General features: G+C 74.3%; 50 protein-coding genes and 1 pseudogene (2 of these 51 cut by a window edge). 15 read left to right on the top strand and 36 right to left on the bottom strand.

Annotated features, from left to right (window positions below; translation table 11 throughout):
• The 5 genes in view from iolD to ACIHAD_RS23655 are tightly spaced (each overlapping or abutting the next) and all read right to left on the bottom strand, a layout consistent with a single transcriptional unit that may run on beyond the window.
• A protein-coding gene (gene iolD, locus ACIHAD_RS23675) for a 3D-(3,5/4)-trihydroxycyclohexane-1,2-dione acylhydrolase (decyclizing) (protein ID WP_397356755.1) crosses the window boundary here: on the bottom strand, positions 1-665 show its 5' portion. Its footprint begins 1,174 nt before the window's first position; only the first 665 of its 1,839 coding nucleotides appear in the window; its start codon is at positions 663-665; its stop codon lies beyond the left edge, outside the window.
• A complete protein-coding gene (locus ACIHAD_RS23670) occupies positions 662-1,573 on the bottom strand; it encodes a class I fructose-bisphosphate aldolase (RefSeq protein WP_397356754.1) in 912 nt (303 codons plus the stop codon). Before ACIHAD_RS23670 ends, iolD begins: the two co-directional genes overlap by 4 nt.
• Complete coding sequence (gene iolC, locus ACIHAD_RS23665; protein WP_397356753.1) at positions 1,566-2,531, bottom strand: 5-dehydro-2-deoxygluconokinase; 966 nt, start codon at positions 2,529-2,531, stop codon at positions 1,566-1,568. The genes ACIHAD_RS23670 and iolC overlap by 8 nt, the downstream gene beginning before the upstream one ends.
• Positions 2,528-3,370, bottom strand: coding sequence for a TIM barrel protein (locus ACIHAD_RS23660; RefSeq protein WP_397356752.1), 843 nt, complete (start codon positions 3,368-3,370; stop codon positions 2,528-2,530). Before ACIHAD_RS23660 ends, iolC begins: the two co-directional genes overlap by 4 nt.
• The gene (locus ACIHAD_RS23655; RefSeq protein WP_397356751.1) at positions 3,367-4,338 is read right to left on the bottom strand and encodes a Gfo/Idh/MocA family oxidoreductase; all 972 of its coding nucleotides are present in this window, start codon (positions 4,336-4,338) and stop codon (positions 3,367-3,369) included. The genes ACIHAD_RS23660 and ACIHAD_RS23655 overlap by 4 nt, the downstream gene beginning before the upstream one ends.
• 313 nt (positions 4,339-4,651) lie before the next feature.
• Between ACIHAD_RS23655 and ACIHAD_RS23650 the strand changes: the two genes are divergently transcribed.
• From ACIHAD_RS23650 to ACIHAD_RS23630, 5 genes are all read left to right on the top strand, one after another.
• On the top strand, positions 4,652-5,821 hold the full coding sequence (locus tag ACIHAD_RS23650; RefSeq protein WP_397356750.1) for an ABC transporter substrate-binding protein: 1,170 nt from the start codon (positions 4,652-4,654) through the stop codon (positions 5,819-5,821).
• A 165-nt stretch (positions 5,822-5,986) separates the two neighbouring features.
• The gene (locus ACIHAD_RS23645; protein ID WP_397356749.1) at positions 5,987-7,261 is read left to right on the top strand and encodes a phytase; all 1,275 of its coding nucleotides are present in this window, start codon (positions 5,987-5,989) and stop codon (positions 7,259-7,261) included.
• Positions 7,262-7,398: 137 nt separating this feature from the next.
• Positions 7,399-8,124, top strand: coding sequence for a LuxR C-terminal-related transcriptional regulator (locus tag ACIHAD_RS23640; RefSeq protein WP_397356747.1), 726 nt, complete (start codon positions 7,399-7,401; stop codon positions 8,122-8,124).
• 79 nt (positions 8,125-8,203) lie between these two features.
• The gene (locus tag ACIHAD_RS23635; protein ID WP_397356746.1) at positions 8,204-8,731 is read left to right on the top strand and encodes a hypothetical protein; all 528 of its coding nucleotides are present in this window, start codon (positions 8,204-8,206) and stop codon (positions 8,729-8,731) included.
• A gap of 89 nt (positions 8,732-8,820) precedes the next feature.
• The gene (locus ACIHAD_RS23630; protein WP_397356745.1) at positions 8,821-10,002 is read left to right on the top strand and encodes an FAD-dependent monooxygenase; all 1,182 of its coding nucleotides are present in this window, start codon (positions 8,821-8,823) and stop codon (positions 10,000-10,002) included.
• 3 nt (positions 10,003-10,005) lie between these two features.
• Here the strand turns inward: ACIHAD_RS23630 and ACIHAD_RS23625 are convergent, their stop codons facing one another.
• Together ACIHAD_RS23625 and ACIHAD_RS23620 are read right to left on the bottom strand one after the other, a co-directional pair.
• The gene (locus ACIHAD_RS23625) at positions 10,006-10,548 is read right to left on the bottom strand and encodes a hypothetical protein (RefSeq protein WP_397356744.1); all 543 of its coding nucleotides are present in this window, start codon (positions 10,546-10,548) and stop codon (positions 10,006-10,008) included.
• Between the two features lie 383 nt (positions 10,549-10,931).
• A complete protein-coding gene (locus ACIHAD_RS23620) occupies positions 10,932-11,102 on the bottom strand; it encodes a hypothetical protein (RefSeq protein WP_397356780.1) in 171 nt (56 codons plus the stop codon).
• Here ACIHAD_RS23620 and ACIHAD_RS23615 point away from each other — a divergent pair.
• Complete coding sequence (locus ACIHAD_RS23615; RefSeq protein ID WP_397356777.1) at positions 11,091-11,321, top strand: alpha/beta hydrolase; 231 nt, start codon at positions 11,091-11,093, stop codon at positions 11,319-11,321. The genes ACIHAD_RS23620 and ACIHAD_RS23615 overlap by 12 nt on opposite strands.
• A gap of 38 nt (positions 11,322-11,359) precedes the next feature.
• Here ACIHAD_RS23615 and ACIHAD_RS23610 read toward each other — a convergent pair.
• From ACIHAD_RS23610 to ACIHAD_RS23565, 10 genes and pseudogenes are all read right to left on the bottom strand, one after another.
• Positions 11,360-11,917 (bottom strand): annotated as a pseudogene (locus ACIHAD_RS23610) (alpha/beta hydrolase); the annotation flags it as partial.
• Positions 11,918-12,093: 176 nt separating this feature from the next.
• Entirely contained in the window at positions 12,094-13,164 is a 1,071-nt protein-coding gene (locus ACIHAD_RS23605; protein WP_397356742.1) for a phosphotriesterase, read from the bottom strand.
• Entirely contained in the window at positions 13,161-14,270 is a 1,110-nt protein-coding gene (locus ACIHAD_RS23600) for a phosphotriesterase (protein ID WP_397356741.1), read from the bottom strand. Before ACIHAD_RS23600 ends, ACIHAD_RS23605 begins: the two co-directional genes overlap by 4 nt.
• Positions 14,271-14,315: 45 nt before the next feature.
• Positions 14,316-15,830 (bottom strand): aldehyde dehydrogenase (NADP(+)), encoded by a 1,515-nt coding sequence (locus ACIHAD_RS23595; RefSeq protein ID WP_397356739.1) that lies wholly within the window; start codon positions 15,828-15,830, stop codon positions 14,316-14,318.
• Complete coding sequence (locus ACIHAD_RS23590; protein WP_397356737.1) at positions 15,823-17,313, bottom strand: NAD(P)/FAD-dependent oxidoreductase; 1,491 nt, start codon at positions 17,311-17,313, stop codon at positions 15,823-15,825. Before ACIHAD_RS23590 ends, ACIHAD_RS23595 begins: the two co-directional genes overlap by 8 nt.
• On the bottom strand, positions 17,306-17,605 hold the full coding sequence (locus tag ACIHAD_RS23585) for a (2Fe-2S)-binding protein (protein ID WP_397356736.1): 300 nt from the start codon (positions 17,603-17,605) through the stop codon (positions 17,306-17,308). Before ACIHAD_RS23585 ends, ACIHAD_RS23590 begins: the two co-directional genes overlap by 8 nt.
• Positions 17,602-18,849 carry an NAD(P)/FAD-dependent oxidoreductase gene (locus ACIHAD_RS23580; protein WP_397356735.1) on the bottom strand — a complete coding sequence of 416 codons (1,248 nt, stop codon included), beginning with the start codon at positions 18,847-18,849 and terminating at the stop codon, positions 17,602-17,604. Before ACIHAD_RS23580 ends, ACIHAD_RS23585 begins: the two co-directional genes overlap by 4 nt.
• 40 nt (positions 18,850-18,889) lie before the next feature.
• The gene (locus tag ACIHAD_RS23575) at positions 18,890-19,891 is read right to left on the bottom strand and encodes a proline racemase family protein (protein ID WP_397356733.1); all 1,002 of its coding nucleotides are present in this window, start codon (positions 19,889-19,891) and stop codon (positions 18,890-18,892) included.
• On the bottom strand, positions 19,888-20,793 hold the full coding sequence (locus tag ACIHAD_RS23570) for a dihydrodipicolinate synthase family protein (RefSeq protein ID WP_397356732.1): 906 nt from the start codon (positions 20,791-20,793) through the stop codon (positions 19,888-19,890). The genes ACIHAD_RS23575 and ACIHAD_RS23570 overlap by 4 nt, the downstream gene beginning before the upstream one ends.
• Before the next feature lie 60 nt (positions 20,794-20,853).
• Entirely contained in the window at positions 20,854-22,173 is a 1,320-nt protein-coding gene (locus ACIHAD_RS23565) for an aminopeptidase P family protein (RefSeq protein ID WP_397356731.1), read from the bottom strand.
• 201 nt (positions 22,174-22,374) lie between these two features.
• Between ACIHAD_RS23565 and ACIHAD_RS23560 the strand changes: the two genes are divergently transcribed.
• Together ACIHAD_RS23560 and ACIHAD_RS23555 are read left to right on the top strand one after the other, a co-directional pair.
• Positions 22,375-22,575, top strand: a complete 201-nt coding sequence (locus ACIHAD_RS23560; RefSeq protein ID WP_397356730.1) for a hypothetical protein — start codon at positions 22,375-22,377, stop codon at positions 22,573-22,575.
• A gap of 84 nt (positions 22,576-22,659) precedes the next feature.
• Entirely contained in the window at positions 22,660-23,787 is a 1,128-nt protein-coding gene (locus ACIHAD_RS23555) for an acyltransferase family protein (RefSeq protein ID WP_397356729.1), read from the top strand.
• An 89-nt stretch (positions 23,788-23,876) separates the two neighbouring features.
• Here ACIHAD_RS23555 and ACIHAD_RS23550 read toward each other — a convergent pair whose 3' ends face one another.
• The 3 genes from ACIHAD_RS23550 to ACIHAD_RS23540 are packed head-to-tail and all read right to left on the bottom strand — an operon-like array spanning position 23,877 to position 27,411.
• Positions 23,877-24,068 carry a hypothetical protein gene (locus ACIHAD_RS23550; RefSeq protein WP_397356728.1) on the bottom strand — a complete coding sequence of 64 codons (192 nt, stop codon included), beginning with the start codon at positions 24,066-24,068 and terminating at the stop codon, positions 23,877-23,879.
• Positions 24,069-24,128: 60 nt separating this feature from the next.
• The gene (locus ACIHAD_RS23545) at positions 24,129-25,589 is read right to left on the bottom strand and encodes a hypothetical protein (RefSeq protein WP_397356727.1); all 1,461 of its coding nucleotides are present in this window, start codon (positions 25,587-25,589) and stop codon (positions 24,129-24,131) included.
• Complete coding sequence (locus ACIHAD_RS23540; RefSeq protein WP_397356726.1) at positions 25,573-27,411, bottom strand: hypothetical protein; 1,839 nt, start codon at positions 27,409-27,411, stop codon at positions 25,573-25,575. The genes ACIHAD_RS23545 and ACIHAD_RS23540 overlap by 17 nt, the downstream gene beginning before the upstream one ends.
• A 9-nt stretch (positions 27,412-27,420) precedes the next feature.
• Here ACIHAD_RS23540 and ACIHAD_RS23535 point away from each other — a divergent pair, with 9 nt between their 5' ends.
• Positions 27,421-27,564: a hypothetical protein gene (locus ACIHAD_RS23535; RefSeq protein WP_397356725.1), complete on the top strand. Its 144-nt coding sequence runs from the start codon at positions 27,421-27,423 to the stop codon at positions 27,562-27,564.
• 40 nt (positions 27,565-27,604) lie between these two features.
• On the opposite strand, the gene ACIHAD_RS23530 is transcribed toward ACIHAD_RS23535, so the two are convergent.
• The 12 genes from ACIHAD_RS23530 to ACIHAD_RS23475 are packed head-to-tail and all read right to left on the bottom strand — an operon-like array spanning position 27,605 to position 41,279.
• On the bottom strand, positions 27,605-28,861 hold the full coding sequence (locus ACIHAD_RS23530; RefSeq protein WP_397356724.1) for a phenylacetate--CoA ligase family protein: 1,257 nt from the start codon (positions 28,859-28,861) through the stop codon (positions 27,605-27,607).
• Positions 28,862-28,885: 24 nt separating this feature from the next.
• A complete protein-coding gene (locus tag ACIHAD_RS23525; protein ID WP_397356723.1) occupies positions 28,886-30,208 on the bottom strand; it encodes an MFS transporter in 1,323 nt (440 codons plus the stop codon).
• Positions 30,205-30,603, bottom strand: a complete 399-nt coding sequence (paaI, locus tag ACIHAD_RS23520; protein WP_397356722.1) for a hydroxyphenylacetyl-CoA thioesterase PaaI — start codon at positions 30,601-30,603, stop codon at positions 30,205-30,207. The genes ACIHAD_RS23525 and paaI overlap by 4 nt, the downstream gene beginning before the upstream one ends.
• Positions 30,600-31,451: an SDR family NAD(P)-dependent oxidoreductase gene (locus ACIHAD_RS23515; protein WP_397356721.1), complete on the bottom strand. Its 852-nt coding sequence runs from the start codon at positions 31,449-31,451 to the stop codon at positions 30,600-30,602. Before ACIHAD_RS23515 ends, paaI begins: the two co-directional genes overlap by 4 nt.
• Positions 31,448-32,704 carry an MFS transporter gene (locus tag ACIHAD_RS23510; RefSeq protein ID WP_397356720.1) on the bottom strand — a complete coding sequence of 419 codons (1,257 nt, stop codon included), beginning with the start codon at positions 32,702-32,704 and terminating at the stop codon, positions 31,448-31,450. The genes ACIHAD_RS23515 and ACIHAD_RS23510 overlap by 4 nt, the downstream gene beginning before the upstream one ends.
• A 2-nt stretch (positions 32,705-32,706) precedes the next feature.
• Complete coding sequence (locus ACIHAD_RS23505) at positions 32,707-33,936, bottom strand: AMP-binding protein (protein WP_397356719.1); 1,230 nt, start codon at positions 33,934-33,936, stop codon at positions 32,707-32,709.
• A gap of 5 nt (positions 33,937-33,941) precedes the next feature.
• Positions 33,942-34,940 (bottom strand): RimK family alpha-L-glutamate ligase, encoded by a 999-nt coding sequence (locus ACIHAD_RS23500; protein ID WP_397356718.1) that lies wholly within the window; start codon positions 34,938-34,940, stop codon positions 33,942-33,944.
• Positions 34,937-36,430 (bottom strand): KamA family radical SAM protein, encoded by a 1,494-nt coding sequence (locus ACIHAD_RS23495; RefSeq protein WP_397356717.1) that lies wholly within the window; start codon positions 36,428-36,430, stop codon positions 34,937-34,939. The genes ACIHAD_RS23500 and ACIHAD_RS23495 overlap by 4 nt, the downstream gene beginning before the upstream one ends.
• The gene (locus tag ACIHAD_RS23490) at positions 36,427-38,124 is read right to left on the bottom strand and encodes a class I adenylate-forming enzyme family protein (RefSeq protein WP_397356716.1); all 1,698 of its coding nucleotides are present in this window, start codon (positions 38,122-38,124) and stop codon (positions 36,427-36,429) included. Before ACIHAD_RS23490 ends, ACIHAD_RS23495 begins: the two co-directional genes overlap by 4 nt.
• Positions 38,117-39,445 carry a flavin monoamine oxidase family protein gene (locus ACIHAD_RS23485; RefSeq protein WP_397356715.1) on the bottom strand — a complete coding sequence of 443 codons (1,329 nt, stop codon included), beginning with the start codon at positions 39,443-39,445 and terminating at the stop codon, positions 38,117-38,119. Before ACIHAD_RS23485 ends, ACIHAD_RS23490 begins: the two co-directional genes overlap by 8 nt.
• Entirely contained in the window at positions 39,442-39,660 is a 219-nt protein-coding gene (locus ACIHAD_RS23480) for a phosphopantetheine-binding protein (RefSeq protein ID WP_352324385.1), read from the bottom strand. The genes ACIHAD_RS23485 and ACIHAD_RS23480 overlap by 4 nt, the downstream gene beginning before the upstream one ends.
• Positions 39,661-39,674: 14 nt before the next feature.
• Positions 39,675-41,279 carry an AMP-binding protein gene (locus ACIHAD_RS23475; protein WP_397356714.1) on the bottom strand — a complete coding sequence of 535 codons (1,605 nt, stop codon included), beginning with the start codon at positions 41,277-41,279 and terminating at the stop codon, positions 39,675-39,677.
• Between the two features lie 213 nt (positions 41,280-41,492).
• Between ACIHAD_RS23475 and ACIHAD_RS23470 the strand changes: the two genes are divergently transcribed.
• On the top strand, positions 41,493-44,759 hold the full coding sequence (locus ACIHAD_RS23470; RefSeq protein ID WP_397356713.1) for a BTAD domain-containing putative transcriptional regulator: 3,267 nt from the start codon (positions 41,493-41,495) through the stop codon (positions 44,757-44,759).
• Between the two features lie 6 nt (positions 44,760-44,765).
• Here ACIHAD_RS23470 and ACIHAD_RS23465 read toward each other — a convergent pair whose 3' ends face one another.
• Positions 44,766-47,192 (bottom strand): ATP-binding protein, encoded by a 2,427-nt coding sequence (locus tag ACIHAD_RS23465; protein WP_397356712.1) that lies wholly within the window; start codon positions 47,190-47,192, stop codon positions 44,766-44,768.
• Between the two features lie 69 nt (positions 47,193-47,261).
• Complete coding sequence (locus ACIHAD_RS23460; protein ID WP_397356711.1) at positions 47,262-47,918, bottom strand: AMP-binding protein; 657 nt, start codon at positions 47,916-47,918, stop codon at positions 47,262-47,264.
• A gap of 166 nt (positions 47,919-48,084) precedes the next feature.
• On the opposite strand from ACIHAD_RS23460, the gene ACIHAD_RS23455 reads away from it, so the two are divergent.
• The 4 genes from ACIHAD_RS23455 to ACIHAD_RS23440 all read left to right on the top strand — a co-directional run bounded on the left by ACIHAD_RS23455 (position 48,085) and on the right by ACIHAD_RS23440 (position 53,551).
• Complete coding sequence (locus ACIHAD_RS23455; RefSeq protein ID WP_397356710.1) at positions 48,085-49,194, top strand: trypsin-like serine peptidase; 1,110 nt, start codon at positions 48,085-48,087, stop codon at positions 49,192-49,194.
• A 250-nt stretch (positions 49,195-49,444) separates the two neighbouring features.
• Positions 49,445-50,716, top strand: coding sequence for a hypothetical protein (locus ACIHAD_RS23450; protein WP_397356709.1), 1,272 nt, complete (start codon positions 49,445-49,447; stop codon positions 50,714-50,716).
• 5 nt (positions 50,717-50,721) lie between these two features.
• Positions 50,722-52,341 (top strand): carbamoyltransferase, encoded by a 1,620-nt coding sequence (locus ACIHAD_RS23445; RefSeq protein WP_397356708.1) that lies wholly within the window; start codon positions 50,722-50,724, stop codon positions 52,339-52,341.
• Positions 52,342-52,423: 82 nt separating this feature from the next.
• The gene (locus ACIHAD_RS23440; protein ID WP_397356707.1) at positions 52,424-53,551 is read left to right on the top strand and encodes a GNAT family N-acetyltransferase; all 1,128 of its coding nucleotides are present in this window, start codon (positions 52,424-52,426) and stop codon (positions 53,549-53,551) included.
• Positions 53,552-53,669: 118 nt separating this feature from the next.
• Here ACIHAD_RS23440 and ACIHAD_RS23435 read toward each other — a convergent pair whose 3' ends face one another.
• On the bottom strand, positions 53,670-54,254 hold the full coding sequence (locus ACIHAD_RS23435; RefSeq protein ID WP_397356706.1) for a carboxymuconolactone decarboxylase family protein: 585 nt from the start codon (positions 54,252-54,254) through the stop codon (positions 53,670-53,672).
• A gap of 231 nt (positions 54,255-54,485) precedes the next feature.
• Between ACIHAD_RS23435 and ACIHAD_RS23430 the strand changes: the two genes are divergently transcribed.
• The gene (locus ACIHAD_RS23430) at positions 54,486-55,703 is read left to right on the top strand and encodes a multidrug effflux MFS transporter (protein WP_397356705.1); all 1,218 of its coding nucleotides are present in this window, start codon (positions 54,486-54,488) and stop codon (positions 55,701-55,703) included.
• Between the two features lie 83 nt (positions 55,704-55,786).
• On the opposite strand, the gene ACIHAD_RS23425 is transcribed toward ACIHAD_RS23430, so the two are convergent.
• Positions 55,787-56,576 carry the 3' portion of a MerR family transcriptional regulator gene (locus ACIHAD_RS23425; RefSeq protein ID WP_397356704.1) on the bottom strand. The gene runs 221 nt beyond the window's last position, so the window shows 790 of its 1,011 coding nt (coding positions 222-1,011); its start codon lies beyond the right edge, outside the window; it ends in the stop codon at positions 55,787-55,789.

The raw sequence follows: 56,576 nt of genomic DNA, 5'->3' as shown, positions 1-56,576 counted from the left end.
CTGGCCAGCGCGGCCGGCTCGGGCACCGGGCGGGGAACGTGCCAGACCCGGCGGGCGAACAGCTCCTCGGGCCAGTCGTACGCCTCGGCCTGCACGTCCTGGGGCAGCGCCAGCGTGACCGCGCCCGTCTCGGCGGGGTCGGTCAGCACCCGCATCGCCGCCAGCAGCGCGGACGGGAGCTGCTCGGGCCGGTTGATCCGGTCGAAGAAGCGCGACACCGGACGCAGCGAGTCGTTGACCGACACGTCGTAGGAGCGGGGGTCCTCCAGCTCCTGCAGCACCGGGCCGGGGGCACGGGTGGCGAAGACGTCGCCGGGCAGCAGCAGCACCGGCACCCGGTTGATGGTGGCCAGCGCCGCGCCGGTGACCAGGTTGGTGGCGCCGGGCCCGATGGACGTCGTGCAGGCGAAGGTGGACAGCCGCGCACGGGTACGGGCGTAGCCGACGGCCGTGTGGACCATGGCCTGCTCGTTGCGCGCCAGATAGTACGGCAGCGGGTCACGCGTGCCCGCGCCCTGCTCGGCCAGCGCCTGGCCGATGCCCGCGACGTTGCCGTGGCCGAAGATCCCGAGCACGCCGGCGATCAGCCGCTGCTCGACGCCGTCGCGCTCCGACCACTGGCTCGCCAGGAAGCGGGTCAGCGCCTGAGCGGTGGTCAGCCTCATGAGGCGCCTCCTTGGACGAGATCGGGCACGCCGCCCTCCAGCAGACCGAGCGCGGTGTCCACGGCGGCCCCCACGTCCCCGTCGGGCGGGTAGAGCAGCGCCCGGCCGACCACCAGGCCGCGGACGCCGGGCAGGCGCAGCGCCTTGCGCCAGGAGTCGTACATCTCGCCGGTGTCCTGGCCGGAGTCGCCGCCCAGCAGCAGCACGGGCAGCGTCGTGGACTCCACGACGCGTTCCATGTCCGGTACGACCGGGATCTTCAGCCAGGTGCGGGCGGAGGTCGCGCCGAGCCCCTGGCCGACGCTGATGGAGTGGATGACGGCCTCGGGCGACAGGTCGTGCCGCACCGCGCCGTCCTGCCGCCTGGACCAGAACGGCTCGACCATCGCCATCAGGCCGTGCCTGGCCAGGTCGGTGACGGCCTGGCCGCAGCTCGCCAGGGTGGCGGCGGTGGCGCCGTCCTCCAGCGCGATCCGGCACAACATCTTGCCGCCGTCGAGGCCCATCGCGGCGATGGAGGGGGCGTCGTAGGCGGTGAAGCGGTCGTCGAACTCGAACACCGAGCCGGCCACGCCGCCGCGGTTCATCGAGCCGATGACGATCTTGTCGTCGAGCGCGCCGAGCAGCAGCAGGTCCTCGACGATGTCGGGGGTGGCCAGCACGCCGTCCACGCCGGGTCTGGCCAGGGCGGTCACGAGCCGGTCGAGCAGGTCGGCGCGGCTGCGCATGGCCATCGGGTGGCCGGCGACGCCGAGTGCGCCGCGGGCCGGATGGTCGGCCGCGATGATGAGCAGCTGCTCCCTGCCGTTCCTGAGCGGCCTGCGCCGGCGGGCGGCGGCCGCCTCGGCGATCCGCTCCGGCTGCCAGGCGCGCTGGTCCAACAGTCGCCGGTAGTCCTGCTCACGCATGCGTGGCGGCTCCTTCCGAGAGTGTGGCGGACAGGACGGCCTCGACCTCGTCCGCCGTGGGCATCGCGGGCGCGCAGGCCAGGCGTCCGGCGACGATCGCGCCGGCGGCGTTGGCGAAGCGCAGGGTGCGTTCCAGTGGCCAGCCTTCGAGCAGGCCGTGGCACAGGGCGCCGCCGAAGGCGTCGCCGGCCCCGAGCCCGTTGACCACCTCGACGGGCACGGGCGGCACCCGTACGGTCTCGGTGGCGGTCATGCCGAGCACGCCGTCCGCGCCCTGCTTGACGATGGCCAGTTCGACGCCGGCGGCCAGCAGGGTCTCGCCGGCCGCGCGCGGGTCGCGGGTGCCGGTGGCCACCTCGACCTCGTCGAGGTTGCCGGCCGCGACGGTGACGTACGCGAGCGCCTCGCGCACCCGTTCGCGGGCGGAGGCCGCGCCGGCCCAGAACATGGGCCGGTAGTCCAGGTCGAGCACGGTGTGCCGGGCGCGCCCGCGGGCCCGCCAGGCGGCCAGGTGGGCGGCGTGGGACGGCTCGGCCGACAGGCCGGTCACGGTGGCCCAGAACAGCCTCGCCCCGGTGACGGCCGCCAGGTCGAGGTCGCCGGGCGCGATCTCCAGGTCGGGCGCGTCCTGGCGGTAGAAGTAGAGCGGGAAGTCGTCGGGCGGCCTGATCTCGCAGAACGTGACCGGGGTCGGCCGGCCGGGCGTGGCGCCGACCAGGCGGTCGTCCACGCCGTACGAGCGCAGCGCGTCGCGGACGAACGCGCCGAACGGGTCGTCGCCGGTCCGCGTGATCACCGCGCTGGAGCGGCCCAGGCGGGCGGCGGCCACGGCCACGTTGGTGGGGCTGCCGCCCAGGTACTTGCCGAACGTCTCCACGTGGCGCAGCGACACGCCGCTCTGGAGCGGGTAGACGTCCACGCCCACCCGGCCCATCGTCAGCACGTCGAGGGCGCTCACGCCAGGCCCCGCAGGAACGCCACGCTCGCCCGTACGTCGTCGGCCGGGCCGGCGCCCGCCGCGGGCTCGGCGTCCAGGACGACGTCCTGCTCCATGACGTACCAGCCGTCGTACCCGGCGGCGGTCAGGCGTTCGACGATGCCCCGGACGTCCACGTCGCCGTGGCCGAGCCGGCGGTAGATCCCGGCGCGGACGGCGTCGGTGTAGGTCAGCTCGGCGGCCCGGACGCGTCCGGCGAGCGCGGCGTCGACGTCCTTCAGGTGCACGTGGGCGATCCGCTCGGGGGCGCGGGTGACCAGGTCGAGCGGGTCGCCGCCGCCGATGAGCAGGTGGCCGGTGTCCAGGCAGAGCGGGACGGCGCTGCCGCCGAGCACCCGGTCCACCTCCTCGCCGGTCTCGACCATGGTGCCGACGTGCGGGTGCAGGGTGAGCGCGCGGCCATCGCCCTTCGCCTCGTGGAAGGCGCGGTCGAGGTTGCCGAGCAGGGTGCGCCAGCCGGTGTCGTCCAGCTCGGGACGGGCGTCGTAGCCGTCGGCGCCGGTGGCCGCGGCCAGTACGACGACCACGTCCGGGTCGAAGGAGGCCCAGGTGGCGCGGAGCGCGGGCAGCGGGTCGTGGGCGGGGTCGTGCAGGACCGCGGGGACGAATCCGCCCACGGCGCGCAGCCCGTGCCGGCCGAGCAGGTCGCGGTCGGCCGGCAGGAAGCCGTCGGGGCCCAGTTCGGTGGCGGTCAGGCCCAGCTCGGCCATCTCGGCGAGCACCCGGTCGGCGGTGAGCTGGTGTCCCCATCCGGGCACCTCGCACACGCCCCAGGAGATCGGTGCGGCGGCGATCCTCACTTGGCCACCTCCAGCACGCGCACCGGACGGCCCTCGCGGCGCGCCAGGTCGGCGGCCTCGGCCAGGTAGAGGGCGGCCAGGGCGTCGCGGACGGTGCAGGGGCTCTCGCTCTCGCCCCTGGCCATCGACAGGAACGCGTCCATCTCGGCGACGTAGGCGGCCTCGAACCTGCTCTGGAAGTCCGGCCACGGCGGCCCGTCCGGGCTCAGGCCCTCGGCCGAGCGCAGCGGGGTGCGGTCGCCGAGCCCGACGGCGCGGGTGCCGAGGGTGCCGGCCAGCTCCATGCGCACGTCGTAGCCGGCGCCGTTGTAGCGGGAGCCCTGGAGGGTGACCAGGGTGCCGTCGTCCATGACGATCAGGGCGGCGCTGGTGTCGACGTCCTCGGCCGCGGCGAAGTACGGCTCGCCCCGGTTGGCGCCGACGGCGTGCACGACGTCCGCCTCGCGGCCGGTGACCCAGCGCAGGATGTCGAAGTCGTGGATGTGGCAGTCGCGGAAGATGCCGCCGGACTGGGCGACGTACGCGGCGGGCGGGGGCGCGGGGTCGCCGGTCAGCATGTGGACGCGGTGCAACTCGCCGAGCTCGCCCGCCAGCAGCGCCTCGCGGGCGGCCCGGTAGCCGGCGTCGAAGCGGCGCTGGAAGCCGATGTGCACGCTGATCCCGGCCCGTTCGACGGCCTCGGCCACCCGCAACGTCTCCTCGACGGTCGGCGCGGCCGGCTTCTCGCAGAACGCCGGCACTCCCCGTTCGCACGCCCGCAGCAGGGCCTCGGCGTGGGCGGAGGTCGGCGTCGCGATCACCACCGCGTCCGTGTCGAAGGGATCGCCGGTCCGGGCGCCGAGCCGCCGCGCCACCTCCTCCGCCCTTGCCGTGTCCACGTCGGACACGACAAGCTCGTCAACCAAGGCGGACAGCGTTGTGGCATGGAACATGCCTATACGTCCAAGGCCCAGCAGACCCACACGCATGATCGCTCCTCATCCAGGGGGGCCTCCAGTTCTAGATGAACAACAGATGAACAGTCAAGACTTTGTCCTGACATAAGGATGAACTGTCGTATCTGGAGTCACCGCTCGACCTGAGTGACGGGAGCGAGCAGGTGGGCCTGAGAGCTTCACGGACGCCGATGCGCCGCCGGATGCGCCAGGGCAACCGCAGCCATCGCGACGTAAGAATGTCTTGACAAATTATTCACCTGACGTTCATCGTGAGCACACAATGGCGCCGGTCGGGGCTGGCGCGGCGCCTGCGAACCCGAGAGGCAAGAGGAGTGACGCCATCATGAGGCGTACCGGGAAGATCATTTCCATGGCGTTGCTGGCGACCGCCGCAGTGGCGTGCGCGCCCTCCACCGCAGGCGGAGGACCGTCGGCGGCGGCGACGGCCAAGGCGCTGCCCGGCCCGTCGCTCGATGCGAACTTCGACCTGGAGGCGCTGGTCGCCGCCGCGAAGAAGGAAGGCAGCGTCCTGGTCTACGACTCCAGCGGCGACATCGAGGAAGTGGCCAAGGCGTTCACCGCGAAGTACGGCATCGCCATGGAGGGGGTGAAGTCGGACACCCCGCAGACGGCCGAGAAGATGACCAGGGAGCACGCCGCCGACAACGTCACCATCGACGCGGCCATGTACGAGGACGGCGGCGTCCTGGTCGGCCATCTCGCACCGCAGGGCGTCACACAGACGTGGGTCCCCGGCGACCTGAAGGACCAGATCCCCGCCGAGAACCAGAACCCGCTGCTCGCGCTCTCCAAGGCGACGGTCTTCGGCTACAACACCAAGCTCTCCCCCGGCGGCTGCCCGGTGAAGAACGTCTGGGACCTGACCGACCCGGAGTGGTCCGGCAAGCTGGTGATGCAGGACCCGCTGGGCAAGCCGACCGTGCTGTCGTTCTTCACCCAGCTCGACGCGTACGGCAACCAGGCGCTCGAACAGGCCTACCAGGCCAAGTACGGCAAGCCGCTGAAGACCGAGGAGAAGAGCGCCGCCCAGGAGTGGATCAAGCGGATGTCGCTCAACAAGCCGGTGCTGACCGGCTCGGACGAGGACATCTCCGCCGCGGTGGGTGCGCCGGCCGCCACGGACAAGAAGATCGGCTTCATGTCGATCTCGAAGTTCCGCAACAACGAGGACAAGGGCTACCACCAGGCCGCCTGCGAGGGGATGACCCCCTTCGTCGGCTTCAGCTACCCCAAGTACGCGGCGGTCGCCACCAAGAGCAAGCACCCCAACGCGGCCAAGCTGTTCGTGCACTTCATCATGACCGAGGAAGGCGTCAAGCACGAGATCGGCGAGGGCGGCGTCTCGGGCAACAGCACGGTCAAGCCGATGGTCACCCCGCCCGGCCTGTCCGACTGGCAGGGCCAGCTCTTCCACACCGATCCCAAGGGCCTGCTCGGCGACCTGCAGAACCGCCAGGCCATGTCCGACTTCTGGCGCGTCAACCGCAGCTAGCGCGGCCGAGGACGGCCCGGCCGGGAAGATCCCCGGCCGGGCTCTCGGCATGCCCTGGATCGCTCCCCAAGACCTAATGTCCTGACATAAGGATGACCTATTGATTTCTTGTAAACCGGTCGTTACGTTTTGGGACAACATCAACACCCCGAACGAGGAGGCGCAATGCGTCCCCTGTCCAGGCTCTCCCTGGCAGCCCTGATGTTGACCGTCGTAGGCGGGATCGCCGTACCCGCGGCCGGTTCCAGCGTGGCGACCGTGTACCCCGATGTCGAAACCCCCTCCCTCTACGACGACGCAGCCGGCGGCGACGCCAACGGTGACGACCCCGCGATCTGGGTGGACCCGTCCGACTCCGAGGACAGCGTGGTGATCGCCACCGCCAAGAAGGGCGGCCTGTACGTCTACGACCTCGACGGGCAGCAGCTCCAGCACCTGCCGGCGCCCGCCGCCCCCGGTCCGGACGACGAGGCGGGCCGCTTCAACAACGTCGACGTCACCTACGGCTTCGGCGGCAGGGACCTGGCGATCGTCTCCGACCGCGGCCGGGACACGCTGCGCGTCTACTCCATCTCGCACGGCCACCTCACCGACGTGACCGACCCGGCCGCGCCGTTCGTGTTCAACGCGACGCAGCAGCAGGTCAACGACGCGGAGACGGCCTACGGCCTGGCCGCCTGGAAGGATTCCACCGGCACGTACGCGCTGGTCAGCCGCCGGCACAAGACCTCGGTCGGCCTGGTCAAGCTGCTGGCCAAGCCGGGCGGCAAGATCGGCTACCAGCTCGTCAGGACGCTGACCCTGCCCAACTCCTTCACCCTGCCGAACGGCCAGACCTGGTCCCCCTGCCTTGAGCCGGACGAGCAGGCGCAGGTCGAGGGCATGGTCGTGGACCAGGAGCGGGACGTGCTCTACGCGGCCCAGGAGGACGTCGGCATCTGGCGCGTGCGCGCCGACCTCACCGGCACGCCCGTCCTGGTGGACAAGGTGCGCGAGTACGGCGTCCCCGGCACGTACGACCCCGCGACCGAGGAGTGCACCCCCGGCGCCGACCCCGGCTACGGCGGCCAGCACCTCACCGCGGACGCCGAGGGCCTGACCATCTACTACCGCGAGGACGGCAAGGGCTACCTGCTGGCCTCCAGCCAGGGTGACAACACCTTCGCCGTCTACCGCAGGGAGGGCTCCAACTCCTACCTCGGCCAGTTCCGGATCGGCGAGGCGAACGGCATCGACGGCTCGGAGGTGAGCGACGGCTCGACCGTGCTCAACGTGCCGCTGGGCGAGTTCGACGAGGGCATGTTCATCGCCCACGACGGCGTGAACACGCCGGCCACGGCGGACCGGGAGAACACCAACTTCAAGTTCGCCGACTGGGGCGACATCGCCGACGAGCTGGACCTGGACGTGGACACCGACGGCTGGGACCCGCGCGACTGACCCGCACCGCTCAGCGCTCCCGCGAACCGGGGCGCCGCCCGATCGGGCGGCGCCCCTTCGCCGATTCAGGCGGGTCAGGCGATTTTGGCATCCCCTCGCAGGGCGGACAGAATGGACTGCGCGTGCGGAGGAGGAGCGTGACCGAGAGCCAGTCGCTGGACCACCTCGCCCGCCGCCTGGAAGAGGTGGTCGGCGAGCTGCGCGGCATCCCCGTGGACGTCGAACGGCTGGAGGACCCCGAGCTCGTCCGCCGGCACATCCTGCGCGCCACCCGCTCGTCGGCCGAGCTGCGGGCCATGCACCCGGTGGGCTCGCGCGAGCAGGGCCGCGAGGAGCAGCGCAGCAGGCGTACCGTGCTCGACGCTCTGGGGCACGGCCTGGCGATGCGCACGATCGTCCATTCGAGCGTGCTGGACGACCCGCGCAAGGCGGCCCGGATCAAGGAGCTGCACGCCGCCGGCGACCTGCACCGGGTCATCGACGAGCCGATCCAGCAGCTCCTCATCTTCGACCGCTCTGTGGCGTTCGTCCGGATCACCCCGATCGCCTACACGCCCGGCGCGCTGATGATCAGGCAGCAGGGCCTGATCGCCACCCTCATCGACCTGTTCGAGCTGTCGTGGACGCGGGCCAGGGAGGTCACCGAGCCGGCGTACCGGCTGTCGCCCCGGGAGCGGGAGGTGCTCGCGCTGATCGCCGAGGGCCGTTCCAACAGCGCCGTGGCCCGCGCCCTGTCGATCACGGAGGCGGCCGTCGGCAAGCACGTGGCCTCGGTGTTCGCCAAGCTCGACCTGCCCACGACCGAGGACGGCAACCGGCGGGTGCTGGCCGTGCTGGCCTACCTGCGCGGCGTGGCGAGGTAGGGCCAGGGCTACCCCGTCCTCGCCCCAGCCCCCGCGCGGGCGGGCTTCGGCGGGCGCTTCGATGGACGTCATGCAGCGAATGACTGGATTGCTGGTCGGCGCGGTGTTCGGCGCGGTGTTCGTCGTCGTCAACGCGCCCGGTCCCCTCGGCCCCGTGACCGCGAACCTCCTGCGGGGGGCCGCGTGCCTGGCGGCGGCGGCCGTGCTCGTGATGTGGTTCCGCGCCGCGCGCGCGGAACGCCCCGCCCCGGACGCCCGGCGGGGCATGTTCGGGCCCGGATACCTGGCCGTGGTCGTGGCCGAGGCGGTCCTGCTGTTCGGCGGGCTGCGGGTGCTGGCCGCGCTCGGACGTCCCGAGGAGGGGAACGTGGCCTGGGTGGCGTTCGTGGTGGGCGTGCACTTCGTCGCCCTCGCGCCCATCTGGAAGGACTGGAGCATCGCCGTGCCGGGCGTGGCGCTCACGCTGCTCGGCGCCGGTGGCCTCGTCCTGGCCGCCACGCCCGCGGTGGCGTGGGTGCCGGTCGTCAGCGGGGTGCTGTCCGGCGTCGTGCTCCTGGCCGGCAGCCTCACCCTCGGCCTGCGCGGGGCGGCACGAGTCGTGGCCTGACCGTCGGCGGACGCGCCTTCTCCCCTGGCACAGACCCTCTGATACTCTCTGTGCTGGATTGATTACTTTCTGTCGCTTGGGGAGCTAGTGTGAAGGTCGCCTGCGTCGGCGGTGGGCCCGCCAACCTGTACTTCTCGATCCTGATGAAGCGGGTCGACCCGTCCCACGAAGTCACCGTCTACGAGCGCAACCCGGCCGGGGCCACCTACGGCTGGGGCGTGACCTACTGGGACGACCTGCTCAAGAACCTGCGCGCCGCCGACCCCGACTCCGCGGACGCCATCAGGGAGAACTCGATCCGCTGGGACAGCTGGGTCACCCACGTCCAGGACCGCGCGACCGTGACGCTGTCGGACTCGGACGAGGGCTTCGGCATCTGCCGCCACCGCCTGCTCGACATCCTCGCCGAGCGCGCCCGCTCCCTCGACGTGCGCATCGAGTACGGCCGCGAGATCGCGAGCCAGGACGAGCTGGAGGCCGACCTGGTCGTGGCCGGCGACGGCATCAACAGCGTGCTGCGCGAGCGCCACGCCGACCACTTCGGCACCGAGGTCGCGGTCGGCCGCAACCGCTACATCTGGCTCGGCACCACGAAGGTCTTCGACGCCTTCACCTTCGCCTTCGTCGAGACCCCGCACGGCTGGATCTGGTGCTACGGCTACGTCTTCAGCGACGACCACAGCACGTGCGTCGTCGAGTGCTCCCCCGACACCTGGAAGGGGCTCGGCCTCGACCAGGCCGCCGAGGCCGACGGCCTGGCGCTGCTGGAGAAGCTCTTCGCCGACATCCTCGACGGCCATCCGCTGATCGGCCGGGCCCACACCGACGGCAGCGCGTACTGGCTGAACTTCCGCACGCTGACCAACCGCACGTGGTACCACGACAACCTCGTCCTGCTCGGGGACGCCGCGCACACCACCCACTACTCCATCGGCGCGGGCACCGCCCTGGCCTTCGGCGACGCCGCCTTCCTGGTCAACGCGCTGAACCAGGGGCCCGAACTGGACGCCGCGCTGGCCCGCTACGACCGCGAACGCCGCGCGGCGATCCGCACGCACCAGAAGTCGGCCCGACTCAGCGCCCAGTGGTACGAGAACCTGCCGCGCTACATCGACCTCTCGCCGGTCGAGTTCATCGCGCTGCTCGGCCAGCGGCACTCCCGGGTGCTGCCGCACCTGCCGCCCCGGCTGTACGTCCGGATCGACCGCGTCCTCAGCTGGTTCGGCGGGGGCGGGTTCGACAGGGGCGACATGGGAGCGCCGCTCACCTGAGGATCAGGGGAAGTCCTTCGGGTTCACGGGGCTGGTGCGGGCGTTGCCGCCCCTGATCGGATTGAGGGTCAGGGTCCAGATGGTGTACTGCGTGGAGGTCGTGCGGAAGCGCAGCCGGTCGTTGAACTTCTGGTAGCTCGCGGCCCTGGTGAAGCGGCCCTTCGAGGTGCTGAACCGGTAGCCGGTCGTGAAGTAGATGCGGTACGTGCCGTCCCTGACGTCCCGGATGCGGGCCGTGGATCTCGCGCGCACGTAGATGCTGACCGCCTTGGTCCTGCCCTTGACGATGGTGACGACGCCGTCCTTCGACGTCCCGTTCTTGATCTTGAGTACGCCGCGGCCGCCGCTGAGGCGGTCGTAGACGATCCGGCCGTTGGACGGACGGGAGGCGGCCTGGACGGCCGAGGTGGTGTGGGCGGTGGAGGTGGCCTGGAGGTTCGCCGTGGTGGCGCCGGCCGGGGCGGAGGTCAGCAGCGTGCCGGTCAATGCGACGGCCGCGACGACCCCTGCGCGTAACGGGGTCGCATCGAGGAGTCTCTTCACCATGATCTTCTCCTTGGGGGACATGGTCAGACTGATCGCGTACCCGTGTATATCAGGACAGAAAGCTTCTACGCTCGTAGACTTTAAGGCGTCCGTTCGTCTCCGAGAGGCGGCACGATGAGCCACGTCCCCGTTCCCTACGACCCTGAGCTGGCGGAAGGTCTCGCGGCGTTCCTGACGGCGGTCGAGAGCGTACCGCTGCGCTCGGACACCATCCTGCGCAACCGCGAGATCTTCGCCGGGCTCATCCCGCCCATGGAGGAGATCGTCGGCGGCCGGCCCGTCGAGTGGTGGGACGTGGACGTACCCGGGCCCGAGGGCGCCCCCGACGTCACCCTCACGGTCGTACGTCCGAAGGGCGGGCCCGCACCCGGCGCGGCGGCCGTCTACGAGATCCACGGCGGCGGGATGATCCTCGCCACCCGGTTCTTCGGCATCGAGAGCCTGATCCAGGCGGCCCTGGAGCACGGCATGGTCGGCGTGACGGTCGAGTACCGGACACCGCCTGGACCGCCCTGCTCGGCGAACGACGTGGCACCCCGGACGTGCTGCCGCACGAGGTCCCGGCGCGGGCGTCCGACCTGTCGGGGCTTCCGCCGGTCTTCATCGAGGTCGGGGCGGCCGAGGTGTTCCGCGACGAGGCCGTCGAGTTCGCCGGCCGCATCTGGGCGACCGGCGGGCAGGCGGAACTCCACGTATGGGCGGGCGGCCACCACGGCTTCGCAGGCACACCGGGCGCCCGCGTCTCCCGCGCCGCCCGCGCCGGGGCCGCGTAGGAGGGTACGTCGGCGTCCGGGTCGCCGGCGCGCTCGCCGAGCAGGGCCCGCCAGCCCAGCAGGTTCAGGGCGCGCGGCCAGGTGCCGAGTCCGTCGTACTGGTGGCTGGAGACGGTGGTGTTGAGGTCGTCCGGCATCGGGCACAGCAGGAGCTGACCGGCCAGATGCGGGCCGCCGCGGTCGCGGGCCAGGAGGGCGACGCCGGCGGCCAGGCCGCCTCCGGCGCTGCCGCCCATCACCACGATGCGTCCGGGGTCCACGCCGAGCTCGGCGGCGTGCCGCGACATCCAGGCCAGCCCGGCCTAGCAGTCCTCGACCGGCGCCGGGTGGGGGTGCTCGGGGGCCAGGCGGTACTCGACGTTGACGGCGACGACACCCAGCTCCTCGACGAGCGCGACCAGGCGTGGGGTGTCCATGGCCCGGTGGCCGGTGATCATGCCGCCGCCGTGGATGTTGTACAGCCCGGGGACCGGGGCCGTCAGGTGGCGCGGGCGCAGCACGGTGATCTCAAGCTCCGGCGCGCCGGCCGGGCCGGGGACGAGCCGGTCCTCGACGTCGATCTCCTGGTCGCCGATGACGTCGGCGATGGGGGGCATGGGCATGGCCGCGCCGGCGGCGCGCATCAGGGGGATGGTCTCCAGGGTCGGGGCGGGACCGTCCGGCTGGGGCATGCCGTCCAGGACGGCGGACAGCGCCGGCTCCAAGGGCACGGGAAGAGAGGCCCCGGAGGCGGGGGGTACGGGGGGTGGGGTGGGGGGCATGGTCCTCCTCGTCACTGCGGTGTTGCGAAGGTGAGGGCCCGTGCCGGGTTCTCGACCATGATCTTGTGGATGGCCTCGGAACTCACGCCGAGGCGGCGCAGGGCCGGCAGGAAGTGGCGCGGGATGTAGTCATAGCCCTTGCCGCCGTACCTCTTGAGCTGGATCTTCTGGCAGACGTCGTGGCCGAGCACGATCTGCCCCGCGTAACCCCGTTCGACCAGGTCGGCGATGCCGCGCAGGACCTTGTGGTCGCTGCCCAGGACGAGGTGCCCCCACGGGCTGCCGGGCGCGGCCAGGAAGTCGAACTCGACGAAGACCCCCCGGGCGAGCAGGCGTTCGGCGAACTCGGGGCCGGACAGGACGTCCATGCAATGCCCCAGGACGACGTTGCCGGGCGAGACGCCCTCCTCCTGGAGGATGTCGAGCACCCGGAACTTCTCCTCGCCGACGCCGCCGACGTGGAAGGTGACCGGCGCGCCGGTGACGCGGGAGGCCCGCCCGGCGGCCCGTACGCTCTTGAGCTCGCCACCGGTCAGCGGCGTCGACTCGGCGCCGACCTCGCCGATGATGCCCGCGCGCACGCCGGTGCCGTCGGCCCCGAGCACGACGTCGCGGACGATGACGTCGGCCAGCTCGTCCACGGTGCGCTCGTCCATGTCGGCCGGGTGGAACGTCGGGGTGTACCAGCCGCCGCCCATGACGATGTGCAGCCCGCCGGCCCGCGACAGCCGCAGCAGCGCCTCCGGGTCCCGGCCGAGGCCGATGGGCGAGACCTCGACCATGGTGCGCCCGCCGCTGTGGGCGAAGGCCAGGGTCTCGGCGAGCATCTCGTCGAAGTCGCCCAGCAGGTCGTTGTCGGCGTTCGGGCCGCCGTGGCGGGTGCGCGCGAGGGTGGCCAGGGTGAGCGGCTCGGCCGCCGCGGGCGCGTCCTCGCCGGGACGGCGGGACCGGGCGGGCCTGCGCAGGTCGACGAAGATGTGCTCGTGCATGGACGTCTGCCCGAGCAGCGCCGGGTCCACCGGACCGGCGACGGTGAGCGCCTGCCCGGCCAGGTTCGGGATGGGGAAGGGGTAGCGGCTCACGAGCCCGCCTCCTCGGTCCGGAGCGTGAGCAGCCGCCTCGGGTTGCGCACGGTGACGGTCTCGATCAGCTCGTCGTCCGCGCCGAGCATCCTCAGGTACGGCACGAACTGCCGCAGGACGAACGCGTAACCGCCGCCGCCGTAGGCGAGGAGCTGCGACTTGGCCCGTACGTCGTGCGACAGCAGGAGGCGTCCGGCGTGGCCGCGGCGGGCGAGTTCGAGCACGGCCGCGGCGACGTCCTGGTCGTCGGAGACGCTGAGCGCGGTGGGCAGCCTGCCGAGCCGGTCGAACTGCACGAAGACGCCGCGTTCGAGCAGTGGTTCAAGGTCGTCGGGCCGGGGGGAGAGCGCGTCGCAGTTCCCGACGGCGACCCGCGTGAGGTCCGCGCCCTCCTCGGCGAGCAGGTCGAGGACGCGCTGCTGGACGGCGAGGTCGTCACCGCGGGTGAGCGAGACGGCGGCGCCGGTGGCCGCCGACGCACGGGCCGCCGCGACCAGGAGCGCGCGCTCGGCGGGCACGGCCGGGTCGAGGGCGGCCAGCTCGCCGATGATGCCGGCGCGCACGCCGTCCACGCCCTCGGTGAGGTCGCGGACCAGTTCCTCGGTCAGCACCTCGGCCGGCGCGGCGGCGTCCTGGGCGGAGGGCAGAGCGGCGGCGTCGCGACCGGCGGGGCCGCCGGTGCGTGCGGGGTGGTGCCGGCCGCAGCCCATGACGACGGTGAGGCCGGTCGCCTCGGCGAGCCGGCGCAGCCCGGCCGGGTCGCGGCCGAGCCCGTCGGTCGTGAGGTCCACCACCGTGCCGCCGCCGGCCTCCCGGAACGCGGCGAGCTCGGCGGCGGCCAGGCCCGCGTCTCCGAGCAGCAGGTCGTCCCGGTTGACGGCGCCCATGCCGACCTCGCCGAGCAGGTCCATCGTGAGCGGCGCCCGGTAGAGCCGCAGGGTGCTCGCCGCCGTCGGGCGGACGCGGCCGGTACGCGCCCAGCCTTCGGGCGTGTCGTCGGGCGGGGCGAAGTCGCTCAGCAGGTGCTCGTGCGGCAGGACCGCGCCCAGGGAGGCCGCTGGGACCTCGCCGGTGACGGCCACGACCGTGGAGTCGGTGGTGGACACACGAGCAATATAGCTCCAGAACGTCTACAAGTGTAGATAAAAGCGTCAGGCGACTCCGTCCACCGTCCGGGGGACGGCGAGCGGGTTGGCCTCGCGCAGTTCCGGCGGCAGCAGGGGGTCGGGGGTGTCCTGGAAGCACACCGGGCGCAGCCAGCGTTCGATCGCGGTGCCGCCGACCGAGGTCGAGGTGCTGGTCGAAGCCGGGTACGGGCCGCCGTGCTGCATCGCGGGCGCGACCGACACGCCCGTCGGCCAGCCGTCCACGACGACCCGCCCGGCCAGCCCGGCGAGCCTGGCCACCAGGCCGGCCGCCGCGCCCTCGCGCTCGTCGGCCCCCAGGTGCGCGGTCGCGGTGAGGTTGCCGGGCAGCGCGTCGAGCACCGCGTCCCGCTCGTCCTCCGAGCCGTACCGGGCCACGACGGTGACCGGACCGAAGCACTCCTCCAGCAGCTCGGCGTACGCGTCGCCGTCCGCGAGCCGCCGCGCCGCCACGGTCAGCACGCCCGGCCGGACGGCCAGCGGCACGGCGTCGTCCTCGCCCGCGGGCAGCGCCTGCGTGACCCCGGGCAGCAGGGCGCGGGAGCGCACACCGTCCAGGAAGGCCGCCCGCATGCGCGGGTCGAGCAGCGGCCCGGCGGGGACCGTGGCCGTGACCACGGCGTCGAGCACCGCGTCGCCCGCCGGGCCCGCGGGCAGCAGGACCAGGCCCGGCTTGACGCAGAACTGGCCGAGCCCCTGGGTGTAGGAGGCGGCCAGGCCCGCGCCGATCTCGGCCGCCCTGGTCGCGGCGGCCCGCTGGGTCACCACGACCGGGTTGAGGCTGCCCAGCTCGCCGTGGAACGGGATCGGCCGGGGACGGGCGGCGGCCAGGTCGTGCAGGGCCCGCCCGCCGCGTACCGAGCCGGTGAAGCCGACGGCGGCGGTCAGCGGGTGCCGGACCAGCTCCGGACCCGCCTCGAAGCCGTGGACCAGGCCCACGACGTCGGCCGGCAGACCGGCCTTCTCCGCGGCGGCGCGCAGCGCGCGGGCGGTCAGGACGCTTGTCGCCGGATGGTCCGGATGCGCCTTGACGACGACCGGGCAGCCTGCGGCCAGCGCGCTGGCCGTGTCGCCGCCCGGCACGCTGAAGGCCAGCGGGAAGTTGCTCGCCGCGAACACCGCGACCACGCCCAGCGGCACCTTGTAGCGCCGCAGGTCGGGACGGGGGGCCGGGCGGGCGGACGGGTCGGCGTGGTCGATGATCACGTCCAGGAAGGCGCCCGACTCGGCCACGTCGGCGAAGGCGCGCAGCTGGTAGCAGGTGCGGGCGAGCTCGCCGGTGAGGCGTACCCGGCCGAGCGCCGTCTCGGCGTCGGCGGTCGCGATGATCTCCTCGCCGCCCTCCTCCAGCAGCGCGGCGGCGGTACGCAGCAGCTCGGCGCGTACGGACCGGTCGCCCAGCGCCGGTGCGGCGGCGGCAGCGGCGCGTACGGCGCGGTCCACGTCCCGGGGCGTCGACTCCGCCGCGACGCGCCCGCGGGCCTCTCCAGTACGCGGATCGACGCTCAGCACGTCACTCACGGTCTCTTCCTCTTTCGTCGGCCTGTTCACAGGCGTGTTCGTCGGCGTGTTCGTCGGCGAGGGCGGCCAGCTCGCCCAGGGGCACCGGGGCCGCCAGGCTCCGGGTGGACAGCGGGCGCAGGTCGTCGGCCGTGCTCTCGCGGCGGCTCAGGCAGGCCGCGACACCGGCGGTGGCGAACCCGCACACCCGTCCCTGGCACCAGCCCATGCCCGGCCTGGCCAGCATCTTCAGCGTGCGCGGGTCGTCGGCGCCCAGGTCGTCGTGGGCGCGCCGGAGGTCCCCGTAGGAGACCTCCTCGCAGCGGCAGACCAGCGTCTCGTCGCGCAGCCAGGCCGTCCAGGCGCGCGGCACGGGGTAGGTCCGGTGCATGGCCGCGGCGAAGCGCCGTCCGCGGGCGATCGACCGGCGCAGGCGGCCCATCAGCGCGGGGTCGGCGCGGCGGCCCAGCGTACGGGCCAGGGCAAGGGCGCTCAACCGGCCCTCCTGCCGGGCCAGGACGGCGCCGCCGACGCCGGTCGCCTCGCCCGCGACGTACAGGCCGGGGACGCCGGTGCGCTGGAAGGCGTCCACGGTGACGACGAGCGAGCCGTCGACGTCCTTCCTGGTGTCCGCGCCGAGCATGAGCGGCAGTTCGAGCGAGGGCGTGAAGCCCCAGCCGAGCGCGACGAGGTCGGCGGGGATCTCGCCGACCGGCCCGGCGGGGCGGCCGTCGCGGCCGACGCCGCTGAGCCGGACCGCCTCGACCCGATTTTCGCCCAGGATCTCGGTGACCACGGTCCTGGTGCGGTACGGGACGCGGTGACGGGCCAGCAGCGCGGCGTACTGGACCGCCTCCAGCCCCTTGGCGGGCACGGACGCGGCGCCCCGGAGGTCGCGCAGCCAGCCGAGCGTGGCGTTGGCCTCGGCGACGGCCGCCACCCGCGCCCCGGCGGCGGCCAGGCCGGTCGCGACCGGCAGCAGGAACGGCCCGGTCCCGGCGACCACCGCGCGGCGGCCCGCGAGCGTGCGCTGCCCCTTGAGCAGGGCCTGCACTCCCCCGGCTGCCATCACGCCGGGCAGGTCCCAGCCGGGGACGGGCAGTTGCCTGTCGTAACCGCCGGGGCACAGGATCAGCGCGCGGGCGGTCACCGTCGTGCCCGCGGCCCCCTCCTCGGGGACGGTCGGCGTGGTGCGCAGCGTGAACGTGCCCTCTCCGTCGCGGGTGGCCAGCCAGACCTGGTGGCCGGGCAGGTAGCGGACCCGTCCGGCGGCGGTCAGGGCGCGCAGCCGGTCGCGGAGCCGGGTGAAGAGCGGCCGGCCGTGGTGTCCGGCGGCGTCTTCGGGGCGGGCGTGGCGCTCGTCGTAGTGCCGCCAGAACTGGCCGCCGGGCTGGCCTGCGGCGTCCACGAGGGCCACGCCGAGCCCGGCCCCGGCGGCCTCGACGGCGGCGGCCAGCCCGGCCGGGCCCGCGCCGACCACGGCGACGTCGTACGCCTCACGCATATGGCCCTCCCCGCTCGCCGTCCACCCGCTCGCCTTCTTCCTGGGCGGGGGTGTCGTCGCCGAGGCGCATGCCGTCGCGCGCCGGGACCAGGCAGGCGCGCAGGTCAGGAACGCCGTCGACGGTGATCAGGCAGTCGAAGCAGATGCCGATGCCGCAGAACAGTCCGCGCGGCCGGCCCGCCCCGCGGGTGGTGCGCCAGTCGAGGATGCCGGCCGCGACCAGGGCGGCCCCCACGCTCTGGCCGGGCTCGGCGGGGACGCGCACGCCGCGGAAGGTCATCTGGTGGGTCATCGGGGCGCCTCCTCGGTCGCGGAAGACCCGGCCCCGGGGAAGCCGGTCCGGGCCGCCCCGCCGCCAGGGGCCGCAGGGGCGGGCGTCTCGAGGGCGGGGGTTTCGGGGGCGGGGAAGCGGTCGGGGGCGAACGGTGTGAGGTCGAGGTCCGGGGTGCGGCCGGTGATGGCCTGGGCGATGAGCTTGCCGGTCCCCGCGGCCAGGCCGATGCCCGCGCCCTCGTGCCCGCAGGCGTGCCACAGTCCGGGCGCGCGCGGGTCGGGCCCGATCACCGGCAGATGGTCCGGGCAGTACGGCCGGAACCCCAGGTAGGTGCGCATGGCACGGACGTCGCGCAACATCGGGAACAGCGCGATCGCCTTGGCCGCCAGCGCCCCGGCCGCCGCCGGGGAGAACGTGCGGTCGAAGCCGACGCGCTCGCGGGAGGCGCCGATGAGGATCGTGCCGCTGCCGGTGCCCTCCACGACGGGCGAGGTCTGCAGGGCGGCGTCGGAGCTGGCCACGTCCCCGACGTACTCGGCGGCGTAGACCTTGTGGCGGATCGTCCGGGGCGGCATCGGCTGGGTGACCAGCACGAACCCGCGCCGGGGCAGCACGGGCACGTGCACCCCGGCCAGGGCGGCGACGTCGCCGGCCCACGTGCCGGTCGCGTTGAGCACCGCCCCGGCGGGCAGGTCGCCGGCCGTGGTGCGCACGCCGGTCACGCGGCTGCCGTCGCGCAGGAAGCCGGTGACGCCGGTACGGGTGCGTACCTCGGCGCCGTGCGCGCGGGCCAGGCGCAGCAGGTGGGCGACCACCAGCATGGGCTGGACCTGGGCGTCCTGCGGGTAGAAGGCGGCTCCGGCGAGGCCGGGCGCGAGGTGCGGCTCGTAGTCGCGCAGCTCCTCCCCCGCCACGTCGCGCACCTCGACGCCGTGGCGGCGCTGGTGCTCGCCCAGCTCGCGCAGCGAGCCGAGGCCGGGCCCGGACGCCGCGACGACCAGGCCGCCCTTGGCCTCGAACTCCCACAGCGCGGCGTGCTCGGCCAGATCCTCGCGCCACACCCGCTGGGAGTGGAGCGCGAGGTCGAGCTCGGGCCCGGCCTCCTTGTCGGACACCAGCAGGTTGCCCTCGCCCGCGCTGGAGGTGCCCCCGGCGATGGCTCCGCGCTCGACGACCACCACGCGCAGCCCGGCCAGCGCGGCGAAGTACGCACTGGCCGCGCCCACCACGCCCGCCCCGATCACGACGAGGTCGGCGCTCACGGCGTGCCCTTCGCGCCGCCCGCCCGCGGGCCGGGCCGGCTCACAGCAGGAACCCCGCCGGGAACGGGTCGGTCGGGTCGAGGTGGAACTGCGAGGTGCCGGTGACCCAGGCGCGGCCGGTGATCGAGGGCAGCACGGCGGGCAGCGGGCCGACCGTGGTCTCGCCGAGCAGCCGCCCGGTGAAGCGGGTTCCGATGAACGACTCGTTGACGAAGTCGTCCCCGAGGGCCAGCTCGCCGCGGGCGTGGAACTGGGCCATGCGGGCGCTGGTGCCGGTGCCGCACGGCGAGCGGTCGAACCAGCCGGGGTGGATGGCCATGGCGTGCCTGGACAGCTCGGCCGTCGAGCCGGGGGCGGCCAGGTAGACGTGGTGGCAGCCGTTGATGTCGGGCCGTTCGGGGTGGACCGGGCGGTCGTGCTCGTTCACGGCGTCCATGATCGCCAGCCCGGCGGTCAGCAGGTCGCCGGCACGGGCCCGGTCGAAGGGCAGCCCCAGGTCGGCGAGCTGGACGAAGGCGTAGAAGTTCCCGCCGAAGGCCAGGTCGTAGCCGATCTCCCCGAAGCCGGGCACCTCGACCTTGCGGTCCAGCGCGTACGCGAAGGAGGGCACGTTCTGGATGGTCACCGAGGTCGCCGCGCCGTCCTCGACCGCCACGGACGCCACCACGAGCCCGGCGGGCGTGTCGAGCCGGATCGTGGTGACCGGCTCGACCACGGGCACCATCCCGGTCTCCACCAGGACGGTCGCCACCCCGATCGTGCCGTGGCCGCACATCGGCAGCAGCCCGGAGACCTCGATGAACAGCACGCCGTAGTCGGCGTCCGGCCGGGTCGGCGGCTGGAGGATCGCCCCGCTCATGGCGGCGTGGCCGCGCGGCTCGTACATCAGCAGCGTGCGGACGTCGTCGCTGTTCTCCATGAACCACAGCCGGCGCTCGGCCATGGTCGCCCCCGGGATCGTGCCGACGCCGCCGACGATCACGCGGGTGGGCATGCCCTCGGTGTGGGAGTCGACGGCGTGGAAGGTGCGGCGGGATCTCACTTGTAGCCCTTTTCCAGGACGGCCTCGGTGTCGGCGGTGATGCGGGCGACCAGCTCGGGCGCGAGCGGCAGGCGCGGCGGACGGCAGGCGCCGCCCTTGCGCCCGGCCAGGTCCATGGACAGCTTGATCGACTGCACGAACTCGGGCTTGGAGTCCCAGCGCAGCAGCGGGTGCAGGTCGCGGTAGACGCGCAGCGCCTCGGGCAGGTCGGCGGGGTCGCCCGAGGTTGCCAGCCGGTACAGGCGGACCGTGGACTGCGGGATCATGTTCGGGTACCCGGCGATCCAGCCGACGGCCCCGGCCAGGCCCAGCTCCAGCAGCACGTCGTCGGCCCCGATGAGCAGGTCCAGCTCCGGCGCCAGCTCGGCGATCTCGTACGCCCTGCGCACGTCCCCGGTGAACTCCTTGACGCCGACGATCAGGCCCTCGTGGAACAGCTCGGCCAGCAGGGCGGGGGTCAGGTCCACCTTGGTGTCGAACGGGTTGTTGTAGGCCACGACCGGCAGCCCGGCCTTGGCGACCTCCCGGTAGTGGGCGACGACGGCCTCGCGCGGGGCCCGGTAGGCGTTCGGCGGCAGCAGCAGCACGGACGTGGCCCCCGCCTCGGCCGCCTGGTCGGCCCAGCGGCGGGCCTCCATGGCGCCGTACGCGGCCACGCCCGGCATGACGCCGAACCCGGCCGGCGCGGCCTGGACGGCCGTCTCGACGACGCGGGCCCGCTCCTCCGGCGTGAGCGTCTGGTACTCGCCCAGCGAACCGTTGGGCGTCACACCGTCACAGCCGCCCTCGGCCAGGAACCGGACGTGCTCGGCGAACCCGTCGTAGTCCACGGAGAGGTCGTCGTCGAAGGGCAGGGCCGTCGCGACGTGGATGCCGCGCCACGGTGTGGCGGAGGTGGTCATGCTGAGGTCTCCTCACATGGGGATTTTCGAGATTATGCGGTGCGATGTCACAGGTGCTACCTACCCGGCGGCCATCCACTTCTCCAGGCCGTCGGCGTCCAGGGGCAGCGCGGCCGACAGCACGTCGGCGCCCTGCTCGGTGACCAGCAGGTCGTCCTCGATCCGGACGCCGATCCCGCGCAGCTCCGGCGGGACGGTGAGGTCGTGCGCGTGGAAGTACAGGCCGGGCTCGACGGTGAGCACCATGCCGGGGGCCATGACGGCGTCCTGGTAGGACTCCTGGCTCGCCCGGCCGCAGTCGTGCACGTCCAGGCCCAGGTGGTGGCCGACGCCGCAGACCAGGTAGCGGCGGTGGTGCTGCCCGGTGTCGGACAGCGCCTCGTCCACCGAGACCGGCAGCAGGCCCCAGTCGGCCAGGCCGTGCGCGACGACCTCCATGGCGGCGTGGTGGAAGTCGCTGAAGCGGCGGCCGGGGGCGACCGCGGCGAGCGCGGCGCGGTGGGCCCGTTCGACCAGGTCGTGCACCTGCCGCTGGGCCGGGGTGAAGTGGCCGGAGGCGGGGAAGGTGCGGGTGACGTCGGCGGTGTAGCAGCTCGCCGCCTCGACGCCGAGGTCGAGCAGGAGCAGCTCGCCGGGGAGCACCGGGCCGTCGCAGCGCACCCAGTGCAGCGTGGGGGCGTGCGGGCCGCTGCCGACGATGGAGGGATAGCCGGGGCCGTTGCCGTACGCGCGGGCGTACCGGTCGAAGGTGCCCTGGAGCCACCGCTCGCCGCGTCCGGCGACGGCTGCGGGGATCTCGCCGACGACGGCGGCGAACCCCTCGACGGTACGGTCCACCGCCTCGCGGAGCTGCCCGACCTCCCAGTCGTCCTTGTACATGCGCAGCTCGGCGAGGGCCCGGCGGGCCTCCTGGTCCTCGGTGACCTCGGCGCTCAGCTCGGCCAGCGGCCGGACCCGGACGCCCAGCGCCTTCGCCCAGTCCTCAAGGCCGGGCGCGGCGCCCACCCACAGCTCGCCGTACCTGGAGTCGGTGAAGAACGCCGGATCGCCGGGGACGGCCGGCGGCGGCAGGTAGAGGGTGGCCTCGGCGCCCTCCAGCACGACGACGGCGTTCTCGATCTGGCAGCCGGTCAGCCAGACGAAGTCGCTGCCGGCCCGGAAGTCGTAGGCCATGTCGTTGCTGCGGATCGGGGCCTGCCCCGCGGCCAGCACGACGGTCCGGCCGGGCAGCGCCTCGGCCAGCCTGGCCCGGTGGGCGGCGGCGGCCTCGGCCGCGCCGGGCACGACGGGCGGCGTGCGGTCGGGGGTGCCCCAGCCGGTGTTCATGTACGCGGCGAAAGCGGGGATCTCGGACAGCCTCGGGGGCCTGCCGTCACGCACCGTGATCTCTCCTCCCATCGGGCTCAGTAATGTGTGGCATTGCACTGAACACTAGGACGGCGAGAAGCCGCCGCCAAGAGGTGACCGGAAAAATCCGCATTTCGTGACAAACGCTCGGCTACTCTTCGGGAGCCACGCGATCAACGTGCACACGGAGCCCGCAGCGGGACAAGGGCGGCGGGACGAGAGACGGGAAGAACGATGACCTCTTGGATCCTCATCGTCGTCGGCGTGCTGCTGGCCCTGGTCGGCGGGCTGTGGGCGCTCCAGGGGCTCGGCGTGGTGGGCGGCAGCGTGATGAGCGGCGACACCACCTGGGCGGTCATCGGGCCGGTGGTGCTCCTGGTGGGCGTCGCCGTCGTGGTGATCGGCCTGCGCCTGCGGCGTTCGCCGTCCCGCTGACACGGCGGGCGGCCCGCCCGCGAAGGGATGCGGGGGCGGTCCGCTCGCGGAGGGTTCTGTCGCAAATGGCCTAGAATCCGACAGATGTCCCCCGCCTCCGCCCGGCTGGCCTGGCTGGACGCCCTGCGGGGACCGGCCGCGCTGGCCGTCACCGCGCACCACGCGGGCTGGTCCTTCGTCCCCGCCGCGTGGGCGGTCGTGGACCGCAGGATCGACCTCGGCACGTGGGGCGTGTTCGTGTTCTTCCTGGTCAGCGGCTACATCATCCCGGCCTCCCTGGAACGGCGCGGCGACCTGCGCGCCTTCTGGACCGGCCGGGCCTTCCGCCTCCTGCCGCTGCTGCTCGCCGCTCTCGGCCTGGCCCTCCTGCTCGGCCTGGCGGGCCTGCTCCCCCTCGACCCCCGTCTCGGCGAACGTCCCGCGCCCCTGGTCGTGCTCGGCAACCTGACGATGTTGCAGGAGCTGCTCAACCTGCCGCCCGTCGTCGGCGTGACCTGGACGCTCTCGTACGAGATGGCGTTCTACCTGATCAGCGTGGGGCTGTTCGCGACCGGCCAGGCCCACAGGTCGGCGGGGATCGCCGTCGTCCTGGCGGCGCTGGCGGTGCCGGCGGGGCTGCTGCTGCCGGGGGCGTCGATCAACGGCGGGGCCGACCTGGCCGCCGCGCTGCTCGCCCTCGCGGTCGTCGCGGCGATCGCGGTCACCGTCCTCGGGCGCGGCCGGGCCCGTACGGCGGCCGCCGTGGCGGGCGGGCTGCTCGGGCTGGCGCTGGTGGTCCTGGGCAGCCGGGCCGGCACCTGGCAGGGCGTGATCATCCTGGCCGCGATGTTCGCCGGGACCGCCGTGCACCGGGCCGAGCAGGGCACGATCTCCTGGCGGGCCGCCGGGCTCGCCTCGCTGGCGGTGGTGGCCTGCGGGATCCCCGCCAAGGACGACCCGGGCTGGGCGCCCGCGCTCGTACTCGCGTTCGCCGTGTTCGGGCTGGGGCTGGCGTTGCGCGACAGGGCCTTCCCGCGGGTGCTGACCCGGCTCGGCGTGATCAGCTTCTCCGTCTACCTGCTGCATCCCCTGCTGCTGCGCCTGCTGCCGAACCTGGCGCTGTACTACCTGGTCCTGATTCCGCTGTGCCTGGTGACGTACCACGTGATCGAGGCCCCGGCCCAGCGGCTCGGCCGGCGGCCGACCGGGCCGCGCGCCCCCGTCCAGAAGTAGGGACCGACGCCGCGGGCGGGCACCCCCCAGCCCCCGCCCGCGCGTCCGGTGCCGCGAGCGGGTCCCGCTCGCGGAGGTGGCCGCCGTCGTCAGGCGACCACGAGCGACTGCGCCCTGAACTCCCTTCCGGCCACGATCTCGGAGACGAACCCGTCGGGTCCGACGGGACGGTCGCCGATCAGCGTGACCCGGTGCAGCGTGCGCGGCACGTCGAGGTGGTCGAGGTCGGACGGGGCGAGGTGGGCGGTGGCCCGGTTGCCCCAGAAGGCGAGGCTCTTCACGCCTCTGATCCTGCGCGCAATTTCCCACAAAAGCAATAGGTAATACATGAAAGTCGGGACTCAGCTCCTGCCGGGGCCGCCGTCCGTCACCGTGACCCGTCCCGAGTACGCCGAGGTGCCGTCCGGGTTGAGCTGGAGGATCGGGATCTCCTTGGTCTGGCGGGCGCCGCCCTCGACGATCCTGATCGGGCCGCTGGCGCCCTCCACCGCCACCGTGCCGCTGGTCAGCATGTTCGCCATGTCCTGCGGCGAGGGCACGTCCGGCTCCCGGGCGAACGCCTTGGCCGTCTCCAGGGCCACGAACATGGCGTCGTGGTGCATGATCGCCATGCCGTCGTCGAGGCTCTCGTGCGGGAACAGGCGCCCGAAGCCGTCGGGGTCGTCGCCGGCGAACCTGGCCCGGATCGCCGGGAGCACGCCACCGCCGGGCTGGGCGAGGCTCGCCGGGTGGGCCAGGGCCGTGTAGAAGAGCCGGATCCTGGTGTCCCCCCACATGCTCAGGTCGACCTTGCGGTTCATCTCGCTGGCGTCGTCGCCGGTGATCACGGTGATGCCCGGCCGGACGCACCGGTCGCGCTGGCTGAGCGCCTGCATCAGCGCGGGGAGCTGCTCGCTGCGCCCGGCGTACAGGACGGTGTTCGCGCCGGAGTTGCAGACCCGCTCGGCGATGACGTCGAGCACGGTGCCGGAGAACTTGGTGGAGGAGTCGAACGACAGCTCCATCACGCGTTCCCGGCCGGCCAGCGAGCCGGTGTAGAACCGGGCCAGGGTCTTGACGTAGCTGTCCACCGGGTTGAGGTCCTTGATCACGACCGCCTTGAGCACGGGGTTCACCTTCCTGGCGTGCACCACCCCGGCCTGGGCCTGCTCGCTGTTCAGCGCCGCGACGCGGGCCAGCCCGCGGAAGCCGGTGAGCTCGTCGGAGGTGATGACCGCCGAGACCATCGCGTACCCGCTCCCGCTCAGGCTCGCCACCGTCCCCCGGGTCGCGCCGGTGCTGGCGCCCAGCCCGGTCACGGCCACGATGCGCTCGTCCGCGGTCCTGGCCCTGATCGCCTCGACCGTCGGCCGCCAGTCGTCCGGCCCGTCGCTGCCGACCAGCACCCGCACGTACGGCGGCGAGAACGGCTGCCGGTTGCGCCACACCTGCGCCAGGTGGACGCCCTCCAGGCCGTGCCTGATGCTCTCCCTGTTCAGGGCGATGTCGGTGAGGGAGCCGGTCATCGGGAACATCGCCACGACGGTGACGTACTCGCCCGGGTGGTTCTTCTCCACCTCGGCGTTCTCGGCGGCGATGCGGCTCATGACCGGGGCCAGGTCGGGGCCGAAGGCGCCGCTCTCGTCGGTGAGCCTCGACGTCCTGACGTAGAGCCCGAGGGCGACGACGACCGCCACCACCAGCACCCCCGCCAGCGCCCTGCGCAGCAGGACGCGGTTGCGGCGGCCCGCCACCCACCTCGCACCGACCTCCGCCGGGGCCGGTTCGCCCGCCCTGCCGGGGTCGTCACCGTCGTCGATCATACCTGTCGGCCTCCCGTAACAAGATCGCCGGACTGGTGGCGGACCTCCCGGCCAGGTCCCGCAACCCGCGCGCGACCTGCTCGGCCCGGCTCCCCGACGGGTCGAGCAGCGGGTCGAGCCAGAACCAGCGGTCCACGACCAGGGTCCTGACCACGACGAGCCAGTCCCCGCGCTCGTGCGGGACGGCGGTCGCCACCAGGGAGTCGTACAGCTCGTCCAGGGGCGTGGCCAGCGGCAGCCGGTTGGGGGCCGTGGTCACCTCGTTGAAGCCGGCGAGCCATTCCGGCAGGCGGCTGTGGCCGTCCTCGCGCACGTCGAGCCGGTCGAAGAGCCGGTGCAGACGGCCGGCCACGTGGGTCAGGTGGCCCCCGGGATCGTCCGGGCCGACGAGGGCCAGGCGGTGGTGCAGGCTGCGCGTGTTCTCCTCGCCGTCCGGGCCGAGGTGGAAACGTTCCAGGTCGCGGTGCACGTCGTCCCAGCGGCCGGTGACGGCGAGCCGGTGCAGCAGCAGCCGCCGCAGCCACGGGTGGATGACGGTGACCTGCGGGCCGCGCGCCCCTTCGTAGCGGCCGTGCGGGTCCCGTTCCCCCGGACGGCGGGTCAGCCAGAGCAGGTCGGCCAGCTCGTTGCGCAGGTTCGGCGCCCGGCCGGCCCGCTTGAGCAGGGCGCTCTCGGCGTCGTCCACGTTCCTGGCCGCCGCCCAGTCGGTGAGCTCGTCCAGGTGGGCCAGGTGCAGCCGGTCGGGCCAGCGCAACAGGTCCTCGCGGCACACGACGGCGCGGAAGGCGTCGTCGTCCTGGGCCGTGGCGGCGAGCCTGCCGAGGCGCCGGGTCACGGCCGGATGGCCGCCGGTCAGCTCCTGGACGGCCGAGGCGTAGAGGCGCGACCTGTCGGCCGGCAGCGGCGGCATCAGCACCGGGTACCACCACGGCTGCTCCCGCGCGTCGTAGCCGTCCCGCCAGTCCCGGTAGCCCGCCTCGGCGAGCGTGGGCGGGCAGGCGGCGCCGGGGACGACCGTGCCGGGACGCGCCCACGAGCCGCCCATGGGCAGCCACTCCTTCGACTCCGCCACCACCAGCAGCGGGTCGGCGCCCTTGGCCGGGCCGAGCGCCTTGAGCAGCGCGCGGCCCGCCGCGGTCTCGGCCCCCTCCAGCAGCAGCAGGCAACTCCGGGCGTGGCGGTGGCTCTTGGACCAGGAGTCGACGAGGTCGGCGACGAGGGCCCGGCACAGGATCGCCCCGGCGGACCCGGACGGTTCTCCGCCGTGGCCGTCCCGCCGCCTGGCCAGGTCGATCACGTTGCCGTTGGCCATCTGGGCGGCCAGCCACGTCCGGCCCTTGTCGTTGAGCAGCCTGACCACGCGGCGGCGCTGGCCCCGCGCGGCGTACTGGAGCACCGAGGTGAGCGCGGCCAGCGGCTCGGCCCCCGGGATGCGGCCGAGCAGGTCGCGCAGCAGGGCCAGCGCGTCGGACAGGCGCTCGGGGTGGTCGCCGGCCACCAGGTCGTCCAGTTCGCCGGCCAGCTCGTTGTCGGAGCGGTCCCGCGGGTCCAGGGCGAGCACGTGCAGCGCGAAGACCACCCGGGGCAGCCTGACGCTGGAGCTCTCCATCAGGTCGTGGGCGATGCGCTCGACGGTCTTGACCACCGGCGCGTCGCGCAGCCCCGGCAGCCTGAAGTCCACCCGCACCCGGGGGGACTCCGGCCTGGTGACGCTCCTCCAGACGCGGGTGAGGCACACCTCCCGGTCGGTGCCGTCCGGGCCGAGCAGCACGATGACCGGGAGCCGGTCGCCGCTCCCGAGCGGAAGGCATTCCTTCGTCACCAGGCGAAGGTGAGCGTCGTCGAACGAATCCGCCATTGGCGCAACCTGCCGGGTCGTCGTCAGCTGGTGCGTACCGGAATGAGCATCGCCCCGCGGACGCTCGTTCCCATCATAGAAACGAAAGCCTTGGACGAGGCGGAAGAATCCACATGAATCCGGAGCCTCCGGCCGGGGCCGGAGGCTCCGGCGGGGGTCAGGGGTGCGGGCGTTCGTCCACCACCTGCAACACCTTCCCGGTACGCGGGTGCGTCACCAGCTCCGACGGCCGCACCCATTCGACGGCCAGCGGGTGCACCAGCCCCTCGGCCACGGATTTCGGGTAGAGCGGCTTGGCGGCGTACACGGCGTCCACGAGCCGCTGGGTCAGGCCGGGCGGCGGCTCCTGCGTGCAGGCCAGCCGGAGCAGCAGGCCGTCCTTGCCGTCCCAGCGGCGCTGGACCATCTGCATCGCCGACATCGCCCGGTCGGGGTCGGCGGCGACGAGCACGGCCCGGACGGCCTCGCTGGACATCGCCACCGTCTCCACCCTGGCCCCCTCGGACGTCCGGCCGACCAGCCGGAACGCCCGGCACCCGGCGTCGGTCCACTCCCCCAGGTCGCCGACCGGGTAGCGGATGACCGGCATCAGCGTCCTGAACAGGTTGGTGACGACGACCCGCCCGCGCACGCCCGGCGTGCTGATCGGCTCGCTTGTCACCTCGTCGAGCAGCTCCACCAGCGTGCGGTCGGGGAACGCCTCGTGCACCCGCACGTCCGCGCCCGCCACCGGGCCGCCGATCAGCCCGGCGTCCACCGAGGCGTAGCCGAGCGAGGCGATCGCCGCGCCGGGGAAGGCCTTGGCGAGCTGGGGACGCAGGTCGTCGAAGAGCAGGTCGCCGGCGAACAGCAGCAGCTCCACGGTGTCCGCGCCGCGCCCGCGCGCGATCACCGCCTCGGCCACCTTGCCGAGCTTCATCGGCGGCCCCGCCAGCACGTGCACGCCGAACAGCTCGATCAGGTCGGCGATGTAGCCGTCCCCGGCGTGGCAGGCGATGGGCAGGCGCACGTTCTCCACGGGGGCGTTGTGCAGGGCGTGCTCGATGTAGAGGAAGCCGCCGTACATCTCGCCGGCGGAGAACAGGTTCGCCACCCGGTGGCCGGGCCGCAGGCCCGCCTTCACCATGCCGGCGCCGAACGCGGTGACCGAGTCGGCGTGCTCGGAACGCGTCCACGGGGAGAACTTGGGCGACCCGGTGGTGCCGCCGGAGGCGTAGACGCCGGCGTCGGTCAGAGGGCCGGTCAGCAGCCGGTTGTCGGGGTAGGTGTTGGCGGCCCAGAAGGCGTCCTGGTCGATGATCGGCAGCGCGGTGAGGTCGTCCACGCCGTCGGGCAGGTCGCGGTAGATCTCGGCGTAGAACGGCGAGTGCCGCCGGGCGAAGTCGATCAGGTCACGCAGGGACTTGGCGGGCATGTGTCACTCCTTGGTCGTCGATGCTCAGATCCGGCTGTGGGCCAGGCTGGGGACCCGCGCCAGCACCCGGCGGCGGTAGAACCACCAATTGGTGGCCAGAAAGACGGCGTAGGCGCCGATGAACACCTGGAGGGCGGGCGCGACGGAACCGGACCCGGCCAGCGAGACGGCGAAGCCGCGCGGGATGAGGAAGCCGCCGAACGCGCCGATCGCCGAGGCGATGCCGATGGCCGCCGCGGCCTCCCGCCTCGCCCGCAGCCGCACGTCCGCCGACCCGTGCCGGGCCTGCGCGGTGAAGATGGCCGGGATCATCCGGTACGTGGACCCGTTCCCCGCCCCCGAGGCGACGAACAGCAGCAGGAACGCGCCCAGGAAGAGCGGGAAGCTGTGCCGTCCGAGCGCGGCCAGCGCGACCACGGCCCCGGCGGCCATGGCGGCGAACGACCACGAGGTGACCCTGGCCCCGCCGTGCCGGTCGGCCAGCCAGCCACCGACCGGCCGCGCCAGCGACCCGGCCAGCGGCCCGACGAAGGCCAGGTACGGCGAGGCGGACTGCGCGAACACCGACTTGGCGACCAGCGGGAACGCCGCCGAGTATCCGATGAACGAGCCGAAGGTGCCGATGTAGAGGAAGGACATGACCCAGGTGTGCGGACGCAGGAACGCCCTGCCCTGGGTGCCGAAGCCGGTCCTGGCCACGGCCAGGTTGTCCATGAACAGGTACGCGCACAGCGCGGCGGCCACGACGAGCGGCAGCCACACCAGCCCGGCGTACGCCAGGCCGCCCACCGCCACCAGCGGGATCATCAGTTGCACGACCGCCACGCCGAGGTTCCCCCCGGCCGCGTTCACGCCCAGCGCGAACCCCTTGCGCCGCTCCGGGTAGAAGTAGGAGACGTTGGCCATGGAGGAGGCGAAGTTGCCGCCGCCGAGCCCGGCCGTGGCCGCGGCGGCCAGGAACATCCAGTAGGGCCTGGCCGGATCGGTGACCAGCCATGCCAGCAGCCCCGTCGGCGCCAGGAGCAGCAGGGCGCTGGCCACGTTCCAGTTGCGCCCGCCGAAGGCCGAGACCGCGAAGGTGTAGGGCAGCCGCAGCGTGCTGCCGACCAGGTTCGGCACCGCGACCAGCCAGAAGAGCTGGTCGACGGTGAACGGGAAGCCCGCCTTCGGCAGCAGGACGACGACGGCGCTCCACAGCAGCCACACCGCGAAGCCGAGATGTTCCACGAAGATGGAGAAGATCAGGTTCCTGGTGGCGACGCGGCGTCCGACGGCCGCCCAGAAGCCCGGGTCCTCGGGTTCCCAGTGCTCGATCCAGCGCCCGGTGCGTCGGTTGTGTCCGGTCATGGGGCTTTCCCTTCGTCGGTGGGCCGGCCGGCGACCACGACGCCGTGGCCGCGGAACTCGGCGACGATCTCACCGGCCGGGCGGCGTACGGTGACGTCGTAGACGCCGTGCCGGCCGTGCCTGGCCCGTTCGGTGGCCTCGGCGACCAGCACGTCGCCCGCCGCGGCCGGTCGCAGGAACGTGACCTGGGCGCTGTGGGCCAGCATGACCGGGCCGCGGCTGTTGCAGGCGTGGTCGAAGGCGGCGTCGGCCAGCAGGAACAGGTAGCCGCCGTGGGCGACGCCGTGCCCGTTCACCATGTCCTCGGTGACGCGCATGCGCAGCCGGGCCCGGCCGGCGGCCGCCTCCTCCAGGGCGATGCCGAGCGCCCGGCAGGCCGGGTCGGGGCCGGTCACGGCGCGGCTCCGATCCAGGTCCTGGCCATGGTCCGGACGGCCGAGCCGTCGGGGTCGGCGAGCTTGCGGGCCACGTACTCCGACACCCACGGGCTGGTCGGGATGCGGAAGGGCGGGTCGTCGGCGGTCAGCGCGCCCACGACCACGTCGGCCACCTGCCAGGAGGACTGGCCGGCGCCCTCCCAGCCGGGGCCGCACACCCAGTCGAGGTAGGCGTCGAACGTCGGGGCGTACGGGCCGGAGGCGGCCCGGATCGTCTTCCTATTGATGTCCGGAAAAATCCCGAACTGGGTGTCGGAGACGAAGCCGGGCACCACCACGCTCACCCGTACGCCGTGCTCGGCCGCGACCGGCGCCAGGCTCTCCATGAACCCCTCCACCGCCGCCTTCGCCGCCGCGTACGCCTCGTTGAACGGCTGGCCCACGACGCCGTGCACGCTGCCGATCGTCACCAGACGGCCTCGGGCGGCCCGCAGCAGCGGCATCGCGACCCGGCTGACCTCGACGACGCCGAAGAAGTTGACCTCGAAGTTGGCGCGCAGCGCCTCCGGCGTGGACATCTCCATCGTGGGGTCGAAGTTCGACACGCCCGCGTTGTTGACCAGCGCGTCCAGCCCGCCGTACGTCTCGCGCACACCCCGCACGCACGCCCGCGCCGAGGCGGGGTCGGTGACGTCGAGGCGGCGGACGTCCAGGGTGACGCCGGCCCGGTCGGCCGCCGCGCGCAGGTCGCCGTCCCGGCCGGGGTCGCGCATGGTGGCCACCACCGTCAGCCCGGCCCGCGCGGCGGCGACCGCGGTGGCCAGCCCGATCCCCGACGAGGTCCCCGTGATCAGCACTGTCGTCATGACGTGCTCCCCGCCAGGTGCGCCCGCGGCTCGGCCCGGTCCATCAGCGCCTGGATCCCCGAGGCGGGCAGGAACGAGAACGCGGCCAGCAGCGTGCCGCCGGCCATGACCGCCTGCGCCGCGCCGAGCACGCCCAGCGCGGGCGTCAGCAGGGTGACCGCCGACCCGCCCGCGAGCGCGGCCAGCGGGATCACCCCCCAGGTCGCCGTGCGGAACGCGGCGTGCATCACGCCCTGGTTCCCGGCGGCCATCCGCGACTGCCGGATCGGCGCGCTGCACACGTTGATGCACGACATGAAGAAGCCGTAGCAGCCGAACGTCACGCCGATCACCGGCGCGGCGGGCAGCGCGGGCGCGGCCAGCACGCCGAGGCCGACCAGGCAGTGCAGCAGGAGCGCCCAGGCCATGGTCCGGCCGAGGCCGAGCCGGTCGCTGATCCTCGGGGCGACCAGCGCGCCGAGCACCGCGCCGACGGCCGCCGCCGACATCGCCGCGCCGAACACGCCCACCGAGACGCCGAGCCCCTGGTAGGCCAGCACCGGCAGGACCGTGACGAAGATCGGCCCGCCCGAGTTGAGCACCACCGCGGCCAGCACCACCCGGCGCAGCACCGGGTCGGCCCAGTTCAGCCGGAACCCGAGCATGAGCCGCGAGCGCACCGGCACCCGCTCCCCGGTCGTGACGCCCCACGGCTTCATGGCCCGCAGGCACGCCGCCGAGACCAGGTAGCTGGCCGCGTCCACGAGCAGCGAGGCCACGCCGAGCAGGTGGTAGAGGCCGGCCGCGATCGACGGCCCGGCCACCTCCGACACCGTGCTGCTGCCCTCCAGCCGCGAGTACGCCCGCACCAGCCGGTCCTGCGGCACGGTCGTGGGCACGGCGACGAGGTAGCCGATGTTGAAGAAGATGGTCGCACCGCTGATCAGCACCACGCACACGAACAGCACGGGCGTCGAGAGCACCCCGCACCAGTACGCGACCGGCATGGCCCCCACCGCCACCAGCCGGACGAGGTCGCACACGACCATGGTCAGCCGCTTGTCCCACCGGTCCACGAGCACCCCGGCGATCGGCCCCAGCAGCGGGATGCCCAGGTACTGGGCCATGGCCACGATGCCGACCTCCAGCGCGGAGGCGTGCAGCACGAAGATCATCAGCGTCGGGACGACGAACACGGTGATCCGGTCGCCGAGCAGGCTCACCGTCTGGCCGCTCCAGTAGAGGCCGAACTGCCTGCCGAGCGACCCCGGCATCCTCACTGCTCCTCCCGGACGACGAAGGAGGAGGTCTTGCCGGTGCGGTCGTTGCCGATCAGCGCGTCCACCGTCCGCACGCGGAAGGAGCCCGGGTCGTGCTGGAAGGCCGTGCTGAGGGTGAAGGTGGCGGCCAGGAGGTCGCGGCGCAGCCGTTCGGGCAGGTCGGGCGGGGTGCCGGGGCTGGTCAGCAGCAGCACGTCCACGCCGGAGACCCGGCCGTGCCGCTCGGTGACCAGGACCTGGGCCCGCAGCACGCCGGGCTCGCGCTCGGCCTGGGCGACGACGTCGTCCACGTGCAGGCCGAGGCCGCGTACCTGGACGACCGAGTCGCGGCGGCCCAGGATGCGCAGCGCCCTGCCGTCCCGGCCGCACGGGCAGGCGACGAAGCGGCCGGCGTCGCCGGTGCGGTAGCGCAGCACCGGGTTGAGCATGTCGGGGTCGAGCGTGGTGAAGTCCAGCAGGTCGTCGGCGTCGCTGTGGACGAGCTGGTCGGGCAGCGGGTGGAAGACGTCGGCCGGGCAGTCCGGGGTGTTGGTGGCGGCGACCCAGGTCTCGGTGCTGCCGAACATGCCCCAGCGGCGGGCGTCCGGGGCGACCTCGGCCAGGTCCTCGTCGAGCTGCGGATGCCACGCCTCGCCCAGCCAGAGCACCTTGCGCAGGGCGGGCAGGCGCAGGCCGGCCGCCCGCGCGTGGGCGAACCACAGCCGCAGCACGCTGGGCGTGCCGCCGAACGCGGTCACCTTCCGGTCGGCGAAGAAGCCGAGCCAGTCGCCGTACTCCTCCTTGCCGACCGAGCCCAGGGCGATGACCCGGCAACCGGACAGGTCGGCGAAGGCGGCGGCCAGGAAGTGGGCGCCCCACATGCGGCCGGCGCCCCAGGCGTTGACGAAGACGTCGTCCGGCTCCAGGGGCCGCCACTCGCGGTGCACGCCCTCCATGTAGAAGCCGGTGGGGGCGTAGCCGACCTTGGGCGCGCCGGTGCTGCCACCGCTCTGGAAGAGCCAGGTCGCGCCCTGTCCGGCCTTGGGCTCCAGGTGCGCGAGCGCGACGTTGAGGTCGTCCTTGACCAGCGGGGGCAGGGCGGCCAGGTCGTCCAGTGTGAGCACCTTCTCGTGGCCCTCGTAGCGCGGCGCGAGCGCGGGCACGCTCCTCAGCCGCTCCAGCGAGCGCCTCGGGACGCGCAGGCGCGGCTCGGCCGCGTCGGGCGTCAGCGAGAACGATTCGGTCATGGGGGTCACCAGCTCTCGGGTTCGTGCGGGAGGTGTTCTTTGAGGAAGCGGGCGTGGCCGTCGCGGTAGGCCGTCCAGCGGGCGCGGGTGACGTCGCGCTGGAGGGTACGGGCGGGATCGCCCAGATCGGGGGCGATCACGCCGTCGGGCTCCAGCTCGGAGAACCAGTAGCGCTCGCCGTCGTGGAGGAAGTCGACGCAGAAGAACGGGATGGGCACCCGCTCGTAGAAGTACGCCGTGGCCGCCGCCAGCTCGGGCGGTACGGGCGGGAACTCCATCGTGCCGCCCCTGCTGGCGTTGGCGACCGGCGAGCCCGGCTCGGGGATGCGCTTCATGACCGCGTACGGCTCGCCGTCCACGACGTAGACGCGGTAGTCCACGGTGCCGTCGCCCAGGTAGGGCTGGACCACCAGCGTGGTGTCGCCGCCCTGGGCGAGGCTGGCCAGGCCGCGCAGCTCCTCGGAGTCGCGGGCCAGGTTCACCCCGCCGCCGCCGCACCAGCCGGCGGGCTTGACCAGGGCGGGGTAGGTGAGGCCGGCGATCGCGGCCTCGTACAGGTGCTTGCCGGTGTCCCGGCCGGTGCCGATGCGCAGGGTCGGGATCGGCGGTACGGGCGAGTCGCGCAGCCGCAGGACCGTGGCCAGCTTGTCGTTGGCCACCGGCGACAGGGACGGCGGGAACGGCAGGTAGAAGCCGGCCTCCTCCAGCACGGCGTAGAGCGCGTACTGGTTGAAGACGTCCATGGACTGGTAGGGCAGGGAGTACAGGGCGGTGATGAAGAGCGTGTCCTCGGGGGTGACCGGCTCGTCGTCCACGTAGACGCGGGGGTTGCCGGGCTCCAGCGCGTCCACGGTGACCGAGTCCGGGGAGTTCCTGGTCCAGCGCAGGCCGAGCTCGGCGGCGACCTCCTCGTACAGGTCCCAGAAGAACGGGTGCCACATCGCGGCGCCCCGGGTGGACTCCCGGTCGGGGAAGATCCAGCACATACGGCGCAACGGGGTCATGACTCTCCCTTCTGGCTCGCCCACCAGCGGCGGCCGGGCTCGGGCAGGGTGTCGATCGGGTCGTAGAAGGGGAAGCGGCGCTCCGGGCCGGGCGGCTCCAGCCCGATCCCGTGATTCCTGGTCCAGTACGAGACGCCGCGTTCCCGGTCGTAGGCGGCGGCCTGGTGCACCCAGCGCTTGCCGACGTAGGGCACGTCGCACACGATCCGGGGCGTGGCGTAGCCGGGCAGGTGGCCCATGATGGCCTCCTGGAGGTGCCGCGCCTGGTGGAGCGGGGTGCGCCAGTGCTCGGCGTTGGGGATCAGGTCGCAGACGTAGAAGTAGTAGGGCAGGATCCCGGCCTCGCCGTGCAGGGCGAAGCACAGGTCGAGCAGGTCGTGCGGGGTGGCGTTCACGCCGCGCATGAGCACGCCCTGGTTGCGCACGTCCCGCACGCCGGCCGCCAGCAGGGCCCCGGCCGCCTCGGCGACCAGCGGCGTCACCGAGCGCGCGTGGTTGGCGTGGGTGTGCACGGCCAGGTTCACCCCGCGGGCGCGGGCGACCGCGGCCACCCGGCCCACGCCCTCGACCACGGACGGCTGGAGCCAGTGCTGTGGCAGTCCGACCAGCGCCTTGGTGGCCAGCCGGATGTCGCGTACGGACTCCAGCTCCAGCAGCCGCAGCAGGAACGCCTCCAGCCGCGGCCACGGCATGTTGGCCAGGTCGCCGCCGGAGACCACCACGTCCCGGACGGCGGGCGTGCGCTTGAGGTAGTCCAGCATCAGCTCCTGCCGGTCCACCGGCCTGAGCGTGAGCCTGGCCTTGACGACCTGCGGGGTGGACGTGCCGACCAGGTCCATCCGGGTGCAGTGTCCGCAGTACTGCGGGCACGTGGCCAGCAGCTCGGCCAGCACCTTCGTCGGGTAGCGGTGGGTCAGGCCCTCCACCGCCCACATCTCGGCCTCGTGCAGCGAGTCGCGCTGGGCCCGGGGATGGCTGGGCCAGACGGGGTGCCGGTCGGAGGCGACCGGCACCAGGTAGCGGCGGACCGGGTTGGCCAGGAACGCCGCCGTGAACGCGGCCGGGTCGTCCGTCTCGTCCGGGGCCATGACGTTGAGGAGCTGGGGCGTGACCAGCATGGACATGGTGGCGTACCGGGCGTGGTCGGCGGCCAGGTCGGCGAGGAGGGCGTCCTGGAGCAGGTCGCCGGTCACGGCGCTGAGCTGCGCCGCGTTCCGCACGCAGTGGGCGCGCTGCCACTGGGCGTCGCGCCACTGCGCCTCGGTGACCCCGCGCCACCCCGGCAGCCGCCGCCAGTCCGGCTCGACGAGCGCCCGCCGCGCGTACACGTAGGGCCGGGCGGCGTCGGACCGGGCCGTCCCTGGGTCGGCGGCGTCGGACCGGGCGGTTCCGGGCCCCGCGGCGTCGGACCGGGCGGTTCCGGTGTCGGCTGAGTGGGCGGATCCGGTGGCGGCGGCGGGGTGGCGAGGGGTGTCGTCGTGCGGGCTCATCCGGCGAACAGCGCCGCGTGCCGGGTGCGGAGCTCGCGCTTGAGCACCTTGCCTGTGGGGCCGAGCGGGTAGTCCTGCTCGGTACGCGCCAGGACCACGGCGGCCAGCGTGGCCAGGCCCGCGTCGGTCAGCGCCTTGTTGGCCTTCTCCCTGACCTCCTCGGCGGTGACGGCGGCGGCCTCGGCCTGCGGCCGTACGACGGCGATCGGCACCTGCCCCTCGGGCCCCGGCACGCCGACGACCGAGCAGTCCTGGACGAGGTCCGCGCAGTCGGCGATCAGGACCTCCTCGACGGGCAGGCTGTAGACCGGCCCCGCCGCGGTGTCGATCACGTCCACGGTGCGGTCGAGGTGGTAGAAGTTGCCCTCGGCGTCCCGGCGGGCGACGTCGCCGGTGAGCCAGTAGCCGTTGAGCTCGAAGCTGCCGGTCAGCCTCTGGTCGTTCCAGTAGCCGGGGGTGCGCGACGGGGTGATCACGCCCAGCAGGCCGACCTCGCCGTCGGGCAGCTCCCGGCCGTTCTCGTCGAGCACGGCGGCCTTGGTCACCGCGTCCTGGGGCTTGCCGACGCAGCGGTCGGAGCGCGGCGTCTCGGGCGAGGTGACCTGGCCGAACAGCGCCATGCCCATCTCCGAGGAGCCGAGCCCGTCCACGAACTGGGAGCCGGGCAGCGGCTCGCCGGCGGCCTCGCCGCGCGGCAGCAGCCACGACCTGATCAGCCCCGCCGGCCGCTCGCCGAGCTGGACGAGCCGCCGGATGTGGCCGTAATGGGCGCTGTCGCCGGTGTTGAACCAGGAGTGCACCCTGGCCGCGCCGCTGACCGGCAGCTCGCCGGTGGCCAGCTCCACGAACGTGCGCGGGAAGGAGGCCACCATCGTCGGCCGGAACGCCTCCATCACCGGCTCCACCCCGGCGCGCCGCCAGTCCGACATGATCACGGTCGGCAGCCCGAGCAGGACCGCGGTGAGGAAGTAGCTGAGCCCGCCCGCGTGCGTGTGCGGCATGAGCGACATCAGCCGGTCGTACGGCTCCGCCGGGAAACGCACCATCCGGAGCTGTTTGCCGTCCCAGAAGCTGCGATGCCCGAGGATGGTGGACTTGGGGGTGCCGGTGGTGCCCGAGGAGTGGATGAGCGCCACAACGTCGTCCGGCTCGTGCCGGTACGGGTACTGCTCCGGCAGGCCGCCCGACGCCGCGTCGTGGGCCCGCACCTCGGCGGCCAGGGCGAGGAACCGGGGCCGGGCGCGCGGCGTGTTGCGGTAGGCGAGCTGCAGCCGGGTCGTGTCGTCGGCGACGACGCCCACCACGCCGACGTGCTCCAGGTAGCCGGCCATGACGTCGGCCCGCATGGCGTCGTTGACCATCGCCGGAATGGCGCCGAGCGCGGTGAGCGCCAGGAAGTGCAGCAACGGCTCCAGCCCCTCGGCGACGACGACGCCCACGGGCTCGCCGGGACGCACGCCGTTGGCGTGGTACCAGGTGGCGTACCGGTCGCGCAGGGCCGCGAGGTCGGTCAGGCTGTGGCCGCGTAGCACGACCTGGCCGCGGTGGTCGGTGTGGTGGCTGTGGACGAAGGGGACCGACCGGTTGGGGTTGGCCGCGAGCGCGTGGTCGAGGAAGTTGCCCGCGCCGAGGCCGGGCTCGGTCATGAAGCCCTGCCGTACGGCAAGGGGGGCGATCGGGGTGCGGTCAGTCATGGATGTCCCTCCACGTCGCGTTGATCTCCGCGGCCACCCGGTGTCCTGAGCGGATGGCGCCTTCCATCAGGCCGAAGAACTCGGTGCTCGTCTCGGTGCCGGCCCAGTGCACCCGCTGGTGGGGGGTGGTCAGCCGCGGGCCGAGCCGCAGCCAGTCGCCCGGCCCGAACAGCGCCGCGTAGCAGCCCCGGCTGTAGTCCGCGCCGAGCCAGTCGGTCACGTGGCAGGCGTCGGGGGCCGGCAGCCCGGGGAACAGCCGCGCGACCTGGGCCCGCGCCCGCCCGGCCTGCTCGTGCGGGGGCAGCGCGGCGAACGCCTTGGCCTGCGCGCCGGTCACGAACCCGGTCAGCACGCCCGCCGAGCCGCCCGCGGGCGAGTCGTCCACGGTGGACAGCAGGGGGCCGTCCGCGCTGACCGACCATCCCGACAGGCCCTGCTCGCGCCAGAGCGGCGCGGGGTAGACCAGGTGCACCTTCACCGCGCAGCCGGGCGCCGTACGGGGGCCCGACCGCGGCGCGGGCAGGCCCGGCCGGAAGTCCACGGCGTCGGCGAGCGACGGCGGCACGGCGACCACCACCGCGTCCGCCCTGGTGAAGCCGGTGGCGGTGACGACGTCCACGCCGGACGCGTCCTGGTGGACGGCGCTCACCGGCTCGCCGAGGCGCACCCGGTCGCCGAGCCGGGCGGCCAGGCGCAGGCACACCTGGTGGGCGCCGCCGTCGACGCGGTCCTCCTGCGCGCCGCCCGCGAAGGCGTTCAGGTAGCGCAGCCCGCCGCCCGAGCGCAGGTAGAAGGCCAGGTGCAAGACGGACACGTCCGCCGGGTCCGCGGCCATCATCTCGCCGGCGAACAGCGGGAAGAACAGCCGCGCGTCCGGATGCGTCAGGTGCCGCGCGGCCCAGTCCGCCGCCGTGGTGGCATCCAGGCGGGCGGCGTCCGGGGTCAGCCAGGGGGCGTCGGGACGGACGGCGGCGGCCAGCTCCTCCAGCGCGTCGAACAGGCCGCCCAGCGCGACCGCCGACAGGGGCGGGAACCGGCCGGTGACGGGCTCGCCGCCGAGCGCGAACCTGGCCGCGCCGCCGACGGTGGCCGGGGTGGTCTTCAGGTCCAGCTCGGCCAGCAGGGCCGTCAGCGCGGTGTGCCGCTCCCCCAGGTACGCCGCGCCCGCGTCGGCCCAGCCGCCGGGGGCGACCTCGATGCCGTGCGTACGGCCGCCGACGCGGTCCCTGGCCTCGATCACGGTGACCTCGGCGCCGGACGCGGCCAGGTCGGCGGCGGCGGTGAGCCCCGCGAGGCCCGCTCCCACGACGACGACCCTCATGCCAGGCTCGCGATCTTCTTGGCCAGCGCGGCCGGGGTGGGCGCGTCGAGGAAGTCGTCGAAGTCCAGCTCGGCGCCGCAGTCGCGGGCGATCGCGCTCAGGACGCGGGTGGCGAGCAGCGAATCCCCACCCAAGACGAAAAAGTCGGAATCATCCGTTATTTCGGGGTTTTCCAGTACCCGCCGGAAGATGTCAGAGACGGCGGTGACGTCCACGTACATGATCTCCTTCAGTTGGTGGCGTAGCGCCGATGTGAACCGGCGCGATCGACCTTTCCGCTGGTGGTGTAGGCGAGTTCGGGCACGACGGTGATCCGGCTGGGCACGAGGTGGCACGGCACCCGGTCCCGCAGGTAGTCCCGCACCTCGGCGGCCAGCCCGTGCTCGGTGTCCCGGCCGTGCTCGGTGTCCCGGCCGGGCCGTGGGCGGGGCACGACGTATGCGGCGAGGGTGGTGTGATCGGCGACCGTGACGCCCGCCACCGCCACCGCGCCCACGCCCGGATGGCCGGCGATGTGCGCCTCGACCTCGGCCGGGTCCACCCGGATGCCCCGGATCTTGAGCTCGTGGTCGAGCCGCCCCTCGTGGACGAGCGCCCCTCCCCTGGTCACGGTCACCCGGTCCCCGGTGCGGAAGAACCGCCCGGCCCCCGGCTCGGGGGTGACGAAGCGGGCGTCGGTCGCCTCGGGCAGGCCCAGGTAACCCAGCGCCAGGGCCGGCCCGCCGACCAGCAGCTCCCCCTCCTCGCTCACCCGCTGCACGACATGCGGAAGCGCCCACCCGATCGGCACCCGCTCCCCCGCCGCCGTGCCGCGCGCCTCCGCCGACGCCCGCTCCCCCGCCGCCGTACCATGCGGCTCCGCCGGAGCCCGTTCCCCCGCCTCCCCCGGCTCCCCGGTCGCCAGGGGGCCGTGCAGGTCGATGGCGTGGGTGATGAGGGTGGTCTCCGTGCAGCCGTAGGTGTTGAGCAGGCGGACGCCGCCGGTGTCCAGGGCCCGCCAGTCCGTCAGGCGCGGCGGGCTCACGGCCTCCCCGCCGATGATCACCAGCCGGACGCACGGAGGCAGCGCGGCCCGTTCGTCCGCCAGGTGCCGTACCAGCTCGTGCCAGAACGCCGTGGGCAGGTCCAGCACGGTGACCCGCTCGTCGGCGACCGCGCGCAGCATCCGGCGGAACGAACCCGAGTGCACGCCGTCGTGGAAGACCAGCGCCGCCCCGCCGGTCAGCGCGGGCAGGATCTCCTCCAGGCAGGTGTCCCAGTTCAGCGAGGCGAACTGGAGCACCCGGTCGGCGGGGGTGATCCCGAACAGCTCGCGCAGCGCCCCGGTCACGACGGAGATCGCCCGCCTGGGCGTCACCACGGGCTTGGGCGCGCCGGTCGAGCCGGAGGTGAACAGGATGTACGCGGGCGCGTCCGCCCCGACGGCCGCGAGCTCGTCCACCGGTCCGTCGCCCGGCTCTCCGCGATCGGGCGGCTCGATCACCCGCACGCCGTCCGGGGCCCACGTGCCGGGCCCGGTCGCGATCAGCGTGCGGCAGCCGGCCGCCGCCATCATCGCCTCCCGGCGGGCCCGCGGGTGCGCCGGGTCGACGGGGACGTACGCGCCGCCCGCCGCGAGCGTGCCGAGCAGCGCGGCCACGGTCCCCGGCGTGCGGGACGTCAGCACGCCCACCGCCCCGGGATCGGGCCCCAGCCGCCGGGCCGTCGCGCGGACCCGGGCGGCCAGCTCGGCGTAGGTGAGGGTGCGGCCGGCGTGGACCAGGGCCGGACGGTCCGGGTGGCGCTCGGCCGTCCGGGCGAATCCCCGGAGGACGTCGTGGTGCGGTTCGGACAACGCTGCCTCTTCCCCGGGGTGACGTGACGACGCCGGCTCCGCGCCCGCGCGTCTGTCAGCCCGTGTCAAGCGAATGTGGGGCGAACCAAGCGAGATCGCGTTCAGAGTGCAGCAGGCCGCTGCACGGGGGCTTGATGGCGCCAGGATTTCGGCTGTACTGCCTGTCATGTCTCCTGTATGGCGGCCTGCGACGTGGCAAAGGGGAAATGCGATATGTCAGACGAAACAGCACGGGCGGGTCTGGCGGACGTACTGAAGATCGGGCTCCTGGGGGCGGTGCGGGCATGGAGGGGACGCCAGGAGATCCCGCTCGGGCCGCCCCGGCAACGGGCGGCGCTGGCCCTGCTCGCGCTGGACGCGGGCCGGCTCGTCTCGGTGAACCGGCTGATCGACGGCCTGTGGGGCGAGCGTCCCCCGGCCGGGGCGCGCAACCTGGTTCAGGGGTACGTCTCCAGGCTCCGCCGGGTCCTGGCCGCGGCCGGGGTCACCATCGCCTACCGCCCGCGCGGCTACCAGCTCGGCCTGGACCCCGGGCAGGTGGACGTGCACGAGTTCCGGGCGGCGGTCACCCGGGCGCGGGCCGGGGAGACGGCCGAGCGGCAGGCCGCCGGGCTGCGCCGCGCCCTGACCCTGTGGCGGGGCGAGCCGCTGACCGGCGTCTCCGGCGGCGAGCTGCTGGACCGGCTGCGGGACGCCCTCGGCGAGGAACGCCTCGGGGCCGTCGAGGAGTGCCTGGACGCCGAGGTCCGGGCGGGCCGCGCCGCCGTGCTGGTCCCCGAGCTGATCGCGCTGGTCGCCGAGCACCCGTTCCGCGAGGGGCTGGTCGGCCTGCTCATGCTGGCGCTGTGCCGAGCCGGCCGCCGCGTGGACGCGCTGGAGCGGTACGAGCGCACCCGCCGCCGCCTCACCGAGGAACTGGGCCTGGACCCCGGCCCCGAGCTGCGTCAACTGCACCAGCGCATCCTGCGCGGGAACGTTCCGCCGATCAGGCCGGCCGATACCCGGGAAACGGTGACACCCGCGCAACTGCCGCCCGGCCCCGGCCAGTTCACCGGCCGCACGGCCCAGCTCCGGCTGCTCGACCCGCTCGCGACCGGCGGCGACCCGGCCGCCGGCGGGACGTCGATCTCGGTGGTGACCGGCGCGGGCGGCTCGGGCAAGACCGCCCTGGCCCTGCACTGGGCCCACCGCAACCGCCACCGCTTCCCCGACGGCCAGCTCTACGTGGACCTGCGCGGGCACTCGGCCGAACGGCCGCTGCTGCCGATCGAGGCGCTGGGCCGGTTCCTGCGCGGGCTCGGCCTGCCCGCCGAGCGCGTGCCCGGCACGGTCGAGGAGGCCAGCGCCGCCTATCGAAGCCTGCTGGCCGACCGGCGGGTGCTGGTGGTGCTGGACAACGCCGGCAGCGAGGAGCAGGTCCGTCCGCTGCTGCCGGGCGGCCGGCGCTGCGCCACCGTGATCACCAGCAGGGACCGCCTGGACGGCCTGGTCGCCAGGGACGGCGCGATCCCCGTCCCGCTCGGCATGTTGTCCACCGGCGAGGCGGTCACGCTGTTCGGCGGGATCCTCGGCGGCGAACGGCTGGCCGCCGAGGGGGACGCGGCGCTCGACCTGGCCGGGGCGTGCGGCCGGCTGCCGCTCGCGCTGCGCATCGCCGCCGCGGGCATCCTCGGCAGGCCCGGCGGGGACGCCGCCGGCGGCATCGCCGGTCAGGTGCGCCGGCTGACCGGCACCCGATTATCGGCCCTGGCGGTCACCGGGGATCCGCACGCGGCCGTGCGCGGCGCGTTCGACCTGTCCTACCACCGCCTGGATCCGGCGGCGCGGCGGCTGTTCCGGCTGCTCGCGCTCGTCCCCGGGCCCACGTTCACCGCGGGGGCGGCCGGGGCGCTGGCCGGGGCCGTCCCCGCCGAGGCCGACCGGCTGCTGTCCGGGCTCGCCGCCGCGCACCTGGTCGAGGAGCCGGAGCCGGGCCGCTACACCTTCCACGACCTGATGCGGGAGTACGCCCGCGAACGCGTGCTGGCCGAGGAGTCCGCGCCCGGGCGGGCCCGCGCCCTGGACGCGCTGATGGCCTGGTACCTGCGGATGGTCCGGCAGGCCGGCGACGTCGCCTACCCCCACCTGCTGCGCGCCCCCGCCGACGGCTCCGGCCGCCCGGCCGCCTTCACCGGCGCCGCCGCCGCGCTGGCCTGGCTGGACGCCGAACGCGCCAACCTCGTCGCCGCCGTCCGGAACACCCCCGGCCACCCGTACGCCTGGCGGCTCATCGACGCCATGAACGGCTACCTCGACCTGACCGGCGGCCAGCCCGGCTGGACGGACGTGCTGCGGGACGCGCGACAGGCCGCCCGCGCGGCCGGCGACCACCTGGGCCAGGCGGCCGTCGGGCACTGCCTGGCCGCCACCCGGTGGCGGGCGGCCGAGCTGACCGAGGCGGTCGAGGAGCTGCGGGGGGCGTTCACGGCCGCCGACCTGGCGGGCTGGCCGGAGGGAAGGCTCGCGGCGCTGGCCGCGCTCGGCGTGGTCCACCTCCAGCAGGGCAGGCTGGGCGCGGCCCGGCGGCTGCTGACGCTGGCCGTGGACGGCTCCCGGCGCTCCGCGCGGGTGGTGGCCGCGCCGCTCGTCGACCTGGGGCTGGCGCTGACCCAGATGGGCCGGCTCGGCCTCGCCGAGGAACACCTGAGCGAGGCGTTGTCGCTCTGCCGCGACCGCGGGCTGCCGGTGACCGAGGCCGCCGCGCTGGCCGGCCTCGGCGCCGTGCTGCGGCTGACCGGGCGGCTGGACGAGGCCGTCCGCTGCCTGACGGCGGCGCGCGGGCTCGGCGCCGCGATCGGCGAGCGCTACCAGGCGGAGCTGTGCAGGGAGCTGGCCGACGTGCACCTGGACGCCGGCCGGCGGGCCGACGCGCTCGGCCACGCCGAGGAGGCGCTGCGGCGGGCGCTGGCGGTCGGCGATCCCAAGCTGGAGCTGGACGCCCTGCTCGGGCTCGGCCGGGTCCGCTGCCAGACCGACCCGGGGGCCGCCGTCGGGCATCTCAGCGCCGCGCTGGAGCGGGCCCGCGGCCTCGGCGCCGCCGTGGGCCAGGCGGACGCTCTCGTGGGGCTGGCCGTGGCGCGTACCGGCCTGGACCAGCACGTGACCGCGATGCGCGACACGCTGGCCGGGCTGGCGCTGGCCAGGAAGGCGGGCGCGGTGCTGGTGCAGGGCGCGGCGCTGGCGGCGGGCGCGGAGGCGGCGCTGGCGGCCGGCGACACGGGCGCGGCCATCTCCTACGCCGCCCGCGCGGCCCGCGTCCACGCCGGCAGCGGCTACAAGCTGGGCGAGGCGCGGGCCCTGGTGACGCTGGGACGCGCCCACCGCCACACCGGCGACGACCCGTCCGCCGAACGTTTCCGGGAACGGGCCGGAGACCTGTTCACGGCGGTCCTCGACCCGCCCCCGGCCCGCCCGTCCGAGGTGGCGGTGCTCCGGCGGTGAACGGGGTCAGTGGAGGACGCCGTGCTCCGCGGCCCAGGCGGCGACCTGCGTCCGCGAGCCGAAGTTGAGCTTGAGCAGGATGTTGGCGACGTGCCGGGCGGCGGTGGCCGGGCTGATGAACAGCTCCTCGCCGATCGCCCGGTTGGACAGCCCCCGGCTGATCAGCACGACGATCTCCCGCTCGCGCGGCGTGAGCACCGACGCCGGGCCCGCCGGAGGCCGGGGCGCCCCCTGGGCGGGCCGCTCGCCCGCCAGGCCGTAGCGCAGGGCCTCCTCCTCCGTCATGCCGCCGCCCATCGTCCACCAGAGCTGGACCTGCCCCTCACCGGCCTCCGCACGGGCGCGGGCGAGCAGCGGCTCGGGCGTGGCGGAGGTCCAGACGGGCAGCCCGAGCCGGTCCTCCATGGCCTTGGCCGCGGCCCAGAGGCGTACGGCGGGTTCGAGGGCGTGCTGCCTCTCGGCCAGCACGGCCAGCGCGACCAGCACGGAGATGATCGGCAGGTGCTGCCCCATGGACCGGCTCAGCGTCACGCACCTGGTCAGCCGCGCCCTCGCCCGCTCCGCCTCGCCCTGGCGGGCCAGGACCGCGCCGAGCAGGCCGAGACTGGTCGCGAGGACGGGCTTGGCCGCCATCTCCTCGGCCAGCTCCGCGCACTCCTCCAGGTGGCGGCGGGCGCTGTCGAGGTCGCCGAGGAAGTCGGCGAAGCGGCCCAGCTCCAGATGGGCCCTGGTGACACCCCACCGGTGGCCGAAGCGGGAGTAGACCTCGATGGCCTCCTCGCCCCTGGCCAGCGACTCGCGCCGGTGGCCGTGGAAGGCGGCGACCCCGGACAGCAGCAGCCGCGCCGACCCCTCGATCAGGCCGTTGCCGACGAGCAGGGCCAGCTTCAGCGCCTCCTCGCCGCGCTCGGCGGCCAGGGCGAGGTCGCCTTTGGTGCCCTCGTACATGCCGGCGATCACGAGGGTGAACGCCAGCATGAAGTCGTCGCCTGCCGCGCGGCGCAGTTGGAGGGCGCGGGCGGCCGACTCGCCGCAGACGGCGGCGTCCTGCTGCTCGTAGGCCAGGTTGGCGTGGTGGAGCAGGGCCTCGGCGGACAGGTCGTCGAGGGTGTGGGCGGCGGGCAGCGCGAGCAGGCTCTCGTACCAGCGGCGGCCCTCGCTCAGCTCGCCGAACCCGGCCCACAGCGGCATGTAGCCGCACGCCAGCCGCAGGCCCGGCTCGGCCAGGCCGGACTCGACGGCCCAGGACAGGGCCTCGCGGGCGTTGCCGAGGAGGTCCTGGAGCGCGAGCAGCCGGGCGTAGCGCTCGGGCCAGGCCAGGCCGGGCGTGGCCCACACGTCGCGGCCGTGGTGGTGGGCGAGGTCGGCCAGGCCGTGCAGCAGCCGGTCGCGCAGGTGCCGGGTCTCGCCCGCCGACTCCAGCTTCCCGGCGGCGAACTGGCGGGCCGACTCCAGCAGCCGGTAGCACGAGCTGCCCTGGTCGAACAGGACGAGCGACTTGTCGACCAGGCCGCTGAGCACGTCGAGGACCTGGGCGGCGGCCAGGCCCCGCCCCGCGCACACGGACTCGGCCAGGTCGAGGGTGAACGGCCCGCTGAACACCGCGAGCCGCCGGAAGAGCACCTGCTCCTGCGGCGCGAGCAGGTCGTGGCTCCATTCGAGGGTGGCCAGCAGGGTGCGCTGCCGGGCCGGCGCCGTACGGCCGCTCGCCGTCAGCAGCCGGAACCGGTCGTTGACCCGGGCGGAGATCTGACGGGGGGACATCGCGGCGGTCCTGGCCGCGGCCAGCTCCAGGGCCAGCGGCAGGCCGTCGAGCGCCTGGCAGAGCCGGGCGATGTCGCGGGCGTTGGCGCCGGTGACCGCGAGCCCCGACCCGGCCGCCCGCGCCCGGTCGAGGAACAGCTGCACGGACTCGACCCGCTCGACCTCCTCGGCCGCCTCCGCCGGGCCGGGCACCGCCAGCGGCGGCACCCGCCACACCAGCTCGCCGGGGATCTTCAGCGGCTCCCTGCTGGTCACCAGCAGCCGCAGGTCCTCGCAGGAGGTCAGCAGCCGCTCGGCCAGCTCGGCGCACGCCTCGACCAGGTGCTCGCAGTTGTCCAGGACGAGCAGCGGCTTCTTGCCGCGCAGGAAGTCGACCAGCGTGTCGAGCAGCGGCCGCACGCCCTCCTCGTGCACGCCCAGCACCTTGGTGATCTCGTGGACCAGCAGGTCGGCGCGGGTCAGCCTGGACAGCTCGGCCAGCCAGACCCCGTCGGGGAAGGACGGGACCAGCCGCGCGGCGATCTGCAGCGCGCACCGGGTCTTGCCCGTGCCTCCGACGCCGCTGAGCGTCAGCAGCCTGACCTCACCGACCAGCCCGCACAACTCCTCCAGATCCCGCTCCCGCCCGATGAACCTGTCGGGCTCGGCGGGCAGGTTGTGTCTGAGCAACGTCACCATGATCCTCATGTGTCTGGACCCCAGGATTGGCACCCAGTGTGACACCGCCCTCACGAGCTGTCAGAGGTTTGCCCCAAGCGCGCAGCCGGGGACGATCGGGACGATCCGCAACCGCGCGTCGATCAGCAGGGTGACGCCGTGCTCGGCGATGATCCTGCGGCATTCGGCGGGGTCGGGCTCGTGCGCCGCGACCAGCCGGGCGCCCGCGCCGAGCACCATGTCGTAGGCCCGCAGGTCGGCTCCGGCGACCAGGACGACGTCGGCCGCGCCCACCTTGCGGGCGGTGGTGAGCCGGGCGGTGGGCTCGATCGGCCCGTCGGCGCCGAGCAGGCTGTCGAAGCCGGCCGTGCCGGGGATGCCGGTGAAGGAGTAGACCTGCCGGATGTCGGCCTCCTGGGCGATCGTGTCGGCGTCGTCCCGGTCGGTGATCATGATGCGGGCGCCGGCGGCGGCCGGTCCGCCGGGGATGGACACCACCACGCCGCCCGCGGCCAGCACGGCGTACCCGGCGACGGGGAGGTGGCAGCCGCCGCGCAGCAGCACGACCACCGGGTCGCCGGGGCGCAGGCCCCGCCGGCGCAGGCCCTGGGCGGCCTGGCGGGCGCGGACGGCCAGCGTGCCGTAGGTGAGCGTGGCGCCGCTCGCGGCCTCGGCGACCGCCACGCGGGGGCCGAGGGCGGCCGCACGCAGCAGGACCGTCTCCGTCCAACCAGTCATGGCACAAGACTAGGAAGGGGGCGGGCGGGCGGCATGCTTCAGAGTGTGTATGCGGGTGTGTAATCCGGCCGCGCCCATACCCGATTCCGTATGGCTTGAGCCCGCGCGGGGGCGGCGCGCGTACCTCCTGACGGCAGATCCCGGTTCCGGTTTCGGAGGTTACGTCATGCACCGCAGAGTCGTCCTGCTCTCCGTCGTCGCGCTCGCCGTGGCGGGCGCGACGGTCCCCGCGCAGGCCGGGACCACGTCGTCCCCCGGTCCTGTGGGCTGGTCTGGGGCCGGCACGTCGTCCGAGCGCAGGACCGTCATGGAGTACTGGACGCCGGAGCGCATGCGGGCGGCCAGGCCGCTGTCCGCGCCCGCGCCGCGCCGCGGGACGTCCTCCGGCGGGCCGACGCAGGGCACGCCGTGGGCCACCCGCGGCGTCACGGGCACCCGCCGGATCACGACCTCCTCCTGGACCGGCGGCACGGCCAGCTCCCCACACACCGGCGGCACGGCCACTTCCCCGCACACCGGCGGCACGGCCGCCTCCACGCGGGCGGGGGGCACGGCGGCGGCCGCCCGGCAGGCGGCTCCGGTGCAGAACAGTCCGGGGCAGGCGTGGGCCGACGGGGGCGGCGTCGTCCGCACGGTCGGCCGCGTGTTCTTCACCACCGCCGAGGGACGTACGGCCTCCTGCTCGGGCACGGCCGTGACCAGCGCCAACGAGAGCGTCGTGATGACCGCGGGCCACTGCGTCAAGCTGAACGGCGCCGCCCACCGCAACTGGGTGTTCGTCCCCGGCTTCGCCGACGGCCGCCGCCCGTTCGGCACGTGGGTGGCCACCCGGCTGCTGACCACCCAGCAGTGGAACACCAACGAGGACATCAACTTCGACGTCGCCGCCGTCGTGGTCGCCCCCTTACAGGGACGCACGCTCACGGCCGTCGTCGGCGGGCAGGGCGTGGCCTTCAACCAGCCCACCGGACGGCAGATGTTCTCCTTCGGCTACCCGGCCGCCGACCCCTTCGACGGGTCCGACCTGGTGTTCTGCAGCGGGAAGGCGTTCAAGGACCCGGTCAGGACGCGCGACCAGGGGCTGCGCTGCGCGATGACCGGCGGGTCGAGCGGCGGGCCGTGGTTCGAGGGGTTCGACACCTCCACCGGGCTCGGCTGGCTGAACTCCGTCAACAGCTTCAAGTACGACTTCGCCCCCGACTTCATGTTCGGCCCCTTCTTCGGGAACGAGGCCATGGCCGTCTACCAGGCCGCACAACGCTCCGGCGCCGCCTGACCACCGCTGTCACCACCGGTTGATCCGTTCTGGTCCCCCCAACCGGTATTCCGGCCGCACGGCGGACGCTCTGACCCGGCGCACGAACGCCATCACGCCGCCAGGCGACTCCCCGGGGGACCACGGTGACCCACGCCCACGCCCACGCCCACGCCCACGCCCACGCCCACGCCCACACCCATCGCCCTTTCCGTGGCCGACGACCTGCCCAGGCGCGCGTCCCCGCCGGGCTGCCGCCTGAGTTCGCCCCGTGCCGCCTCCGGGGGTCGTGGGCGGGCGGCTCGTGAGCGCGGTGGACGCGGTCGTGCCCCGGCCACTGGCGGTGCTGCGGCTGCTGGTGGGGCGGGGCGCGTTCAGGGCCGGTACGCAGGTGGCCGCGGCGGCGCCGGCGACCGTGTGGGACGGGTCCACGTTCGGCCACTACGCCGCGGCGCTCGGGCTGTGCGGCTGGCTGCTCCTGGTCGCGGACGCGCCGGAGAAGGCGGCGCTGAAGACGCTGGCGCGGGTCAGGCGGATCGGCCCGGCGGTGGCCGGGCTGACGGTGACCATGGCCGCCGCGCCGGTGGCGGTGCTGCTGGCGGTGCTCGTTCCCGTGGCGGTGACCGCGCCGCTGTCGACCGTCACCCTGTATCTCGCGGCCGGGGCCTGGTCGGCCTGCACGGGCCTGCTGATGACGGTCTCGGGCCTGCATCGCGTGCGCGGCCGGCCCGTACTGGACACGATGGCGTTCGGAGCGAGCGGCGGCGTGGTGCTCGCCGTCACCGCCGCCACCCTGTGGATCGGCTGGCCGCCGCAGGCGCACCTGCTGCTCGTCCTGGCCGGGACGGTCGCGGTGACCTGCGCGGCCCTCGCGGCGCTTCCCCGCGACTGGCTGCGCCCCGCCCCCGCCTCTGGCGGTGGGCGCCGGTTGCTGCCTCCCCTGGCGCGGGCCACCTGGTTGCTGGGGGTGGCCGACCTGTGCGACGCGCTCTGTTTCGCGGCCGTGTACCTGGTGCTCGGCGTCTCCGGGCAGGCGGGGCAGAGCGGTGTGCTGTATCTCGCGCTGCTTCCGGCGGTCGCGCTCTGCCAGCTCGCCATCTACCTGCTGCGGGTCGCGCAGCCCGCGACCTCGCGACGGCTGCGCGGGCTCGCCGGGCGGGCCGGGCGGGCCCACGCGGCACGGCTCCTGCGCTGGGCCGAACGGGCGGGGGCCGCCGTCGCCGTCGCGTGCGCGGTCCTGCTCCGGTGGGCTCCGCCGGACGGGCGCGCGGCGTCGCCGGGCGTGACGGGCGGGCTGGTCGTCGTCGTGCTGGTGCTGTTCCTGACCGTGATGTACGCGGCCTACCTGGTGGAGAACACCAACAACGACGTGCTCGCCGCGACGTCGGCGGGCGCGTTCGCCGGGCTGGTGGCCACCGGGTCGCTGGCGGCCGTCGTCGTGCCGTGGTCGGGGGCGGCCGGAGGCGTGGCGGCGCTCGCCCTCGGCGTCCCCGTGAAGGCCCATGTGATGCGCCGGATGCTGATCTCGCGAGACTCGGAGTGACGAACATGTACGTACTGGGCATCTCGCGGGCGCACGACTCCGCGGCGGCGCTGGTGCGCGACGGCGAGATCGTGGCGTTCGCCGAGGAGGAACGTTTCACCCGCGTCCGGCACGACGGCCGATTCCCCCGGCGGGCGGTCGCCTACTGCCTGGAACAGGCGGGGATCGGGCTCGACGAGGTGGACCAGGTGGCCGTCCACGGGCAACGGGCGGGTTCCCGTCCCGGCTGGGAGATCAAGGAGGCCGCCGGGCACACCGGGCCGGTCGGGTACGGGGTGCACCTGGTGGAACACCACCGGGCGTACGCGGCGGGGGCGTTCTACGCGAGCCCGTTCGACTCCGCCGCCGTGCTCACGATGGACGGGACCGGAACCTGCCTGGCCGTGGCCGACGGCGTACGGATCAGGCACCTGCGGCACGTCGGCGACCCCCATTCCCTGGGCGCCCTGTACGCGGCCGTCACCGGCTACCTCGGCTTCCGTCCCGGCCTGGACGAGGACAAGGTGATGGCCCTGGCCGCGTACGGGGACGACACCTACGTCCAGCCCTTCGCCGACCTGCTGCGCCTGACCCCGTACGGCGGCCACGAGCTGGACCTGAGCTGGTTCGAGCCGCACGCGGACGGCGGGCGGCACGCGGTCTCGGCGAAGTTCCTGGACGCCTTCGGCCCGCCGGGACCGCCCGCCGGTGAAACCCTCACCCAGCACTCCATGGACGTCGCCTTCGCCCTCCAGGCCACCCTTGAGCGGGCCGCGCTGCACCTGGCCGGATGGCTGCGCGAGACGACCGGGACGACCCGGCTCGCGGTGGCCGGCGAGGCGGCGATGAACCCGATGCTGAACGGCCGCCTGCTGACCGAGTCCGGTTTCGAGGAGCTGTCCGCCCAGCCGGCCGCCGCCTCGCTCGGCGCGGCGCTGGAGGTGAGCGTCGGCCTGTACGGCCGTCCCCGCCCGGCGGGCGGTCACGTCTTCGCCGGTCCCGGGTTCACCGAGGAACGCATGGAGAAGGCGCTGCGTGACGCGGGCGTGGACTACCGGCGGCCCGGCGACATCGCCCGGCACGCCGCCGCCCGGATCGCCGACGGGCTGATCGTGGGCTGGTTCCAGGGCCGGGCGGAGTGCGGGCCGCGCGGCCTGGGCAACCGGTCGCTGCTGGCCGACCCGCGCGACCCCACCTCCACCGCGCGCATGAACGAGCGGGTCAGGCGCCGGGAGCCGTTCCTGCCGCTCGCGCCGTCGTGCCTGGCCGAGCGGTCCGGGGACTACTTCGCCGGCGGCCATCCCTCGCCGGCCATGCTGCTCGGGTTCGACGTGCTGGACCACCGGCGCGGCGAGGTGCCCGCGATCACGCACGTGGACGGCAGCGCCCGCGTCCAGACGGTGAGCCGCGCCGGCAACCCGTCCTTCCACGCGCTGATCACCCGCTTCGAGGAGCTGACCGGCGTGCCGATGCTGGCCGGCGCCTCCTTCCGGGACGACGACGAGCCGATCGTCGGCACGCCCGAGGACGCCGTCGCCTGCTACCTCAGGACAGGCGCGGACGCGCTGGCCCTCGGCCCCTTCTGGGCCACGAAGCGGTGGTCCGGCGAACCGGGGCTCCAGGAGGAGGAGGAGGAGGCCCGGTGAGCGGCACGAGGTCCCTGGTGGTGCTCGAGGTGCGGGCCGATGGACGGCGTTGACGTGGCCCGCCCGGCCGGCGGGGTGGCCGATGTACAGCGTTGACGTGGCGCGCTCGATCGGCGAGGTCGGGGCCGGGGAGTGGGACGCGCTCGCCGACGGCGTGCCCTTCGTGCGGCATCGCTGGCTGGTCCTGGCCGAGCGCGTCCTGGCCGCGCACCGGCCCCGCTACCTGCTGGTCCGCAAGGACGGCGGGCTCGTGGCCGCGGCGGTGTGCGCGCTGGAGCACCGGCTGCACAACCCGGTGCTGGAGTCCCGGTTCGGGCGGCTGACCAGGCGGTGGCCGTTCCTCCAGGTCCAGGCGCCGATGACGGCGACGTCCGGGCTGCTGGGCGGTGAGGGGCCGCAGCGGCGGGTCCTGCTGCGGGCGGTGCGGTCGCTGGTCAGGCGCGAGCGGCTGCTGTTCTGCGTGGTCGACCACCTGCCGTACGCCGCCGGGCAGCCGGGCTACAGCCGCCTGGGCTGGCTGCCGGAGACGCTGCTGGACCTGACGTGGCCGTCGTACGAGGCGTACCTGGACCATCTGCCGCGCAAGAGGCGGGCCGAGATCCGGCGGACGCAGCGCCGGGCCGCGCGGGAGGGCATCGAGGTCCGGCCACTGGCGGCCGGGCCGGGAGGGGAGCCGGGCGGAGGGCTCGGCGGGGAGCTGGGCCGGCTGCTGGACCGGATGGTGGCCGCGGTGGACCTGCGCCACGGACCGCACGTCTTCTACCGGCCCGGCCTGTTCCCCGAGGCGGCCGGCGCCCTGGGCGCGGACCTGACGGTCCTGGCCGCCCACCGGCACGGCGCGCCGGCCGGCTGCGTCGCGCTGCTGCGCGACGGCGACGAGCTGGTCGCCCGGTGGATCGGGCGCGACTACGCCCGTACGGAGGGCACCGCCGTCTACCACGCGCTGCTCGCGGCGTGCGTACGGGCCGCCGTCGGCTCGGGCGCGCGCAGACTGCGGCTCGGCGGCGCGGCGTGCGTACGGGCCGCCGTCGGCTCGGGCGCGCGCAGACTGCGGCTCGGCGGCGCGGCGTACGAGACGAAGAAGCAGTTCGGGGTGCGGCTGGAGCCGCGCAGCCGGTTGTTCGCCGCCCGCAGCGCGACGGTCACCCGGCTCGTGGGCGGGCTGGGCCACCGTCTCGACCCTCCGCAGCTCCCGCCATCCAGCACGTGACCCGGAAAGGACGAGGGCCGGTGCGCGCCTCCTGTCTCCTTCGCTGCCCCTGGACGAGTACCCCTCGCCACGAAGCCCTCCGGGCGTCCCGCGACGGGAGCCGGAGGATGTCCGGCGGTCAGCTTCCCGGGTGCTCCGGGGGGACCTCGCCGGCGAAGACGCGCAGTTGGAGTGCCAGCGTGGCGTAGTAGCCGACCAGCGTGGTCAGCTCGAACAGGCCCCGCTCGCCGATCGCCGCCGTGACCGCCCGGTAGTCCTCCTCGCTCAGCGTCCCCGCCCCGGCCAGCTCGCGGGCGGCGTGCACGGCGGCGCGCTCGGCCGGGTCGGCCAGGTCGGGCGGCCGTCCCTCGCGCAACGCGGTCAGCTCGGCCTCGGTCAGGCCGCAGGCCCGGCCCACGGCCTCGTGCGCGGCACGTTCGAAGTCGCTGCCCCAGTGGGCGGCCACCACGAGGATCGCCAGCTCCCTGGCCCGGTCGGGCAGCACCGAGCCGTAGCGCACCGCCGCGCCCAGCGCCTGGAGCGCGCCGCCGACCGACGGGCTCAGCAGCATGGCGTTGAACGGGCCGCGCAGCCGTCCCCGCTCGTCGGCGAGGGGGAAGACCTGGGGGCCCGCCGCCCGGGGGCCGCCCGTGATGGCGCGGTAGACCTCGGCCTGGGCGTCGTCCAGGTCCTCCGGGGGCAGGGCGGGCAGCCGGGCGGTCATGCGGTGCTCCTGTCTCGGTGACGGCGCGATCACCAGGCCCCCGGCGACGGGCGGACCTGCGGTGACGTCTGCCCCTCGGCCGCCGGTGACGCGGTTAGCCGTGGCCGGATCACGGAACATCCTAGGTCTCTAGCCGCGCGGCCGTCTTGGAGCCATGACCATGGAGTTCGCCACTTCCCACCGCCACCGCCACCGCCACCGCCACCGCCACCGTCCGCCGGGGCGTCCCTCGTGACCAGGACGGGGGTGCCCGGGCCGCTGCTGGTCGTGCTCGGCCTGCTGTCGGCGGTGGCGCCGCTGGCCACCGACATGTACCTGCCCGTGTTCACCGACCTGGCGGCCGACCTGGGGGCGGGGGCGGCCGGCGTGCAGCTCACGCTGACCGCGTTCCTCACCGGGCTGGCGGTGGGGCAGCTCGTCATCGGACCGCTGTCGGACCGGTTCGGCCGCCGCGGGCCGATTTTGCTGGCCACCGCGGCGGCCCTGGTCGCGTGCGTCCTGTGCGCGCTCGCGCCGGACATCCGGACGCTCGTCGCCCTGCGCTTCGTGCACGGGTTCGCCGGGTCGGCGGGCATCGTCATCGGCCGCGCGGTGGCGGCCGACCTGACGACCGGCCGGGCGGCGGCGCGGATCTTCTCCCTGCTGGGCGCCGTGGTCGGCGTCGCGCCCGTGGTGGCCCCGCTGATCGGCGGCGCGCTGTCGCCCGCCGGGTGGCGCGTGGAGTTCTGGGTGATGGCCGGGATCTCGGCCGTGATGCTGCTCGGCTCGGCGCTCGTCGTGCCCGAGACGCTGCCGCCCGGACGCCGGCACGCGGGCGGCCTGGCCGCCACCGGGCGGACCGTGCGGCGGCTGTTCGCCGACCGGGGGTATCTCGGTTACGCCTTCTCCTTCGCGTTCGGCTTCGCGGGGCTCATGGGGTACATCTCGGCCTCGCCCTTCGTCGTGCAGAACGTGCTGGACCTGTCCACCCCCGCCTACACCGTGACGTTCGCGGCCAACGCCCTGGGCATGACGCTGACCGGCCTGGCCGGGGCCCGGCTGCTGCGCCGGTTCAGCCCGGAGGGGTTGCTGCGGGCGGGGCAGGGGGCGGTGCTGGGGTTGTCGGCCGTCCTGCTGGTGATGCTGGGGGCGGGGCTGGGCGCGGTGGTGGTGCTGCCCGTGCTGTTCGCGCTGGTGAGCTCGTTCACGCTGATCATGGGGAACGCGTCGGCGCTGACGGTGGGGCGGGCGCCGTACGCGACCGGCACGGCGGCGGCCGTGATGGGGGCGTTGCAGTTCGCGCTCGGGGCGCTGGTCTCGCCCCTGGTCGGGCTGGGGGGCGAGGACACCGGGCTGCCGATGGGGGGCACGCTGGTGGTCAGCGCGCTCCTCGGCATCGGCGCCCGCCTGCTGACCAGGGGCCTGCCGGAAACCGGCCCCGCCACCGCCGAGGCCCCCGCCAGCGGTTGAGGCCCCTGTACGAGGGGGCGGCGCTCGCCCTTGGAGTGGTGCCCGCCCTTGGGGGAAGCCCCCGGGGCCTTTCGCGGGCGGGGTCAGGGGGACGGATGGGTGCGCAGGGCGGTGAGGAGCCAGTCGAGGGCCGGGGTCGTGGGGGCCGGGGGCGGCCAGGCGTTGATCACGGCGAGGAGCTGGAGGTAGCGCTCTCTGCGAGGGTCGTTCGCCGTTTCCAGCCTGGTCAGCAGCCGCCGCCGGAGCGCGGCGTCGTCGGGGAGGCCCAGGAGGCGTGCGTACTCGCCGGCGACCGCCGCCACGACCGGCGCGGCCTCGGGCGCGGCGGGATCCACGCCCGCCGCCAGCGCCGCCCCCGCCGGGCCCAGCCCCAGCGACACGGCATCCCTCCGCACCCCTCCCCCACCGTCGGTCGCGGGGGCGGGGGTGGAGGAGGCACGGTCGGCGGCGGGGGCGGATGCGCTTTCGGGGGCGAGCGCGGGGGCGGAGGAGGCGCGGTCGGTGGTGTGGGAGGTGGTCAGGGTGTGCATCGTCGTCCGGAAGGACGGGTCCGCCATCAGCTCGGCCAGTTCCACCCACGCCTCCACCTGCTCCGGCTCGGCGTCGTCCGGCAGTTCCGGGGTCATCGAGACCCTGATCCCCGCGAGCCCCGGCCCGGCGTCCGGGACGGCGGCGTCCAGGAAGTCGCCGACCAGGCGGCGGCGTTCGTCCTCCGACAGTCCTGCGAGTCTGTGCATGAGCTCCATCTCCTCGGGCCCCGAGCCGCGCCGGGCCACCGCCGTCAGCACCGCGCGCCGCAGCCGCAGCGTACGGATCCGCACCCCCAGCGCCTCGGCGTGCGCCGCCGCGACCTGCGTGAGCGTGAGTTCGCGA

Source organism: Nonomuraea sp. NPDC052265, assembly GCF_044547985.1.
Taxonomy (GTDB): domain Bacteria; phylum Actinomycetota; class Actinomycetes; order Streptosporangiales; family Streptosporangiaceae; genus Nonomuraea.
The sequence above is the reverse complement of the archived record's forward strand: the minus strand, read 5'-3'. Positions and strand labels throughout refer to the sequence as shown.

Coding starts and splice junctions, on each gene's coding strand:
- ACIHAD_RS23670 (WP_397356754.1), bottom strand. CDS start 1,573: ATGCGTGAGCAGGACTACCGGCGACTGTTGGACCAGCGCGCCTGGCAG.
- ACIHAD_RS23655 (WP_397356751.1), bottom strand. CDS start 4,338: ATGCGTGTGGGTCTGCTGGGCCTTGGACGTATAGGCATGTTCCATGCC.
- ACIHAD_RS23650 (WP_397356750.1), top strand. CDS start 4,652: ATGAGGCGTACCGGGAAGATCATTTCCATGGCGTTGCTGGCGACCGCC.
- ACIHAD_RS23645 (WP_397356749.1), top strand. CDS start 5,987: ATGCGTCCCCTGTCCAGGCTCTCCCTGGCAGCCCTGATGTTGACCGTC.
- ACIHAD_RS23635 (WP_397356746.1), top strand. CDS start 8,204: ATGACTGGATTGCTGGTCGGCGCGGTGTTCGGCGCGGTGTTCGTCGTC.
- ACIHAD_RS23625 (WP_397356744.1), bottom strand. CDS start 10,548: ATGGTGAAGAGACTCCTCGATGCGACCCCGTTACGCGCAGGGGTCGTC.
- ACIHAD_RS23590 (WP_397356737.1), bottom strand. CDS start 17,313: ATGCGTGAGGCGTACGACGTCGCCGTGGTCGGCGCGGGCCCGGCCGGG.
- ACIHAD_RS23585 (WP_397356736.1), bottom strand. CDS start 17,605: ATGACCCACCAGATGACCTTCCGCGGCGTGCGCGTCCCCGCCGAGCCC.
- ACIHAD_RS23570 (WP_397356732.1), bottom strand. CDS start 20,793: ATGACCACCTCCGCCACACCGTGGCGCGGCATCCACGTCGCGACGGCC.
- ACIHAD_RS23560 (WP_397356730.1), top strand. CDS start 22,375: ATGACCTCTTGGATCCTCATCGTCGTCGGCGTGCTGCTGGCCCTGGTC.
- ACIHAD_RS23555 (WP_397356729.1), top strand. CDS start 22,660: ATGTCCCCCGCCTCCGCCCGGCTGGCCTGGCTGGACGCCCTGCGGGGA.
- ACIHAD_RS23545 (WP_397356727.1), bottom strand. CDS start 25,589: ATGATCGACGACGGTGACGACCCCGGCAGGGCGGGCGAACCGGCCCCG.
- ACIHAD_RS23530 (WP_397356724.1), bottom strand. CDS start 28,861: ATGCCCGCCAAGTCCCTGCGTGACCTGATCGACTTCGCCCGGCGGCAC.
- ACIHAD_RS23525 (WP_397356723.1), bottom strand. CDS start 30,208: ATGACCGGACACAACCGACGCACCGGGCGCTGGATCGAGCACTGGGAA.
- ACIHAD_RS23515 (WP_397356721.1), bottom strand. CDS start 31,451: ATGACGACAGTGCTGATCACGGGGACCTCGTCGGGGATCGGGCTGGCC.
- ACIHAD_RS23510 (WP_397356720.1), bottom strand. CDS start 32,704: ATGCCGGGGTCGCTCGGCAGGCAGTTCGGCCTCTACTGGAGCGGCCAG.
- ACIHAD_RS23505 (WP_397356719.1), bottom strand. CDS start 33,936: ATGACCGAATCGTTCTCGCTGACGCCCGACGCGGCCGAGCCGCGCCTG.
- ACIHAD_RS23500 (WP_397356718.1), bottom strand. CDS start 34,940: ATGACCCCGTTGCGCCGTATGTGCTGGATCTTCCCCGACCGGGAGTCC.
- ACIHAD_RS23495 (WP_397356717.1), bottom strand. CDS start 36,430: ATGAGCCCGCACGACGACACCCCTCGCCACCCCGCCGCCGCCACCGGA.
- ACIHAD_RS23490 (WP_397356716.1), bottom strand. CDS start 38,124: ATGACTGACCGCACCCCGATCGCCCCCCTTGCCGTACGGCAGGGCTTC.
- ACIHAD_RS23485 (WP_397356715.1), bottom strand. CDS start 39,445: ATGAGGGTCGTCGTCGTGGGAGCGGGCCTCGCGGGGCTCACCGCCGCC.
- ACIHAD_RS23470 (WP_397356713.1), top strand. CDS start 41,493: ATGTCAGACGAAACAGCACGGGCGGGTCTGGCGGACGTACTGAAGATC.
- ACIHAD_RS23460 (WP_397356711.1), bottom strand. CDS start 47,918: ATGACTGGTTGGACGGAGACGGTCCTGCTGCGTGCGGCCGCCCTCGGC.
- ACIHAD_RS23455 (WP_397356710.1), top strand. CDS start 48,085: ATGCACCGCAGAGTCGTCCTGCTCTCCGTCGTCGCGCTCGCCGTGGCG.
- ACIHAD_RS23445 (WP_397356708.1), top strand. CDS start 50,722: ATGTACGTACTGGGCATCTCGCGGGCGCACGACTCCGCGGCGGCGCTG.
- ACIHAD_RS23440 (WP_397356707.1), top strand. CDS start 52,424: ATGTACAGCGTTGACGTGGCGCGCTCGATCGGCGAGGTCGGGGCCGGG.
- ACIHAD_RS23435 (WP_397356706.1), bottom strand. CDS start 54,254: ATGACCGCCCGGCTGCCCGCCCTGCCCCCGGAGGACCTGGACGACGCC.